Annotated in this window: 57 protein-coding genes (2 of these 57 running past the window's edge); 24 read left to right on the top strand and 33 right to left on the bottom strand. The window is 63.8% G+C overall.

Going from position 1 to position 54,791, the window contains the following annotated elements:
* Nucleotides 1-85: the end of a tRNA-binding protein gene (locus tag ACK4FK_RS01050; RefSeq protein WP_409739906.1), read on the top strand. Its footprint begins 254 nt before the window's first position; 85 of the gene's 339 nt are visible here — the last part of the coding sequence; its start codon lies beyond the left edge, outside the window; its stop codon occupies nucleotides 83-85.
* A 45-nt stretch (nucleotides 86-130) separates the two neighbouring features.
* Entirely contained in the window at nucleotides 131-562 is a 432-nt protein-coding gene (locus tag ACK4FK_RS01045; RefSeq protein WP_409739903.1) for a DUF2914 domain-containing protein, read from the top strand.
* A gap of 9 nt (nucleotides 563-571) precedes the next feature.
* Here the strand turns inward: ACK4FK_RS01045 and ACK4FK_RS01040 are convergent, their stop codons facing one another.
* Genes ACK4FK_RS01040 through ACK4FK_RS01030 form a run of 3 tightly spaced genes read right to left on the bottom strand, consistent with a single transcriptional unit; the run spans nucleotide 572 to nucleotide 3,096 of the window.
* Complete coding sequence (locus ACK4FK_RS01040) at nucleotides 572-1,882, bottom strand: ATP-binding protein (RefSeq protein ID WP_409739901.1); 1,311 nt, start codon at nucleotides 1,880-1,882, stop codon at nucleotides 572-574.
* An 18-nt stretch (nucleotides 1,883-1,900) separates the two neighbouring features.
* Nucleotides 1,901-2,593, bottom strand: coding sequence for a response regulator (locus tag ACK4FK_RS01035; protein WP_409739898.1), 693 nt, complete (start codon nucleotides 2,591-2,593; stop codon nucleotides 1,901-1,903).
* Between the two features lie 8 nt (nucleotides 2,594-2,601).
* Nucleotides 2,602-3,096 (bottom strand): MarR family winged helix-turn-helix transcriptional regulator, encoded by a 495-nt coding sequence (locus tag ACK4FK_RS01030; protein WP_409739895.1) that lies wholly within the window; start codon nucleotides 3,094-3,096, stop codon nucleotides 2,602-2,604.
* A 188-nt stretch (nucleotides 3,097-3,284) separates the two neighbouring features.
* On the opposite strand from ACK4FK_RS01030, the gene ACK4FK_RS01025 reads away from it, so the two are divergent.
* The gene (locus ACK4FK_RS01025; protein WP_409739892.1) at nucleotides 3,285-4,169 is read left to right on the top strand and encodes a branched-chain amino acid aminotransferase; all 885 of its coding nucleotides are present in this window, start codon (nucleotides 3,285-3,287) and stop codon (nucleotides 4,167-4,169) included.
* Nucleotides 4,170-4,204: 35 nt separating this feature from the next.
* On the opposite strand, the gene ACK4FK_RS01020 is transcribed toward ACK4FK_RS01025, so the two are convergent.
* The 8 genes from ACK4FK_RS01020 to uvrB all read right to left on the bottom strand — a co-directional run bounded on the left by ACK4FK_RS01020 (nucleotide 4,205) and on the right by uvrB (nucleotide 11,992).
* On the bottom strand, nucleotides 4,205-4,774 hold the full coding sequence (locus ACK4FK_RS01020) for a PAS domain-containing protein (RefSeq protein WP_409739889.1): 570 nt from the start codon (nucleotides 4,772-4,774) through the stop codon (nucleotides 4,205-4,207).
* A gap of 163 nt (nucleotides 4,775-4,937) precedes the next feature.
* A complete protein-coding gene (locus ACK4FK_RS01015; RefSeq protein ID WP_409739886.1) occupies nucleotides 4,938-5,393 on the bottom strand; it encodes a molybdenum cofactor biosynthesis protein MoaE in 456 nt (151 codons plus the stop codon).
* A gap of 3 nt (nucleotides 5,394-5,396) precedes the next feature.
* A complete protein-coding gene (moaD, locus tag ACK4FK_RS01010) occupies nucleotides 5,397-5,648 on the bottom strand; it encodes a molybdopterin converting factor subunit 1 (RefSeq protein WP_409739883.1) in 252 nt (83 codons plus the stop codon).
* Entirely contained in the window at nucleotides 5,648-6,250 is a 603-nt protein-coding gene (gene pgsA / locus ACK4FK_RS01005; protein ID WP_409739881.1) for a CDP-diacylglycerol--glycerol-3-phosphate 3-phosphatidyltransferase, read from the bottom strand. The genes moaD and pgsA overlap by 1 nt, the downstream gene beginning before the upstream one ends.
* Nucleotides 6,251-6,316: 66 nt before the next feature.
* The gene (uvrC, locus tag ACK4FK_RS01000; RefSeq protein ID WP_409739879.1) at nucleotides 6,317-8,212 is read right to left on the bottom strand and encodes an excinuclease ABC subunit UvrC; all 1,896 of its coding nucleotides are present in this window, start codon (nucleotides 8,210-8,212) and stop codon (nucleotides 6,317-6,319) included.
* Between the two features lie 327 nt (nucleotides 8,213-8,539).
* The gene (gene folB, locus ACK4FK_RS00995) at nucleotides 8,540-8,968 is read right to left on the bottom strand and encodes a dihydroneopterin aldolase (RefSeq protein ID WP_409739877.1); all 429 of its coding nucleotides are present in this window, start codon (nucleotides 8,966-8,968) and stop codon (nucleotides 8,540-8,542) included.
* Between the two features lies 1 nt (nucleotide 8,969).
* Nucleotides 8,970-9,758, bottom strand: a complete 789-nt coding sequence (locus tag ACK4FK_RS00990; RefSeq protein ID WP_409739874.1) for an SDR family oxidoreductase — start codon at nucleotides 9,756-9,758, stop codon at nucleotides 8,970-8,972.
* Nucleotides 9,758-11,992: an excinuclease ABC subunit UvrB gene (gene uvrB, locus ACK4FK_RS00985; protein WP_409739871.1), complete on the bottom strand. Its 2,235-nt coding sequence runs from the start codon at nucleotides 11,990-11,992 to the stop codon at nucleotides 9,758-9,760. Before uvrB ends, ACK4FK_RS00990 begins: the two co-directional genes overlap by 1 nt.
* Before the next feature lie 148 nt (nucleotides 11,993-12,140).
* On the opposite strand from uvrB, the gene rfbB reads away from it, so the two are divergent.
* Nucleotides 12,141-13,199 (top strand): dTDP-glucose 4,6-dehydratase, encoded by a 1,059-nt coding sequence (gene rfbB / locus ACK4FK_RS00980; protein ID WP_409739868.1) that lies wholly within the window; start codon nucleotides 12,141-12,143, stop codon nucleotides 13,197-13,199.
* An 18-nt stretch (nucleotides 13,200-13,217) separates the two neighbouring features.
* On the opposite strand, the gene ACK4FK_RS00975 is transcribed toward rfbB, so the two are convergent.
* The 6 genes from ACK4FK_RS00975 to ACK4FK_RS00950 form a co-directional block, all read right to left on the bottom strand.
* Nucleotides 13,218-14,168: a branched-chain amino acid ABC transporter permease gene (locus ACK4FK_RS00975; protein ID WP_409740637.1), complete on the bottom strand. Its 951-nt coding sequence runs from the start codon at nucleotides 14,166-14,168 to the stop codon at nucleotides 13,218-13,220.
* Between the two features lie 19 nt (nucleotides 14,169-14,187).
* Nucleotides 14,188-15,069 (bottom strand): branched-chain amino acid ABC transporter permease, encoded by an 882-nt coding sequence (locus ACK4FK_RS00970; RefSeq protein ID WP_409739865.1) that lies wholly within the window; start codon nucleotides 15,067-15,069, stop codon nucleotides 14,188-14,190.
* 146 nt (nucleotides 15,070-15,215) lie between these two features.
* Nucleotides 15,216-16,430, bottom strand: a complete 1,215-nt coding sequence (locus tag ACK4FK_RS00965) for an ABC transporter substrate-binding protein (RefSeq protein ID WP_409739862.1) — start codon at nucleotides 16,428-16,430, stop codon at nucleotides 15,216-15,218.
* A gap of 21 nt (nucleotides 16,431-16,451) precedes the next feature.
* The gene (locus ACK4FK_RS00960) at nucleotides 16,452-17,174 is read right to left on the bottom strand and encodes an ABC transporter ATP-binding protein (protein WP_409739858.1); all 723 of its coding nucleotides are present in this window, start codon (nucleotides 17,172-17,174) and stop codon (nucleotides 16,452-16,454) included.
* Entirely contained in the window at nucleotides 17,167-17,922 is a 756-nt protein-coding gene (locus ACK4FK_RS00955; protein WP_409739855.1) for an ABC transporter ATP-binding protein, read from the bottom strand. Before ACK4FK_RS00955 ends, ACK4FK_RS00960 begins: the two co-directional genes overlap by 8 nt.
* A gap of 145 nt (nucleotides 17,923-18,067) precedes the next feature.
* Entirely contained in the window at nucleotides 18,068-18,997 is a 930-nt protein-coding gene (locus ACK4FK_RS00950) for a DMT family transporter (protein WP_409739852.1), read from the bottom strand.
* Between the two features lie 63 nt (nucleotides 18,998-19,060).
* On the opposite strand from ACK4FK_RS00950, the gene hrpB reads away from it, so the two are divergent.
* Together hrpB and ACK4FK_RS00940 are read left to right on the top strand one after the other, a co-directional pair.
* On the top strand, nucleotides 19,061-21,589 hold the full coding sequence (hrpB, locus tag ACK4FK_RS00945) for an ATP-dependent helicase HrpB (protein WP_409739849.1): 2,529 nt from the start codon (nucleotides 19,061-19,063) through the stop codon (nucleotides 21,587-21,589).
* Between the two features lie 43 nt (nucleotides 21,590-21,632).
* Nucleotides 21,633-22,622 (top strand): PleD family two-component system response regulator, encoded by a 990-nt coding sequence (locus tag ACK4FK_RS00940; protein ID WP_409739845.1) that lies wholly within the window; start codon nucleotides 21,633-21,635, stop codon nucleotides 22,620-22,622.
* Nucleotide 22,623: 1 nt separating this feature from the next.
* On the opposite strand, the gene ACK4FK_RS00935 is transcribed toward ACK4FK_RS00940, so the two are convergent.
* The 11 genes from ACK4FK_RS00935 to ACK4FK_RS00885 form a co-directional block, all read right to left on the bottom strand.
* Nucleotides 22,624-24,162, bottom strand: coding sequence for a fused MFS/spermidine synthase (locus ACK4FK_RS00935; protein ID WP_409739842.1), 1,539 nt, complete (start codon nucleotides 24,160-24,162; stop codon nucleotides 22,624-22,626).
* 9 nt (nucleotides 24,163-24,171) lie between these two features.
* Nucleotides 24,172-24,768, bottom strand: coding sequence for a thioredoxin family protein (locus tag ACK4FK_RS00930; RefSeq protein ID WP_409739839.1), 597 nt, complete (start codon nucleotides 24,766-24,768; stop codon nucleotides 24,172-24,174).
* 16 nt (nucleotides 24,769-24,784) lie between these two features.
* Entirely contained in the window at nucleotides 24,785-25,243 is a 459-nt protein-coding gene (locus tag ACK4FK_RS00925; protein WP_409739837.1) for a DsrE family protein, read from the bottom strand.
* A 2-nt stretch (nucleotides 25,244-25,245) separates the two neighbouring features.
* Nucleotides 25,246-25,905, bottom strand: a complete 660-nt coding sequence (locus tag ACK4FK_RS00920) for a c-type cytochrome (protein WP_409739834.1) — start codon at nucleotides 25,903-25,905, stop codon at nucleotides 25,246-25,248.
* On the bottom strand, nucleotides 25,889-27,166 hold the full coding sequence (soxC, locus tag ACK4FK_RS00915) for a sulfite dehydrogenase (RefSeq protein WP_409739832.1): 1,278 nt from the start codon (nucleotides 27,164-27,166) through the stop codon (nucleotides 25,889-25,891). Before soxC ends, ACK4FK_RS00920 begins: the two co-directional genes overlap by 17 nt.
* A 25-nt stretch (nucleotides 27,167-27,191) precedes the next feature.
* Complete coding sequence (gene soxB, locus ACK4FK_RS00910; protein ID WP_409739829.1) at nucleotides 27,192-28,901, bottom strand: thiosulfohydrolase SoxB; 1,710 nt, start codon at nucleotides 28,899-28,901, stop codon at nucleotides 27,192-27,194.
* Nucleotides 28,902-28,997: 96 nt separating this feature from the next.
* Nucleotides 28,998-29,861, bottom strand: a complete 864-nt coding sequence (gene soxA, locus ACK4FK_RS00905) for a sulfur oxidation c-type cytochrome SoxA (protein WP_409739826.1) — start codon at nucleotides 29,859-29,861, stop codon at nucleotides 28,998-29,000.
* 10 nt (nucleotides 29,862-29,871) lie between these two features.
* The gene (gene soxZ / locus ACK4FK_RS00900; RefSeq protein WP_409739823.1) at nucleotides 29,872-30,201 is read right to left on the bottom strand and encodes a thiosulfate oxidation carrier complex protein SoxZ; all 330 of its coding nucleotides are present in this window, start codon (nucleotides 30,199-30,201) and stop codon (nucleotides 29,872-29,874) included.
* A gap of 42 nt (nucleotides 30,202-30,243) precedes the next feature.
* On the bottom strand, nucleotides 30,244-30,720 hold the full coding sequence (soxY, locus tag ACK4FK_RS00895; RefSeq protein ID WP_409739820.1) for a thiosulfate oxidation carrier protein SoxY: 477 nt from the start codon (nucleotides 30,718-30,720) through the stop codon (nucleotides 30,244-30,246).
* 28 nt (nucleotides 30,721-30,748) lie between these two features.
* Complete coding sequence (soxX, locus tag ACK4FK_RS00890) at nucleotides 30,749-31,225, bottom strand: sulfur oxidation c-type cytochrome SoxX (RefSeq protein WP_409739817.1); 477 nt, start codon at nucleotides 31,223-31,225, stop codon at nucleotides 30,749-30,751.
* A gap of 128 nt (nucleotides 31,226-31,353) precedes the next feature.
* The gene (locus tag ACK4FK_RS00885) at nucleotides 31,354-31,653 is read right to left on the bottom strand and encodes a thioredoxin family protein (RefSeq protein WP_409739815.1); all 300 of its coding nucleotides are present in this window, start codon (nucleotides 31,651-31,653) and stop codon (nucleotides 31,354-31,356) included.
* A 156-nt stretch (nucleotides 31,654-31,809) separates the two neighbouring features.
* On the opposite strand from ACK4FK_RS00885, the gene ACK4FK_RS00880 reads away from it, so the two are divergent.
* Entirely contained in the window at nucleotides 31,810-32,724 is a 915-nt protein-coding gene (locus ACK4FK_RS00880; RefSeq protein WP_409739813.1) for an alpha/beta hydrolase, read from the top strand.
* A 3-nt stretch (nucleotides 32,725-32,727) separates the two neighbouring features.
* Here the strand turns inward: ACK4FK_RS00880 and ACK4FK_RS00875 are convergent, their stop codons facing one another.
* Entirely contained in the window at nucleotides 32,728-33,384 is a 657-nt protein-coding gene (locus ACK4FK_RS00875; protein ID WP_409739810.1) for a TerC family protein, read from the bottom strand.
* A 162-nt stretch (nucleotides 33,385-33,546) separates the two neighbouring features.
* Here ACK4FK_RS00875 and hutG point away from each other — a divergent pair, with 162 nt between their 5' ends.
* From hutG to phoB, 8 genes are all read left to right on the top strand, one after another.
* Nucleotides 33,547-34,389 (top strand): N-formylglutamate deformylase, encoded by an 843-nt coding sequence (gene hutG, locus ACK4FK_RS00870; protein ID WP_409739806.1) that lies wholly within the window; start codon nucleotides 33,547-33,549, stop codon nucleotides 34,387-34,389.
* Nucleotides 34,390-34,416: 27 nt separating this feature from the next.
* Nucleotides 34,417-35,832, top strand: a complete 1,416-nt coding sequence (locus ACK4FK_RS00865) for an ATP-binding protein (RefSeq protein WP_409739803.1) — start codon at nucleotides 34,417-34,419, stop codon at nucleotides 35,830-35,832.
* Between the two features lie 196 nt (nucleotides 35,833-36,028).
* Nucleotides 36,029-37,072 carry a PstS family phosphate ABC transporter substrate-binding protein gene (locus tag ACK4FK_RS00860; protein WP_409739800.1) on the top strand — a complete coding sequence of 348 codons (1,044 nt, stop codon included), beginning with the start codon at nucleotides 36,029-36,031 and terminating at the stop codon, nucleotides 37,070-37,072.
* A 96-nt stretch (nucleotides 37,073-37,168) separates the two neighbouring features.
* Nucleotides 37,169-38,551, top strand: coding sequence for a phosphate ABC transporter permease subunit PstC (gene pstC, locus ACK4FK_RS00855; protein WP_409739797.1), 1,383 nt, complete (start codon nucleotides 37,169-37,171; stop codon nucleotides 38,549-38,551).
* A 55-nt stretch (nucleotides 38,552-38,606) separates the two neighbouring features.
* Nucleotides 38,607-39,875: a phosphate ABC transporter permease PstA gene (gene pstA / locus ACK4FK_RS00850; RefSeq protein ID WP_409739794.1), complete on the top strand. Its 1,269-nt coding sequence runs from the start codon at nucleotides 38,607-38,609 to the stop codon at nucleotides 39,873-39,875.
* 96 nt (nucleotides 39,876-39,971) lie between these two features.
* Nucleotides 39,972-40,718 (top strand): phosphate ABC transporter ATP-binding protein PstB, encoded by a 747-nt coding sequence (pstB, locus tag ACK4FK_RS00845; protein WP_409740634.1) that lies wholly within the window; start codon nucleotides 39,972-39,974, stop codon nucleotides 40,716-40,718.
* 19 nt (nucleotides 40,719-40,737) lie between these two features.
* Complete coding sequence (gene phoU / locus ACK4FK_RS00840; protein ID WP_409739792.1) at nucleotides 40,738-41,457, top strand: phosphate signaling complex protein PhoU; 720 nt, start codon at nucleotides 40,738-40,740, stop codon at nucleotides 41,455-41,457.
* Nucleotides 41,454-42,170, top strand: a complete 717-nt coding sequence (gene phoB / locus ACK4FK_RS00835) for a phosphate regulon transcriptional regulator PhoB (RefSeq protein ID WP_409739789.1) — start codon at nucleotides 41,454-41,456, stop codon at nucleotides 42,168-42,170. The genes phoU and phoB overlap by 4 nt, the downstream gene beginning before the upstream one ends.
* Nucleotides 42,171-42,234: 64 nt before the next feature.
* On the opposite strand, the gene ACK4FK_RS00830 is transcribed toward phoB, so the two are convergent.
* Nucleotides 42,235-42,879: a phospholipid-binding protein MlaC gene (locus tag ACK4FK_RS00830; RefSeq protein ID WP_409739786.1), complete on the bottom strand. Its 645-nt coding sequence runs from the start codon at nucleotides 42,877-42,879 to the stop codon at nucleotides 42,235-42,237.
* 192 nt (nucleotides 42,880-43,071) lie between these two features.
* Here ACK4FK_RS00830 and ACK4FK_RS00825 point away from each other — a divergent pair, with 192 nt between their 5' ends.
* From ACK4FK_RS00825 to ACK4FK_RS00805, 5 genes are read left to right on the top strand one after another with little or no spacing between them, the layout of a single operon-like run.
* A complete protein-coding gene (locus ACK4FK_RS00825; protein WP_409739783.1) occupies nucleotides 43,072-44,067 on the top strand; it encodes an ArsR/SmtB family transcription factor in 996 nt (331 codons plus the stop codon).
* Nucleotides 44,064-44,978: a methylenetetrahydrofolate reductase [NAD(P)H] gene (gene metF / locus ACK4FK_RS00820; protein WP_409739780.1), complete on the top strand. Its 915-nt coding sequence runs from the start codon at nucleotides 44,064-44,066 to the stop codon at nucleotides 44,976-44,978. The genes ACK4FK_RS00825 and metF overlap by 4 nt, the downstream gene beginning before the upstream one ends.
* Complete coding sequence (locus ACK4FK_RS00815; RefSeq protein ID WP_409739777.1) at nucleotides 44,978-46,060, top strand: homocysteine S-methyltransferase family protein; 1,083 nt, start codon at nucleotides 44,978-44,980, stop codon at nucleotides 46,058-46,060. Before metF ends, ACK4FK_RS00815 begins: the two co-directional genes overlap by 1 nt.
* Complete coding sequence (gene metH / locus ACK4FK_RS00810) at nucleotides 46,057-48,771, top strand: methionine synthase (protein WP_409739774.1); 2,715 nt, start codon at nucleotides 46,057-46,059, stop codon at nucleotides 48,769-48,771. The genes ACK4FK_RS00815 and metH overlap by 4 nt, the downstream gene beginning before the upstream one ends.
* Entirely contained in the window at nucleotides 48,768-49,217 is a 450-nt protein-coding gene (locus ACK4FK_RS00805; RefSeq protein WP_409739771.1) for an N-acetyltransferase family protein, read from the top strand. The genes metH and ACK4FK_RS00805 overlap by 4 nt, the downstream gene beginning before the upstream one ends.
* Before the next feature lie 3 nt (nucleotides 49,218-49,220).
* On the opposite strand, the gene ACK4FK_RS00800 is transcribed toward ACK4FK_RS00805, so the two are convergent.
* Genes ACK4FK_RS00800 through ACK4FK_RS00790 form a run of 3 tightly spaced genes read right to left on the bottom strand, consistent with a single transcriptional unit; the run spans nucleotide 49,221 to nucleotide 51,633 of the window.
* Nucleotides 49,221-49,967, bottom strand: a complete 747-nt coding sequence (locus tag ACK4FK_RS00800; protein ID WP_409739768.1) for an SDR family oxidoreductase — start codon at nucleotides 49,965-49,967, stop codon at nucleotides 49,221-49,223.
* Nucleotides 49,961-50,641, bottom strand: a complete 681-nt coding sequence (locus ACK4FK_RS00795) for an SDR family oxidoreductase (protein WP_409739765.1) — start codon at nucleotides 50,639-50,641, stop codon at nucleotides 49,961-49,963. Before ACK4FK_RS00795 ends, ACK4FK_RS00800 begins: the two co-directional genes overlap by 7 nt.
* 29 nt (nucleotides 50,642-50,670) lie before the next feature.
* On the bottom strand, nucleotides 50,671-51,633 hold the full coding sequence (locus ACK4FK_RS00790) for a hypothetical protein (RefSeq protein ID WP_409739762.1): 963 nt from the start codon (nucleotides 51,631-51,633) through the stop codon (nucleotides 50,671-50,673).
* Nucleotides 51,634-51,833: 200 nt separating this feature from the next.
* Here ACK4FK_RS00790 and ACK4FK_RS00785 point away from each other — a divergent pair, with 200 nt between their 5' ends.
* From ACK4FK_RS00785 to ACK4FK_RS00770, 4 genes are all read left to right on the top strand, one after another.
* A complete protein-coding gene (locus ACK4FK_RS00785; protein ID WP_409739759.1) occupies nucleotides 51,834-52,154 on the top strand; it encodes an ArsR/SmtB family transcription factor in 321 nt (106 codons plus the stop codon).
* A gap of 5 nt (nucleotides 52,155-52,159) precedes the next feature.
* A complete protein-coding gene (locus ACK4FK_RS00780; protein WP_409739756.1) occupies nucleotides 52,160-52,813 on the top strand; it encodes a cation transporter in 654 nt (217 codons plus the stop codon).
* A gap of 127 nt (nucleotides 52,814-52,940) precedes the next feature.
* Nucleotides 52,941-53,765 carry a TerC family protein gene (locus ACK4FK_RS00775; RefSeq protein ID WP_409739753.1) on the top strand — a complete coding sequence of 275 codons (825 nt, stop codon included), beginning with the start codon at nucleotides 52,941-52,943 and terminating at the stop codon, nucleotides 53,763-53,765.
* A gap of 187 nt (nucleotides 53,766-53,952) precedes the next feature.
* A protein-coding gene (locus ACK4FK_RS00770; RefSeq protein ID WP_409739750.1) for a TerC family protein crosses the window boundary here: on the top strand, nucleotides 53,953-54,791 show its 5' portion. The gene runs 184 nt beyond the window's last position; only the first 839 of its 1,023 coding nucleotides appear in the window; its start codon is at nucleotides 53,953-53,955; its stop codon lies off the right edge, out of view.

The raw sequence follows: 54,791 nt of genomic DNA, 5'->3' as shown, positions 1-54,791 counted from the left end.
GGTCCTGGGGCTTCCCGATCCCGCCGGTCAGGTGGTGCTGATTGGCCCGGATCAGCCGGTGCCGAATGGCGGCCGGATGTATTGACCCCGGCTGTCGCCTCGACGGACAATCTCGCTACGGACCAGCACAATGACAAAAAAGACATTTCTCCTGACCGTCGCATTGCTCTCGCCATTCATGGCCACCGCCCCGTCGGCGCTGGCGCAGGATCATGATTGTGTGGTGCGGCAGTTTTCCATGACCCGCAACGTGATCAATCTCGAGCCGCAGGGGATTGTCGATGGGGATTATCCGCCAGGAACCCAGCGCGCCTATGCCTTTGCCAGGCTGGATTGCACGCAGGTTGGTCCCGGCGAAACCTTCTGGTTCCACTGGATGCGTAACGATCAGGAGGTCGGACGCTCCAAGGCGCGAGTCGACGTCAGCCGAAATTGGCGCATCTGGTCGCAGTCGCGCATCTTTCCCGGCCAATGGGCGGTTCTGCTGAAAGACGGCAGCGGCCGTCTGCAGGGTGAGCGGCGCTTTACCGTGGCCGATCCAGACAAGCCCGCGGAAGACTAGGGCCGGCTTTTATACCGGCAGCCTGATCTTCACCCGAAGGCCGCCAAGCGGGGAATCGTCCAGCGCGATTTCTCCGCCATGGGCCAGCACGGCATCACGGGCAATGGTCAATCCCAGGCCAACATTGCCGCTGCCATGGCGGGCCTGGTCGAGACGATAGAACGGCCTGAATACGCGATGGCGTTCCTTCTCGGGCAAGCCGGGGCCATCATCATCGACGCAGATTTCTATTCCCTTTTCGGCACGGATCACGCTCACCCGCACCGTGCGGCCGAAACGAAGGGCGTTCTCGATCAGATTTGCCAGACCGCGCTTGAAGCTCAGGCGGCGCAGCGGCAGGGTGAGATGTTCCGGCATCACGACCTGCAGTTCGCGTCCGCGTCGTCGCACGTCGTCGGCCAGTTCGTCAATCAGATGCGCCAGATCGGTTGGTTCGGCCGGCTGTTCGTTTTGGCCGCGCGCAAAGGCCAGATAGGCGCTGACCATCCTGTCCATTTCATCGACATCGCGCTTGAGTTCGTCGATCTCGACATTGGGCGGCATCAGCGACAACTGCAATTTCATGCGGGTCAGCGGCGTGCGCAGGTCGTGGCTCACGCCTGCCAACATATCGGTGCGTTCGCGGATATGACGGCGGATGCGGTCTCGCATCGCCAGAAAGGCGCGCGCGGCGGCGCGAACCTCGTTGGCACCGCTGGGTCGGAAATCCATGATCTCGCGACCCTTGCCAAAGGCGTCGGCCGCTTCCGCCAGGCGGCGGATGGGTTTTATCTGATTGCGCAGAAACAGTAATGCGATACCGAGAAGCAAAGCCGATGCCGCTGTCATCCAGATCATGAAGGCATAGGTGCTGGCGGAAAACACTCTACTTTCCGGCGCGACGACGGTCAGAAGCCCGTCGGGCAGTTGTACGTAGACAACCACGGTGCGATCGTCGCGCTGCGCATCGATCTGATAGGGTTGGGCAAGGCGCTCGCCGAGTGCCTGCACCAGCATGCGGTCCAGTATCGAGAACCGCCGCAACGGAGGGATGTTCTGCGGAAACGCGGCGCCAGCCTCGAAACCGATATTCAGTTCCAGGGTTTGGCTCATCTGGATGACAAGGTTGGCCATTGTGGCCGGATCGGTGCCGATTTCCCGCGTTTCAATCAACAGGGCGATCTCGCCGGCGAGCCCCAGTGCCAGCCGACGGGTCACGGTGTCCCAGTGTCGTTCGTAGAAGATATAGGCGAGCAGGGCCTGAAGCACGACGATCGGTGCCACCAGAAGAAGTAGCCAGCGACCAAACAGGCTACGCGGCAAAAAGCGCTTCAGCCACATGCCGCTGCCTGTCGCGCTCTATTCCGTCCAGAGCACATAACCCTCGCCCCACACGGTCTGCAGATAACGCGGATTGCGTGGATCGGCTTCGATTTTGCGGCGCAGGCGCGTGATTTGCACATCCACGGCCCGGCTTTCGCCATCGCTGGACGGGTCGGCCAGGGCCGCCCGCGGCACAGTCGTGCCGGGATTGCGTGCGAGGATGCGTAGCAGCTGCGCCTCGCCAGTGGTCAGTGCGATGATGTCCTCACCACGCTTGAGTTCGCCCCGCACCGTGTCGAAGCAAAAATCGCCAAAGCGGATTGCCGCGCCTGGAGGCGTCGGCGCCGGACGGGCCGTGCGCTTGAGGATGGAATTGATGCGTAAAGTCAGTTCGCGCGGCTCGAACGGTTTGGGCAGATAATCATCGGCGCCGGTTTCCAGGCCTTTGATTCGATCCTCGGCTTCGCCTCGGGCCGTCAGCAGAATCACCGGCACATGATTCTGCCTGCGTCGCAGGTCGGCAACGAAGTCGAAGCCATTCTGCCCCGGCATCATGACATCGACAATCAGCAGGTCGAAACTGACCGAACTCAGCTTGGCTGCGGCATCGGCGGCATCCTCGGCCCCGGTGACGCGGAAATTCTGCCCGGTCAGATATCGCGTCAGCAGATTGCGGATGCGTTCGTCGTCGTCGACGATCAGGATATGCGGCTCGGCAAGAATATCCATGATCAGACTCAGCGGCGCTGAATGGCGCGCAGAATGGCCGGGCGATCCTGTTCATCGATCAGCCCGGCGAGAACCTTGCGATAGCCGGCTACGGCCTCGGCGCCGGCCTCGCGATAGGCCTGGGCCACCTTGGCCTGCTGCACCATGCTGATCTGTTTTTCGAGATTTTTGCCCTGCTCGGTCAGGAAAAGCTGGCGCTGGCGGCGATCCCGCGTGCCTTGCTGCTGGCGCACGAAGCCGCCCTCGATCAGTGCAGACAGCACGCGCGACAGGCTCTGCTTGGTGATCCGCAGTATGGCCAGCAGTTCGGCCACGGTAATGCCAGGATTCCCGCCGATGAAGTGCAGGGCCCGGTGATGGGCCCGGCCGAAGCCATAACGGTCGAGGATTTCATCGGGGCCTCGGGTGAAATCGCGATAGGCATAAAACAGCAGTTCAATGCCCTGCCGAAGTTCGTCTTCGCGCAGGAACAGGGGGTTAGCCAGCGATTTCAGATCGGTCATGAGGTCTATATGGCGCAAAGGGATAGCCCGCTTCAAGGTAAGCTTTCCGGGCAGCGACAGAAACTGACGAGGCGGGTCTCGGAAAAATATGGCAGTAGTATTGACATATTTCGATCATATTGTTACTTTCATGACCATCAGAAGGTAATAATAATACCGCGCCTCGTTCTCGCCAAAAGGAGTTGCCGATGTCCCTGATCCCCTATAACGACCGCGATGGCCTGATCTGGCTCGACGGCACGCTGATTCCCTTCCGGGACGCCAAGCTGCATGTGCTGACGCACGGCCTGCATTACGCCTCCTGCGTCTTCGAGGGCGAGCGCGCTTATGAGGGCGAGGTTTTTCATCTGACGGAACACAGCCAGCGGCTGATCGACTCGGCGAAGCTGATGGATTTTACGATTCCATACTCGGTTGAAGAGATCGACCGCGCCACGCGCGAAACCGTGGCCGCCAACAAGATGCCGAATTGCTACGTGCGTCCGGTTGCATGGCGCGGTTCGGAGATGATGGGCGTTTCGGCACAGCACAACAAAATCCATGTCGCCATCGCGGTGTGGGAATGGCCGAGCTATTTTTCGCCGGAAGCCAAAATGAAAGGCCTGCGCCTGCAGATCAGCGACTGGCGCCGTCCGGCGCCGAATACGGCGCCGACCAAGGCCAAGGCGGCGGGGCTTTACATGATCTGCACGCTTTCCAAGCACAAGGCGGAGCGCGAAGGCTATCAGGATGCCCTGATGCTGGACTGGCGCGGCCAGGTTGCCGAGGCGACTGGCGCCAACATCTTCTTCTCAAAGGACGGCAAGCTGCATACGCCGACGCCGGACTGCTTTCTGGATGGCATCACCCGCCGGGCCGTTATGGCAATGGCGAGGGCCCGCGGCATCGAGGTGATCGAGCGGGCGATCATGCCTGAGGAAATGAGCGGATTTGAGGAATGCTTCCTGACCGGCACGGCCGCCGAGGTGACGCCGGTTTCCGAGATCGGCCCGTACAGTTTCAAGCCGGGCAGGATCTGCCAGACCCTGCTGGCGGATTTCGACGCGGCAACCCGCCGCAAGGCTGCCGCTTAGGCCGGCGTCGTATCATCCGTGCAACGGCCGCGTAGTCAGGGCGTGGCCGTTTGCACGAGCGGAGAGAAAAAATCGTATTGAAAGCCGCAGATCTGCTCGTCGCGCTGCACGCGTTCGCCCACCAGGCCGCCCAGCAGCATATCGATGGCGGTGCCGTCGCTCGACAGCGGCAATAGCAGGGTCTCGAAAGCAAGGGTCCTGCCGCTCGGCGCCACCGTATACTGCCCTGTGGCATAAGCCGGGCCGCGATTATCCAGCGGCAGGCTGAAAAAAGCTTCCACATTGGGGGCGTTGGCGCCGAACAGGGCCTCGTCGACGCTTCGGTTGGTCGCTTCCCGGCCCATGGCGCCGACGATACCCGTGCCGACGAGACGGAACTGAAACCGGGGAAACCCATTCTGAACGTTGATCAGGGCCACAAAGGGAAGAAACGTCACCATTTCATCCGGCTGCAGATCGGCCCGCGAGGGCAGGCGCTGCAGGTCGGCGACCTTGGTATCCCAGTAGTTGAGCAGATTCCTCAGGGACTTGCTGCGGATACGATCAGGCGCAACCGGTGCAGCCTCTGGGATCTGAGAACTATTCGGAACGCCGGGGTTGACCATGAGCCGCAGCAATCGTGGGAAGATGCTTCAATCGTGGAATGGCGGGTTACGCCGTATGCAAGCGGAACCAGAACGCGACACCAGAATTTGAATAGATACGACATGCCACACGGTTGAGCGGTAGTAAACCGATTCCTCACCAGGAATATCGCAAAAAACCGGGCTAGCTATGCCAGCGGGCGGCTGCGTCGTCATCGCTGGCCTTGGCCTCGACCCAGCGCCGTTCCTGATCGGTCTGTTCCAGTTTCCAGAATGGGGCCTTGGTCTTGAGCCAGTCGATCAGGAAGGCATTGGCTTCGAAGGCTGCCTGGCGATGGGCTGAGGCCGTGATCACCAGAACGATGCGGTCGCCCGGGGCGAGTTCGCCGTACCGATGAATGATCAGGGCCGCTTCCAGCGGCCAGCGCGCCTTGGCCTCTGCCAGGATCGCTTCCAACTGCCGCTCGGTCATGCCCGGATAATGTTCCAGGGTCATCCGTTGGGCGGGGTCGCCGGTGCCGGCGAAGTCGCGAACCAGGCCAGTGAAGGTCACTACCGCGCCGATCCTCGGATTGCCGGCCGACAGTTGCTGCAGTTCGGCGGCGGTATCGAAATCATCGCGCTGAACCCGGACAACCATGGCTTATCCTCCGGTCACCGGCGGGAAAAAGGCAATCTCGTCATTTGGTCCCACGGGCTGGTCGGGGCGGGCGTAGTCCTGATTTACCGCGACGCGGACCATGGCCGGATCGGCCAGGGCATGGTCGTGCTGCGGACTCTGCTGGCGCAGCCAGCTCACCAGGTCGCCCACGGTGCGGATATCGGCCGGCGGGTGAATGGTCTCTTCTGCCACGCCGACGCGTTCACGCAGCAGGGCAAAATACAGCACACGCATCACTCGGCCCCTTTGCCGCGGGCCTGAGCCGGCGACGACTGGGTCGGCTCGGCCGCCATGTGGCGAAGGCCAGTCTGCAGGTAATCCCAGCCGGTATAAAGGGTCAGGATCGCCGCCAGCCACAGACCGATTTCGCCCAGCAGACGGATCGGTACCTCCGCGGGGCCGTGATCGCCCACGATGAGGATCGCCAGGGCGATGAGCTGCACAGTGGTTTTCCACTTCGCCAGACGCGAGACCGGTACTTTCACCCGCAATTCGGCGAGGAATTCGCGCAGGCCGGTAACAGTGATCTCTCGGCACATGATCACCACCGCGGCCAGGCAGGTGATGCGGTCGATGCGCTCGAAGGCGATCAGCATCAGAATCACGGCTGCGACCAGAAGCTTGTCGGCGACCGGATCGAGGAATCGGCCCAGATCCGACATCTGCCCCCATTTCCGCGCCAGATAGCCGTCGAACCAGTCGGTAATGCCGGCCGCGGCGAACAGGGCCAGGGGCACCCAGGCGCTCCAGGCGCCGGGCAGGAAGAAAGCCGCGCAGATCGCCGGGATCGCCAGGATGCGCGAAACGGTCAGGATATTGGGAAGGCCGTTCAGCATGGCGGCGCCGATTATCGCATGGGCAGGGATTCAGGGCCAGAGTTGGGCCGGCCCGGGACGGACGGATCAGCCGCCATGGAAATGATCGTAGATGCGTTTGGCGACGGCCTTGTTTACCCCCGGCACCCCCTCCAGATCGGCCAGACCGGCGCGCGATACGGCCTTGGCCGAACCAAAATGCAGCAGCAGGGCCTTCTTGCGGGCGGCGCCGATCCCCGGAATCTCGTCCAGCGGGGACTTGATCTGGTCCTTGGCCCGCTTGGCGCGGTGGGTGCCGATGGCGAAGCGGTGGGCCTCGTCCCGCAGTCGCTGCAGGAAGAACAGCACCGGATGGCGCGGTTCCAGCATGAAAGGTTCGCGGTTGGGCAGAAAGAACTGCTCGCGACCGGCATTGCGGTCGGGCCCCTTGGCGATGCCAACCACAGGCACATCGTCTACCCCCAGCTCCTCCAGCACCTTCAGCGACGCGCTGAGCTGGCCTTTGCCGCCGTCGATCAGCAGAAGGTCGGGCCAGTCGGCGGCGGTTTCGTTCTCGGCGTCTTCTTTCAGTAAGCGCTGGAATCGCCGGGTCAACACATGCTTCATCATGGCGTAATCGTCGCCGGGTTCGATCTCCTCGCCCTTGATGTTGAACTTGCGATAGGCGTTCTTGCGCAGGCCCTCCGGGCCGGCCACGATCATGGCACCCACGGCGTGGCGGCCCATGATATGGCTGTTGTCATACACCTCGATGCGCTGCGGCGGCGCCTCCAGGCCAAACAGATCCGCCACGCCAGCCAGCAATTGCTGTTGCGTGCTGGTTTCAGCCATGCGGCGATGCAGAGCATCCCGGGCATTGTCCGCTGCCAGGTCCACCAGATGCCGCTTGATGCCGCGCTGTGGACAATGCAGTTCAACGCGATGGCCGGCATGCTTGCTCAGGGCCTCTTCGATCAGCGGCATGTTTTCGGCGGCGTGGCTGACCAGGATCAGGCGCGGCGGTTCGCGCGTGGCATAAAACTGGCCGATGAAGGCATCCAGCACCTCGGCGGTCTCGACATCGCGGACATGGGCCGGAAAGTAGGCGCGGTTGCCGAAATTCTGTCCGGCACGAAAAAAGAATATCTGCACGCAGACCAGGCCGCCTTCCGCGTGGATGGCGATCACGTCGGCATCGTCGATTTCGGTCAGGTTGATATCCTGCTTTTGCGTGATATGGGCGAGCGCGCGAATGCGGTCGCGCAATTCGGCGGCCATTTCGAAATCGAGATTGTCGGAAGCGGCCTGCATGCGCTGGCGCCAGTCATCCAGGACATGACGGTTGCGATTGCTCAGGAAATCGCAGGCCTCCTGCACGATGGCGGCGTAATCGGCCTCGCTGATGCGGCCAACGCAGGGCGCCTTGCAGCGCTTGATCTGGTATTGCAGGCAAGGGCGGGTGCGGCTCGCGAATTCGCTGTCGGTGCAACTGCGCAGCGGAAAGGCCCGCGACATCGCGTTCAGGGTCACATGCACCGCCCCGGTTGAGGCGAAGGGGCCGAAGTAGGTGCCAGGCACATCGCGGGCGCCGCGATGCTTGGTGATGCGGGGGAAGGCGTGGGTACGCTCGACCAGGATATAGGGAAAGGATTTGTCGTCCTTCAGCAGCACGTTGAAGGGCGGCTGCAGCTTTTTTATCAGGTTGGCTTCCAGCAGCAGCGCTTCCGCCTCGGTATGCGTGGTGGTGATCTCCACCATCGCCACCAGGCGCACCATGCGCTGGATTCGGACGCTCAGGGCCTCGGTCTTGGTGTAGGAGGTGACGCGCTTGCGCAGCGACCGCGCCTTACCCACATAGAGCACCTCGCCACGGGCATCGATCATGCGATAAACGCCGGGCCCGAGGGGCAGGGTTGGCAGGTGGCGCGCAATCACCGCAGCCCCGATCTCGGCTGGCGCCATACCCGCCTGGAGAGGATCGGCCTGAGGATCGGGGTCAGTCATTCGCAGCACCATACTCGTAAAAACTCAATGATTACACAGCGTTGAGTAAAGCGTCCCAAGGCTGTGGATAACTTTGTGGGGAAACTTGGGGCAGATTGCCGCATTGCATTGCCAATCCCCGATATTGCCCGAGTCGCATTATGTGAGACTCTCCCCAGCCGTTTGATTCTGAATGGGAAATTGCCGTTATCCACAGCTGGAATCGATGCGGGATTCCCGCTTTCTGCAATCCCGATTCGCTGATTAACCCTGTGTACAAATAGGCTTGCGAGAGCAAGCGGTTGCAAAAGTCAAGGCTGAAACACCCGGGATCCGTCGATTGCAACCTCAGCGGCGCCGGCGTTCGATTTCCACTCCGACACCGGCTGCCTCTGCGATCGCTTCGGGTTTCTCTACGCGAACTCGCGTGCGAAGCACCCGTTCATCGGCCAGGCACAGGCTGGCAAGTTTCTCTGCCAGGGTCTCGACCAGATCGACATGCCCCTCGGCCAGCAGGGCTTTGGTGCGTTTCACCAGCAGTTCGTAACAAACAACCTCGTCGTATGAGCGCGGCGTCTCGCCCGGTGTTTCGGCCACCCAGAGTTCCAAATTGATCAGGATTTTCTGGGATTTGACCCGCTCCTCGGGGTAGATCCCGATCAGGGCGTCCAAAAGCAGGTCGCGTACAAAGACGCGGCGGGCCGGCTGACTGGCCTCGGCGAAAGCCGGAACCGGTATTTCGGCCCAGGCGGCGCGGGCGCGGGCATGGATCGTCATGTCACTCCTCCGGCTCGCCGGTGCCTGCGGTGAAGGGCCGGCCGCCCTGTTGCCAGGGCAGATGCTGGCCGCCATCCAGGGCGATCATCTGGCCGGTCATGGCGGGGGCGTCAAGCAGGAATCCGACAGCTGCGGCAATCTCGCCCGGTTCGGCGCCGCGTTGCAGCGGCGTGCTGGCCCATTGTCTGCGGAATTGCTCCTCGGTCTGGCGCGGGCTGGGCAGGACCGGGCCGGGACCGATGGCGTTTACCCGGATATTGGGCGCCAGGGCCATGGCGAGCGTCTGGGTCAGGGTCCACAGGCCGGCCTTGGCCACGGTGTAGGAGGCGAAATGCGGCGTCAGGCGCCACACGCGCATGTCGATCAGGTTGACGATGTTGCCAGGCACGCTATCCGGCAACTGGCGGGCAAAGCTCTGCGACAGGAAGAACGGCGCCTTAAGGTTTGTGTCGAGATGGCTGTTCCAGCTCTGCTCCGTGGCCGTCTCGACATGATCGTAGTCAAACAGCGAGGCGTTATTGATCAGCACGGAAACCGGGCCGAGGCTCGCACCGGCCTCATCCACCAGACGCATCACGTCATCATGATGCGCCAGGTCGCCCTGCACGACGGTGGCCCTGCCGCCTTTGTCTTGGATTTGCGCCTGCAGGGCCTCGGCGGCAGCCCGCGAGCGGTTGCAATGGAGGGCGAGGGCATAGCCACGCTCGGCCAGAAAGAGGGCAATGGTGCGGCCGATGCGATGGCTGGCGCCGGTGACGAGCGCGGTGGGGGCAAGAGGCGAGACCGGCATCAGCGTTTCCGTCCGCGATAGGCTCGGCGTGACCCGGCGCGACCGGCCGTCGAGCGGCCGGCTGGCCGCGGCGCGGCGGCGGCATCTTCCGCAAGACCGAGTGGCTTGCGCGCGATCGAACCGGGCAGTTCCAGTTCATTCATCTCCAGCCGCTTGATCTCGTCGCGCAGGCGGGCGGCCTCCTCGAATTCCAGATTGCCAGCCGCCTCATGCATGCGTTTCTCCAGGTCGGCGACATAGGCTTTCAGGTTATGACCGACCAGATGGCCTTCGCTGGCGGCACCGGCATCCACCGTGTAATGATCCTGCTCGTAGACTGATTGCAGAATATCGCCGATCTGCTTCTTCACGCTTTCGGGCGTGATGCCATGCTCTTCATTATAGGCCTGCTGCCGCGCGCGGCGGCGGTCCGTTTCGGCGATGGCACGCTGCAGGCTGTTGGTCATCTTGTCGGCATAGAGGATGACGCGGCCATCCACGTTACGCGCCGCGCGGCCGATGGTCTGCACCAGCGAGGTTTCCGAGCGCAGGAAACCCTCCTTGTCGGCATCCAGGATGGCGACAAGGGCGCATTCCGGGATATCGAGACCCTCGCGCAGCAGGTTGATGCCGATCAGGATGTCGAACACGCCAAGGCGCAGGTCGCGGATGATCTCGATGCGCTCGATCGTGTCGATATCGGAATGCAGGTAGCGCACCTTGAGGCCGACATCGGTCATGTATTCGGTCAGGTCTTCCGCCATGCGCTTGGTCAGGGTGGTGACAAGGACGCGGTAGCCCTTGCGGATCACCTCGCGGCACTCGGCCAGCAGGTCGTCGACCTGGTGTTCCACGGGCCGGATTTCGGTGACCGGGTCGATCAGGCCGGTGGGACGGATGATCTGCTCGACGAAAACGCCGCCGGTGCGCTCCAGTTCCCATTTGCCCGGCGTGGCCGAAACGAACACGCTTTGCGGCCGCAGCCGATCCCATTCGCGGAAGCGCAACGGGCGGTTGTCGATGCAGGAGGGCAGGCGGAAGCCGTACTCGGCCAGCGTGGCCTTGCGCCGGAAGTCGCCGCGGAACATGCCGCCGATCTGCGGCACCGTCACATGGCTTTCGTCGACGAACAGCAGCGCGTTGTCTGGCAGGTATTCGAACAGGGTGGGCGGCGGCGCGCCCGGACCGCGGCCGGTCAGATAACGGGAGTAGTTCTCGATGCCGGCGCAGGCGCCGGTAGCGATCATCATCTCGATGTCGAAGCTGGTCCGCTGTTCCAGCCGCTGGGCCTCCACCAGCCGCCCCATCTTGGTAAGCTGATCCAGGCGCAGTTGCAGGTCCACCTTGATCTGGTTGATGGCCTGGTTCAGGGTTGGCTTCGGCGTCACGTAGTGGCTGTTGGCATATAGCTTCACGGCCGACATGTCGCCGGTCTTCTGGCCGGTCAGCGGGTCGAACTCGACGATGCTTTCCAGCTCGTCGCCGAACAGCGACAGGCGCCAGGCCCGGTCTTCCATATGCGAGGGGAAGATTTCCACGCCGTCGCCGCGCACGCGGAAGGCGCCGCGGGCAAAGGCCACATCGTTGCGTTTGTATTGTAGATCGACCAGTCGGCGCAGCAGCGCATCGCGCTCGATCGCCTGACCGACCTGCAGCGGCAGGGTCATTTCCGAATAGGTTTCGACCGAACCGATACCATAGATGCAGGATACGGACGCGACGATGATGACATCGTCGCGCTCCAGCAGGGCGCGCGTGGCCGAATGGCGCATACGGTCGATCTGCTCGTTGACCGCCGAATCCTTCTCGATGTAGGTGTCGCTGCGCGGCACATAGGCTTCGGGCTGGTAGTAGTCGTAATACGAGACGAAGTATTCCACGGCGTTGTTGGGAAAGAAGGCCTTCATCTCGCCATAAAGCTGAGCGGCCAGGGTCTTGTTGGGCGCCAGGATCAGGGCTGGCCGGCCGGAGCGGGCGATGATCTGCGCCATCGTGAAGGTCTTGCCCGAGCCGGTGACGCCCAGCAGCACCTGATCGCGCTCGCCCGCCTGTATCCCGCTGGTGAGTTCGGCGATGGCCTGTGGCTGGTCCCCCCGCGGTTCGTAGGGGGCCTGCAGGTCATAGGCAATGCCGCCCTCGCTTTTTTCCGGGCGTGGCGGACGATGTGGCACGAAATCGGGGAAATTGGCATCCGCGAAGCGGTCCGGGTCCTCGATTTCACGTTCCAGGCTTTGGGCGGCAGGCTGCTGACTCATGGCTGCCAATATGGGGTGGGACGGGGCCGCCGCCAAGCGGGATGGCCGGCCGGTCCGGCATCCTGCTGCCATGCCGTGGCAGTACGGCCATCCGGACCTTCCGGGGCGGCCGGGGCTCCGCTATACAGGGCGCAGGGAGATCTCGTCCATGACTGTCATCGTCACCGGTGGCGCCGGCTTCATCGGCTCCGCGCTTGTCCGCCGACTGAACGCTCAGAAGCGCGCCGTCGTCACCATCGACAAGCTCACCTACGCCGGCAATCCGGACAATATCGCTGGCCTGCCGCATCCCGACCTGCATCACTTCGAGCAGGTGGATATCTGCGACCGGGCGGCGATCAGGCGGATTTATGCCGAGACGAAGCCGACGGCCGTTTACCATCTGGCGGCGGAGAGCCATGTCGACCGCTCGATCGACAGTCCGGCTCCCTTCATCGAGACCAATGTGACCGGCACCCTGGTCCTGCTGGAGGCGGCGCTGGATCACTGGCGCGGACTGGATGCCACGGCGCAGCAACAGTTCCGCCATCTTCAGGTCTCCACCGACGAGGTCTATGGCGAGCTTGGAGCCACTGGTCTGTTTGACGAAAACAGCCCCTACAAGCCGAATTCACCCTATGCCGCCAGCAAGGCTTCCGCCGACCATCTCGCCCGTGCCTTTGGCCGTACCTATGGCCTTCCGGTGCTGGTCACCAATTGCGGCAACAATTACGGTCCGTATCAGTTCCCCGAGAAGCTGATCCCGCTCACCATTCTCAACGCCCTGGAAGGCAAGGCCTTGCCGATTTATGGCCGGGGCGAGCAGGTGCGCGACTGGATCCATGTCGACGACCATGCCGCCGCTTTGCAACTGGCTGTTGAGAAGGGCAGGCCGGGCGAGACCTACCTGATCGGGTCGCGGGGCGAACAGCGCAACATCGACCTTGTGCACCGGCTCTGCGCCATCCTCGACGATCTAGTGCCGCGCCAGGGCAGCCACAAATATGCGGAACTGATCGCCTTCGTCACCGACCGGCCCGGACACGACGCCCGCTACGCCATCGACCCGTCAAAGGCCGCGCGCGAATTAGGCTGGCGGCCTCAGTTCGACCTTGCGGCGGGCCTGAAAGCGACAGTGCAGTGGTATCTGGACAATTCGGCCTGGTGCCGGCGGGCGACGCAGGCTTATGACCGGGGCCGGATCGGGCTGGGCAGCAAGGCCGGCTGAGCCGGCCCGCCTGCCAGTCTAGACCTGGCTGCGGCTGCGCCTCTGCCACCAGGCCTGGATTTCGCCGACGATGCCTTTACGGAAGGCCATCACCACCACCACGAAGATGGCACCCTGGATCACCAGGACCCATTCGCCGAAGCCGGCCAGGTAATTCTGCATGGTGATGATCACGCCGGCGCCGACGATGGGGCCGAATACCGTGCCCATGCCGCCCACCAGGGTCATCAGCACCACCTCGCCCGACATCTGCCAGGTGACATCGGTGAGCGAGGCGAGCTGGAATACCAGCGCCTTGGTGGCGCCGGCCATGCCGGCCAGTGCAGCGGAAAGCACGAAGGCCAGCAGCTTGTACTGGTCGACACGGTAGCCAAGCGAGACGGCGCGCGGTTCGTTTTCGCGGATCGCTTTCAGGACCTGGCCGAAAGGCGAATGGATCGCACGCCAGATCACAAGGAACCCGAAGGCGAACACCACCAGCACAAGGTAGAAGAAGCTCAGGTCGTCCTTGATGTCGAAGATGCCGAACAGCGGTCGGCGCGGGATGGCCTGGATGCCGTCCTCGCCGCCGGTGAACGGCGCCTGCACGCAGAAGAAAAACACCATCTGCGACAGTGCCAGCGTGACCATGGCGAAATAGATGCCCTGGCGGCGGATTGCCAGGCTTCCCGTCACCAGACCAAGCAGGGCGGCGCAGGCCGTGCCGGCCAGGATGCCCATCTCGGGCGACCAGCCCCAGGCCTTAACGACATAGCCGCTGATATAGGCGGCGCCGCCGAAGAACATGGCATGGCCGAACGACAACAGGCCGACATATCCGATCAGCAGGTTGAAGGCGAGCGCGAACAGCGCAAAGCACAGCACCTTCATCAGGAAGACGGGGTAGATTACCATCGGCGCGACGACGGCAATCGCCATCAGGATGGCAAAGATCAGCAGGTCGCGGTTCTTGGTGGTGCCGGCGGTCATCGTGGTCATCCTCCGGTCCTCACTTGGGCGTGCCGAACAAGCCGGCCGGTTTCAGCATCAGCACGATGGCCATGATGATGAAGATGACGGTGTTGGAAGCTTCCGGATAAAACACTTTGGTCAGACCTTCGATGATGCCGAGGCCGAAGCCGGTGACGATGGCGCCCATGATCGAGCCCATGCCGCCGATCACCACAACGGCGAAGACGATGATGATGAGGTTGGAACCCATCAGCGGATTGACGCTGTAGATCGGCGCCGCCAGCACGCCGGCCAGGGCGGCAAGACCGACGCCGAAGCCGTAGGTGAGCGTGATCATGCGCGGCACGTTGATGCCGAAAGCCTGCACCAGATCGGGCCGTTCGGTGGCGGCGCGCAGATAGGACCCCAGCTTGGTCCGTTCGATCAGGAACCATGTGCCGAGGCAGATCACTAGAGAGGCGACCACCACCCAGCCGCGGTACCAGGGCAGGAACATGAAGTCGAGCCGCGTTCCGCCGGGGATCGGATTGGCATAGGGCAGGCCGGAGGAACCGAACTGCTTGCGGAATACGCCCTCGATGATGAGGGCCAGGCCAAAGGTCAGCAGCAGGCCGTAGAGGTGGTCCAGATGGTAGAGCCGCTTCAGGAACACCTTCTCGAGCAGGATGCCGAAGGCGCCGATGATGATGGGAGCCAGGATCAGCGCCCCCCAGTATGGCACACCGGCCCAGTTCAGCAGCATCCAGGCACAGAAGGCACCCATCATGTACTGGGCGCCATGGGTGAAGTTGATGACGTTGAGCAGGCCGAAAATCACCGCCAGGCCCAGGCTGAGCATGGCATAGAAGGCACCGTTGATCAGACCAAGCAGCAACTGGCCGAACAAGGCCTGTGGCGCTATGCCAAGCAGCTCGAACATCGCTGGAATGCCCCCTTTATACTCTCGCTCTTGATACTTTGCCGATCCGGCAATCTTTGAGACTGCGGCCGATATGGCCGCAGGCTGCAAGATTGCGGGCCGCTGGCCGGAGCCGCCATCGGGCGGCTCCGGGTCGCAGCTGGTCGTCAGCTCTTCTTGACCAGCGGGCAGTTGCCCTCGTTGAGCGGGCGGAAAGCCTCGTTCGCCGGGATGGTCTTCTTGACCGTCAGGTAATCCCAGGGCTTTTTCGACTCGCTCGGCTTCTTCACTTCCACCAGATACATGTCGTGCATGTGGCGGCCATCCTCACGGACGCTGCCCTTGCCGAACAGCTTATCCTCGCTCGGCATTTCCTTCATCTTGGCTACCACCTTGGCGCCATCGGCATCGCTCTTCAGCGCTTCGACGGCCTTCAGGTAGTGGATCACCGAGGAGTAGATGCCGGCATGCACCATGGTGGGATACTTGCCGCCATTGGCCGCCGAGAAGTCCTTCGCGAAGGCGCGGTTGTTGTCGTTCATGTCCCAGTACCAGGCGGTGGTGAAGTTCAGGCCCTGGGCGGTCTTCAGGCCCAGCGCATGAATATCGGTATCGAACATCAGCATGCCGGCCAGCTTCTGGCCGCCCTCGACAATGCCGAATTCCGAGGCCTGCTTGATCGAGTTGATGGTGTCGCCGCCGGCATTGGCGAGAGCGACGATCTGCGCCTTTGAGGCCTGGGCCTGCAGCAGGAAGGACGAGAAATCGGTGCCCGGGAAGGGGTGGCGCACCGCGCCGACCACTTTGCCGCCATTCTTCTCGACTACGGCCTTGGTATCACGCTCCAGCGCATGGCCGAAGGCATAGTCGGCGGTCAGGAAGAACCAGCTCTTGCCACCGGTATCGACGATGGCCTTGCCGGTGCCGTTGGCCAGCGCCCAGGTGTCATAGGTCCAGTGGATGGTATTCGGCGAGCAGGCCGGGCCGGTGAGGTCGGCCGTCGCCGGACCGGAGCCCAGGAACACCTTGTTCTTTTCCTTGGTGATCTGGTTGATGGCCAAAGCCACCGACGAGGTCGGCACGTCGACAATCACATCGACCTTGTCGACGTCATACCACTGGCGGGCGATGTTGGAGCCGATATCGGGCTTGTTCTGGTGGTCGGCGAAAACCACTTCCACCTTCAGACCCTTGGCGGCGGCGCCGTAATCCTCGACCGCCTTCTTCGCCGCCCAGGTGCCGCCCGGGCCGGAGACGTCGGCATAGAGGCCGGACTGGTCATTCATCACGCCGATCTTGATCACGCCGTCAGACATCTGGGCGTTGGCTGCGCCGGCTGCCAGCACGGCGGCCGTCGTCACGAATAAATGCTTGAATTGCATGGTGCTTCCTCCTGGTTGAACTTATACCCCGAGATAGGACTCGAGTTTCTGCGTATTGGCGGCGACCTGATCGTTGGCAATCATGTCAATCACCTTGCCGTGCTCGACCACGTAATGGCGGTCGGCAACGGTACTGGCGAAGCGGAAATTCTGTTCCACCAGCAAAACGGTATAGCCCTTGGATTTCAGCAGCCGGATCATGGCGCCGATCTGCTGCACGATCACCGGGGCCAGGCCTTCGGTCGGCTCGTCCAGCAGCAGGAAATTCGCGCCGGTGCGCAGGATCCGGCCGATGGCAAGCATCTGCTGCTCGCCGCCCGACAATTTGGTTCCCTGGCTTTTCAGGCGCTCCTTCAGATTGGGAAATATCTGATAGATCTCGTCCAGGCTCATGCCGCCCTGCCGCACGGCCGGGGGCAATGTCAGGTTTTCGTAGACATTCAGACTGGAGAAAATCCCGCGCTCCTCCGGGCAGAAAGCCAGCCCGCGCCGGGCGATCTTGTTGGAAGGCAGGTGGATCAGTTCCTCGCCTTCGAACAGAACCGAGCCCTTGCGGTTGGCGATCATGCCCATCAGGGCTTTCATCGTGGTTGTCTTGCCGGCGCCGTTGCGACCCAGCAGGGTGACGACTTCGCCCTTTTTCACGTCGAACTGCATGCCATGCAGGATATGGCTCTCGCCATACCAGGCATTCAGGTCGCGGACGGCGAGTTCGGTGCCGGTTGAGTTGGCGCCATTATGCATGGCCGGTTCCCATATAGGCTTCGATGACTTCCGGGTTGCGCGAGACAGTCTCGTAGTTGCCTTCGGCCAGCACCTCGCCGCGGCGCAGCACCGTGATGGTGTCTGACAGTTTCGCCACTACGCTCAGATTGTGCTCCACCATCAGCACGGTGCGGTTGGCGGCCACGCGCTTGATCAGGTCGGAGATCTTCTCGATATCCTCATGACCCATGCCGGCCATCGGTTCGTCCAGCAACATCATCTCGGGCTCCAGCGCCAGCGTGGTGGCGATTTCGAGCGCGCGCTTGCGGCCATAGGGCAGTTCGACCGCGGTATGGTTGCGGTATTCGATCAGGCCGACGGCTTCCAGCAGTTCCTCGGCCCGGGCATTCAGGGCGTTGAGGCTGTTTTCCGGCTTCCAGAAGTGGAATGACGTTCCCAGCGGACGCTGCAGGGCGACGCGCACGTTTTCCAGCAGGCTGAGGTGTGGGAATACCGCAGATATCTGGAACGAGCGCACCATGCCGCTGCGGGCAATATCGGCCGGCTTGTGGCTGGTGATGTCGCGCCCGTTATAGGTGATCCGGCCGCGGCTCGGGGTCAGGAACTTGGTCAGCAGGTTGAAGCACGTCGTTTTGCCGGCGCCGTTGGGGCCGATCAGCGCGTGAATGCTGTGCCTGCGGATTTTGAGATTGACGTCTTTGACGGCAATAAAGCCGGCAAATTCCTTCGTCAGGCCTTCAGTCGCGAGAATGTATTCTTCGGCCATGTCCGGACATATGTTGTTTGCTCCCTGGCCCCGGTATTCCGGGCGCGGTGCAAATCAAACGGGATTCGGCCGGACTTGTAAATAGCCCTGTGCTGACAACATTTTGAGCGGGCATTAACGAAGTAAATGCCCATCTTCGCGGCAATCAGGCGGTGGATTTGCCCTCCGCGGCGCTGCCGGCCCGGCGGCGGGCCAACTGATGCTCGCGATAGGATATATAAGTGGCACTCGCGAAAATGACCGTGCCGCCCAGCCAGGTCCATAAATCGGGAATTTGCCCGAAGATGAGGAAGCCAATGGCTGAGGCCCAGATCAGCTTGGTGAAGTCCAGCGGCATCAGCACGGTGGTGTCGGCGTGGCGGAAGGATTCGGTGAACAGCATGTGGCCGGCCGAGCCGCATGCTCCGAGCAGGAGAAGCCAGCCGAGTTGCTCCCAGGTCGGCCATTGCCAGACGAACAGGGCAGCCACCAGGGTGATTGGCATCAGGAACACCGTCATATAGGTGGCGATGGTCAGGCTTGAATCGGTGCGGGCCAGGATCTTGATGTCGATCATCGAACCTGCCCACAGCACGGTCGAGCCCAGCACCAGCAGCGGCCCCAGTCCGATCGGCACAAAGCCGGGGCGCAGAACGATCAGTGCCCCAATGAAGCCGATCACCAGGGCGGCGATGCGCCGGGCATGCAACGTTTCGCCCAGAATGAATACGGCGCCGATGGTCATGAACAGCGGCGCGGTATAGGACAGCGCAGTGGCCTCGGCCAGCGGCGTGATCGCCAGCGCGGTAAAGAACATCATCATCGACGTGCTGTTCAGCACGCCACGCACCGCATGCAGGTGCAGCTTGGTGGTGCGAAAGGCCGTGAAACGGCTGCGGGCTATGGCCGGAAACAGCACCAGAAAACCGAACAGATTGCGGAAAAAAGCCACTTCCACCGGTGGCAGCCCTTGCGACACCTTGGCGACCAAGGCATGCATGACGACGAAGCAGAGGGTGGAGCCCAGCATCATCGCCATCGCTTTCAGCAGCGTCGAGGAACTGGAGGCGGCGGCGGGAAGCGGGATTTCTGACATTGCTCTGGAATGGCTCTAAAGGGTTAACATTTCAGGTTGCCGGACTCGCGAACATTGCAAAATTTGCAACTCTCCCATGCGCTGCCAATCCAGGCCGTGCTGCCTGCAATCTCCCAGGCCCTGAACCAATCGGCGAACCTTGTGGTTCAGGCGCCGCCGGGATCGGGCAAGACGACGCTATTGCCGCTTGCCCTGCTGGATGAAGGATGGGCGAGGGAAGGCCGCATCATCGTGCTCGAACCGAGGCGGCTTGCCGCGCGGCTGGCTGCCCGGCGCATGGCCAGCCTTCTGGGCGAAAGCGTGGGCGAAACGGTCGGCTACCGCGTGCGGCTCGACAGCAAGGTCGGGCCGAAGACCCGGATTGAACTCAATACCGATGGCGTTTTCCTGCGCCGGCTGCAGCGCGATCCCGAACTGAAGGGCATTGCGGCGGTTCTTTTCGACGAATGCCATGAACGCGGCCTGGAATCCGATGTCGCGCTCGCGCTCTGCCTGGAGTCCCAGGGTGCCCTGCGGCCCGACCTGAAGTTGATTGCCATGTCGGCCACGCTGGATGCGGCACCGTTCGCCCGTCTGATGGGCGACTGCCCGGTGGTGACCGGCGAGGGGCAGAGTTATCCCGTCGAGACGCGCTGGCTGCCCATGGCGCCGCAGGGCCGCCTTGAACCGGCAGTCAGCGACGCGGTGCGTACTGCTCTGCAGGATACCGAGGGCGACATCCTGGTCTTTCTGCCCGGCGTGGCCGAAATCAGGCGGGTCGAAAGCCTGCTGGCCGAGGCGAGGCTGCCGGCCCAGGTTTCGGTAATGCCGCTTTATGGCGACCTCGGCGGTGAGGAGCAGGATGCCGCGCTGCGCCCCAGTCCGCCGGGCCTGCGCAAGGTGGTGTTGTCCACCTCGATCGCCGAAAGCTCGCTCACTATCGAAGGCGTGCGCGTGGTGATCGACGGCGGCTATATGCGTCAGCCGCGTTTCTCCCCTGCCACCGGCATGGCGAAGCTGGAGACGCTGCGCGTCAGCCAGGCTTCGGCCGATCAGCGACGCGGCCGCGCCGGCCGCCTTGGACCGGGTATCTGCTATCGCCTCTGGGCCGAGGCGGCCCATGGCGGCCTGGCGAAATTCACCGCACCGGAAATCGCGGTCACCGACCTCACCCCGCTGGCGCTCGATCTGGCCGCCTGGGGTGTGCGCGAGGCGAAAGCCCTGCCCTGGCTCGACCCGCCGCCCGACGCAACAATGGCTTATGCCCAGGAACTGCTGCGTGAACTGGGGGCGATCGACCGCGACGGCCGCATCACGCCCCATGGCAGGGCGATGGCCGAACTGCCGCTGCACCCGCGCCTGGCGCATATGGTGATCCGGGGCAAGGAACTGGACCTGGGCGGCCTGGCCTGTGCATTGGCGGCCCTGCTGGGCGAACGCGACATTGCGAGAATTCCAAAAGGTGCGGCACGCGATACGGATCTGCGCTGGCGCCTGGAAATCGTCGCTGGCGAGAGTGAACGAGACAGCGCCCCGCACGGCTTGCGGGTCGACATGAACGCGGTGCGGCAGATTCGCCGCCTGGCAGCCGACTGGCGGCGGCAGATCGGCGTGCCGCCACATGCAGGGCCGGTGGAGGATGCCGGCCGGCTGGTAGCGCTGGCCTATCCCGACCGCATCGCGAAGAAGCGCGGCGCGGCCGGCAGCTTCCTGCTCAGCGGTGGCCGTGGCGCAAAACTCGATCCGCTCGATCCCTTAAGCGCCGAACCCTATCTGGCTGTAGCCGAGGTGGATGGCGCGCAGGCCGACGCGCGGGTTTTCCTGGCGGCACCGATCGCCGAAGACGATCTGGAAGAGTTGTTTGGGGATCTGATCGAAACGGCCGATGCCATCGAATGGGATGAACGCAGCCAGGCCGTGGCGGCGCGGCGGCAGAAACGCCTGGGCGCACTGGTCCTGCGCGAGCAGCCGCTGACGCAGCCGCCGCAGGAGACCATCCGCGACGCATTGCTGCAGGCCATTCGCAAGTCGGGCCTTGACGTACTGCCGTGGTCTCCGGCCTTGCGGCAATGGCAAGCTCGCGTCGCCCTGCTGCGGCGTCACCTGCTGGCTGCCGCGGACTGGCCGGACATGAGTGATGCCGCGTTGCTGGATCGTCTTGATCAATGGCTGGGCCCCTATCTCGATGGTGTGGTGAAGTTCACGCAACTGGCCGGCATCGACCTGCATGCGGCCCTGACCCATCAACTCGATTATGCCCAGCAGAAGATGCTTGATGCCGAAGCGCCAACGCATTGGCATGTTCCCTCGGGGTCGCATATCCCCCTCGACTATACTCATGGCGAGGTTCCGGTGCTGGCCGTGCGTCTGCAGGAAATGTTCGGCCATGCCGATACCCCCGCAATTGCCGGCGGCCGGGTCAGGCTTGTGTTACACCTGCTCTCGCCGGCCCGGCGCCCCCTGCAGGTCACCAGCGATCTGGCGGGTTTCTGGCAGACAAGTTATCGCGCTGTGCGGGCGGAAATGCGCGGCCAGTATCCCAAACACGACTGGCCCGAGAATCCTCTGGCAGCCCAGCCAACCAATCGGGCGAAACCGCGACCAAAATCCTGACGCGTCTCTTGTTGCATCCGCGAAGGCTACGTAGGATCGCGGCATGACTCCTGAGCGGCGCGCAGATGTGCGGATACTGTATGGCGATCCCGCACTGGGCACCCGACGGCTGTACCGTCAGGCCCTGGTCAGCGCCGGTTATACGCATCTGCGCGAATTCGAGAGCCTGGAGGGATTCGCCGACCTGCTGCACGTGGCCCAGCCCGACCTGGTTTTCATGGACGTGGAAATGCCGGGCGGCGATGCCATCGCGCTGACCAGCAACCTGCGGCACGGCCGATTGGGCGTGAATCCCTATCTTCCGATCATCATGACGACCTGGGAGCCGCAGCAATCGCTGGTTCGGCGCATCATCGATTCCGGCGCCGACGACCTGTTGGTCAAGCCGTTGTCGACCCGGGCATTGCTCGACCGGGTGGAAGCCGTCGGCCTGAATCGCAAGCCTTTTGTCGTGACCTCCGACTATATCGGTCCGGATCGCCGGCGCAGCGATGCGCGCGGAGGCAGCGCGATCCAGCTTATCCATGTGCCCAATCCGATGCGGTACAAATTAACCGGCAATCCGCTCGACCCGCATGGACTGCAGCACGAGATCATGGTGGCGAACGAGGAAATCAACCGCCAGCGCCTGCGGGCCTCGGCCTTCCGCATAGCCTTCGTCGCCGAACAGATCGTGCCGGTCTATAAATCCGGGCTCACGCCGGATGACGGTACGCTGGCCATGCTGAACGACCTGATCACCTCAACCGAGGATATTCAGCGCCGCGTGGCGAATACCGAACTGGGCCATGTCGGCCAGATCTGCGACCGGCTCCTGCAGGCGGCACGCCAGATCGCCGAACCGGGTGCCAGCTTCGTCTATACGGCGGATTGGCAGAAGCCGCTCGATCTGCTCAAGACCCTTGGCGAGGCCGTACTCGCCTTTTTCAATCCCGATCGCGATGCGGCAGCCCTGGCTGGCGAGGTGGCCGATGCGATCGACCGGTACCGTGCCCGCAAGGCCGCGCAGCAGGCGGGCCAGTTGCCGGCCTAGGTCAGCGAAGCATTTCGTCCGGCCGCAGCACGAACCCCGCCATCAACCTGTCGACCGGCGCGAAATCGTCGGTAAGCACCGGCACCCCGGCGGCGGCGATACGCGCATCGAGATCTTCGGCGGGCCAGCGCAGCCAGGTGCGGCGGAAAGGCTCGGTGGCGCGCAGCACCATGCTTTCGCTCGCCTCGCGCAGGCCCAGCACGACGAAAGTGACACGGCCGCCGCGCCGGCGGCTTTCATCATCCAGCCAGACTTCCACGGCGGGAAAATCGCGCTGCATGGTCTTTACCAGCGCAAAGGTGAAGCGTGGGTTCTCGCTCTGGTCGATCACGTTGATCGCATAAGCCCCGGCCGCTGCCAGCCGGCGCAACACCAACTGATGGAATTCGCGCGTCACCAGATGCGGTGGAATCGCATAGTCGTGAAAGGCGTCACCCAGGATCAGGTCGAATCGCTGCGCGGCGGGCAGGATATCCAGTGTGCGGCGGGCATCGGCATGCCGGATGTCCAGGGCCGGCGCGGCGGGATCGAGCCACATGGCCTTGGCCGCCATGGCGGTGACGGCCGGGTCGATCTCCGCCACGGTCAGCGTCGCCTCGGGGAAGCGCGCTGCCCAGGCGCGCGGCAGGGTGAAGGCGCCGCCGCCGATGAAATAGGCTTGCGGCGGCCGGCCCTGTAACAGGCGTTCGGTGCGCAGGGCGACGAAATGCAGGTAGGGGCTGTACAGCAGGCCGGGATCGTCGCGGTCGTTGATGCTGTGCGCCAGGTGGTCGAGCACCATCGCCGCTGAAGCGCGGCCGCTCTGCGGCGCGAAATCGACGATGCGGATGCAGTAGTAATCGCTTTCCTGCTCGCACGGCGCAGCGAACCCGGGTATCTGCGCTAGGCCAAAGCCGCCCGCCGTCGCCAGCGCGATCAGGGGCAGGGCCAGCTTCGCCTTGGTGCCGGCCCAGAACAGGATGGCGAAAACCAGATACAGCACGGCGACGGCCAGCAATGTGCCGGTCGAGCCGATCCATGAAATGAATATATACCCGGCGCTGAGTGTGCCCAGGATGCTGCCGGCCGCGCCCAGCGCGAACATACGGCCGATGATCGGTCCCTGCTGCTGGGGAGCATCGTCGATGGCCAGTTTGGTCAATACCGGCGACACGATGCCGACGAACAGGCTGGGCAGCAGGAAAACACCGGCCGCCAGAAGCGTGATGAGCAGCAATGGCGGGGTGTCGCCGCCGAGCAACGCGGCCAGCCCTTTCAGCAGCGGCGCAGCGCCGCCGGCAGTCAGGCCCGACAGCAGCAGGGCCAGCGCGATGCTGCGCAGGGCGGTCGCGTGGGCCACCTGCGGAGCTGCCAGCCGGCCGCCGATCCAGTGGCCCACCGACAGGCCGGCCAGCACCACGGCGATCACAGCCGTCCAGGTATAGAGCGACATGCCGACATAGGGCGCCAGCATGCGCCCGGCGACGATCTCGACGACCAGCGCGGCTGCGGAAGTCAGGAAAAGGGTAAGGCCATAGGCGGCCTGTCGTGTCGGGGTCACGCCGCCAGTCTAGTTGATCGGCATGCCCGCGGCGATGGCCTTGGCCAGATCGGCCTCGTGCTGGCGCGCATAAGCCGGGAATTCGCCCCTCTCGTAGGCCTTCTCGGCGACATAGCGGAACATTGCCAGGAAGGTCGGCGGCGGCAGCAGGCCGCGCATGCGGGCCGAGGCGGCATCCCTCACCGAGGCATTCCCCGCTACCGGCGGCAGGAAGAACAGCGTCGGCGTGGTGGTCACGCCCCATTTGCGGGCCATGTCCTTCTCGGGCAGGGTCTTGCCGTCCAGATCGGTGACCTCGCGGGCGCCGAACAGGTTGAGCTGGATCACCTCGAAATGCTTGCGGATATAGCCGCTGATCACCGGGCTGGCCAGGTGCTTTTCATGCATCTCGGCGCAATAGATGCAGCCGCGCTGCTCAAAGCTCAGCACCACGCGTTTGCCCTTGGCGGCGGCATCCTCGATATCCTGCTTGAGGTCGAGGAAGCTTTCCAGCCACCAGTCCTGCACATGCAGGCCGTCGTCGTTCAGCCTGGCCGCACGCGCCGGGCCGGGCAGCAAGAGGCCGGCAGCGAGGGCGGAACGGAGCAGGGTGCGGCGCGACAGCATGATGGCGGCCTCCGGGTCACGGGCGCAGGTGGATCCAGCCGCGCAGGCTGCGCTCGACGATCTCGGGCAGGCCGTTGGGGACGACCGCTACGTCGGGCAGGAGGTCGGCGTCGGACTTCTTCAATGTATCCAATGTAGCGCCGCAAGCGAGGAATTCGACCTCCAAATCCTGCAGGGCGGCGATGCGCGGCGCGGCCGGGCTCTGGTCTTTCAGCACGGCGACGATCCCCGGCCCGTAGGCCACGACCGCCAGCTTCACCTGGCTGGCATCATAATACTTCTGGATGTTGACGATGTTGCTGATCACCGCGTTGATCCGCTTGGGATCGTCCTCCGCCAGGCTGAGCACGATCTTGCGTGGATTGTCGATGCTGGGCGCCGGATCGGCGAATTTCTGCGCCTGCGCCAGGGCGATGCCGGGCAGTAGGGCCAGGCCTGCCAGCAGGACCCCACGTCTGGACACGGGAAGCGGCATGCTCAGTCGCCGGTTTTCTGTGTCGGCGTCACGCCCAGCCGCGCGGCCAGATCGCTGGTGATCTTGGGCGGCTCGGTACGGCAGTTGGTCATGCATGTGTCGGGTTTCACATCCGGCCGCGGGTCGCCGCTGGCGATGAAGCCGTCGCGGTTCGGCAGCTTTACCTGGCGCAGGGCGGTCGCGTCCATATCCTTGTCGGCCGGCCACAGGTCGGCCTGGTTCAGCAGCCAGGCCACGATGGAATAGACCTCATCCGGCGACAGGCTTTGCGGAGCGCCGAATGGCATGGCGCGGCGGATATAGTCGAACAGGCCCGGGCCATGCGGCCAGTAGCTGTCGATGGTCTTGCGCGGATCTTCCGATTTCAGCGTGCCCTTGCCGCCGATCAGTTCCGGATAACGCCCGGCGCCCTCGCCGAATTCGCCGTGGCAGGCGGCGCATTGCGCCATGTACAGTTCCTCGCCGGCCGCCACCGTGCCCTTGCCGGGCGGCAGATTGGCGCCGTCGGGGCCGCGCACGTCGATGTCCCAGCCGGCAATCTGTTCCTTGCTGACCGGTTGGCCAAAGCCATAGCGTTTGGTCGGGGCTTTGTCCTGGGCGAGCGCGGGCAGGGCGAGACCGCAGGCAAGGGCCAGGGCGAGCAGTTTAAGCGATTTGGACATTCTGCACCTCGCCATTGGGCAGCACGCGCCAGGTATGGATCGAATTCTTGTGGTAGATCGAGTTCAGGCCGCGCACCTTGCGCAGGGCCTCGATGGTCGGCTGCACATAGCCGCTGTCGTCAGCGGCGCGGCTCTGCAGCAGCATCGGGCGGCCATCCCATTGCAGGGGCAGGCGAAAGCGCGTCAGGCTCTTTGACAAGACCGGGGATTGCAACTCGGCGGTTTTCCAGTTCATGCCGCCATCGATGCTGATGTCCACCTTCTTGATCTTGCCATAGCCCGACCAGGCGATGCCGCGGATCTCGTAGAAGCCCTTGCCGAATTTCATCGGCTTTTCCGGGCAGGGCGAGGTGATCACCGAATTGGCTTCCTGCACGAAGGTGAATTGCCGGGCTTTTCCATCGGGCATCAGGTCGGTGTATTTCGAGGTTTCTTCCCGGTGATGCCAGGGCTGGTCGCCCACCTTGATGCGCCGCAGCCATTTGACATTGACGTTGCCTTCCCAGCCCGGCACCAGCAGGCGCAGCGGATAGCCGTTTTCCGGCCGGATGCGCTCACCGTTCTGCGAATAGGCCACGATGATGTCATCCATCGCCTTGTCCAGCGGGATGCTGCGGGTCATGGCGGCGGCGTCGGCGCCTTCGGCCAGCAGCCATTTCGCCGCCTTCTGAACGCCCACTTCGGCCAGCAGGGTGGACAGCTTCACGCCGGTCCACTCGCAGCAATGGACCATGCCGTGGCTGAACTGCACGCCGGCCATCTGTGCACCTTTCCACTCCATGCCGCCATTGGCCGGGCATTCCAGGAAGTGGATGCGGCTGACGGAGGGAAAGCGCATCAACTCGTCCATGGTGAAGATCAGCGGCCGGTCCACCAGGCCATGGATCATCAGGCGATGCTGTTCGGGATCAATCTCGGGCACGCCGCCATGGTGGCGTTCAAAGCACAGGCCGTTCGGGGTGATGATGCCGTCCAGTTCATGGATCGGGGTGAAATTGATCGAGGATTCTTCGGTCGCCGTCAGCCAGGGCACGTTGCGGCGGATCACGTTCTTTTCGAACGGGGAGGGTTTGCCGTAGGGATTGGCGGTGACGCCCGGGCCAAGCGATTTCATCCATTCCGGCACGTTAGGCGGCAGGTTATCGTCGCCGGCTGCCATCGCCTCGCCCACGCCGGCCCCGGCCAGCAGGGTGAAACCGCTGGCGGCCGCCGATTTTTTCAGGAAGTTGCGTCGTGAAGGTTTGTCTTTCGTCTCGGTCATGATCGTTTCCTCCTCCGGGGTCCGGTCAGCCGGCGATGCCGCGCTGATCGGCGCCGACGACTTTCACGCTGCGGTTTTCTTCGATCTTCACCGTCTTTTGCGTGGCGATGTATTTGCCGACCAGATCGTAGATCGGTGGGCCTTCGGTGCCCTCGTTGATCGAGGCCCAGCCGGCCACGGTGTAGCTTCTTGCCGGATCGATCGGCTGGCCGGTGCGCAGCAGCGTCATGTTCGAAATGCGCTGACCGATCGGCTTGGCCACGTCGATGGTGTAGGCCAGGCCGCCGACGCGCACCATGTCGCCGCCCTGCTGGTAATACGGATCTGGGTTGAACAGGTTGTCGGCCACATCCTCCAGCACGGTCTTGAGGAATTCGCCGGTCATCTGATTGCGGTAGACATTGGGGTAGGTGATCGCGGTCTGCGAATAGAGGACGTCGCCGGTGATGTCCTGGCCGGGCAGCAGCGTGGCGCCCCAGCGGAAGCCGGGCGAAAGCGCGATTTCCGCGTCGCGCTCGGCCAGCATGGCCTGGCAGATCAGGTCGTCGAAGGTGCCGTTGAAGTTGCCGCGGCGATACAGCAGCGAGTCGGCCCGGCCATGCACCTTGTCGAGCACTGTCCGGTGCGGCGCGCGAATCTCGTCCACCAGTTTCGCCATTGCCGGATCGGGCGTGATGGCGTCCGAGAAAACGGGGATCAGGCGGAAACGGTAATCCGTGACGCGCTTGTCCTTCACCTGCAGGTCCAGGCGGGCCAGGAATTTGCCGTGGCTGCCCGGCGCAATCAGCAGGGTGTTGCCCACCTTCACCGGTGCGGGGATGGCATCATGGGTATGGCCGGTGAGGATCACGTCGATCCCCTTCACGCGCCCGGCCAGTTTGCGGTCGACATCGAAGCCGTTGTGGCTCAGCAGCACAACAAGGTCGGCACCCTTGGCGCGGGCGGACTCCACATGCTCCTGCACCTTTTCTTCCTCGATGCCGAACGACCATTCCGGGATCATGTAGCGGGGATTGGCGATCGGGGTGTAGGGGAAGGCCTGGCCGATCACGGCGATCTTCACGCCGCCGCGTTCGAACATCTTGATCGCGTCGAATACGGCGTCACCGAAACTGTTGTCCTTCACGTTGCCGCACAGGAATGGGATTTTCATTCCCTCGGCCAGCTCCTTGACGCGTTCGGCGCCATAGGTGAATTCCCAGTGTGCCGTCATGGCATCAACGCCCAGGGCTTCCATCACCTTCACCATGTCGGCGCCCTTGGTCGCCAGCGAGGTGTAGCTGCCCTGCCAGGTGTCGCCGCCATCGAGCAGCAGCGTGTTGTTCGGGCGTTCGGCGCGGATTGCCTTCACCAGCGCGGCGATGTGCGCCAAGCCGCCCAGTTTTCCATAGTCTTTCGCCAACTGTACAAAATCGGGATAGGCCAGCGCATGGGCTTCCGGCGTGCCGGCCTTGATGCCGTATTGCTTGAGCAGATGCTGGCCCACCAGATGCGGCGGCAGGCCAAGCGCCTCGCCGACGCCGATATTGACGCTGGGTTCGCGGAAATGCAGCGGCACGATCTGGGCATGGATGTCGGTGAAATGCAGCAGCGTAACCTGCCCGAGCGGCTGGAAGCGCAGCAGATCGGACTGCGTGATCTTCTGTGCGGCGGCTGCGGCGCCGACGCGTAATCCCCCGCCGAGAATGACGGCGGCTGCGGCGGAAGCCTGAAGAATGTCGCGGCGGCTCAGCATGGGGCACTCGCTTGTCGTTTCAGTAACTGCATTTTCAGCAGTATTTTTATGTAAAAAATACGCAAACGGCCACTCCGAAAAAGGAGTGGCCGGGCTTCAGCGGCGGACGCTAGGCGCTTCGGACTTCAGCCCGTTGCCGCGCCAGGCGACGTAAAGTTCAAGATTGGTGTATTCGTCGGAGCCGCGCGGATAGGGCAGGGCGCGGACTTCCTCGTTGCAGCCTTCGAAACGGCGATGCAGCGAACCGAAAGACTGCCATTTCAGGCGATAGGTCGGATAGCCGTTCGACTGTCCCTGGCTCAGGTTCTCCACGCCGATATTCATGCCGGCATTGTTTTCGTGGCACTGGGCACAGGCGATATCCATCTGGCCGCGGCGCGTGTAGTAGAATTTCTTGCCTTCCTCGAAGAAGGGCGCGGCGGGTCCATCCACCTTCACGCTGATCGGCAGTCCACGCGACTGGTATTCAACATAGGCGGTCAAGCCCAGCAGCGGTTTGGAGTCCCAGCGCAGTTCGGCCGCCTTCATGTTTTCGGTACGGCACAAGTTGATCCGGTGTTCCAGGCTGGCCAGCTTGCCGCGCTTGGGCTCGAATTTCGGATAGGTGACGGCGACGCCCTTCATGGTCTTCGCCGCATCCTGATGGCAGGAGGCGCAGGACTTGCCGGCGGCGCCTTCCACCTTGCTCCATTCCGTCTCGCCGTCCTGCACGGCCAGCATGCCGGGATTTTCGAAGTCGTCATCCTGCATCGCCTGGGTTTCCGGCGACGCGAAGACATAGCCCGACATCTTCTCGCCAACCATGAAATCCTTGTATTTCGGATTGGCGCGATACTGGGCCAGTGGATCGCCGCTGTCGGCAGCGGCCGATTTCGACCTGTCGCCATCGCAGGCCGCCAGGCTGCCGATCAGGGCTAGCGAAGCGGCAGTGGCGAATAATGTGCGATGCAGGCGGGGCATCTGCGCCACCTCAGGTCACGGTGATGGCTTGCGTCGCCTTGTAGACGCTGCCGTCATCGTCGGTCCAGGTGAAGTCCAGGTTGCCGCTGGCCGTGCATTTGAGGAAGAACGACAGATACGGATTGGCTGAAATGGCCGGCTCCAGCTTGGCCTCGAAAACCTGTTTGCCGTTATAGGCAACGGTCATCTTGTTGATGATCTTGCGGGGGATGGTCTTGCCCTGCGAGTCCTTGCGCTGGCCCGATTCCATCGGGTGCGAAATCAGGGTCTTGATCTCGATCACTTCGTCTTTCTTCGCGGTCTGCGGAACGCGGATGCGCGGCTTGATGTCTTCAGCCATGGGTCGATCCTTTCCTGTGTCTGGTGTCTGCGTGCCGCTGCTTCAGCCGCCGCAGCCGCCGATGGTGACCTTGACCTCTCGGGCCGCGGTCCAGGCGCTGCCATCGCTCATCAGGGCGACGGCGATCACGTTCTGCGTTTCCGCCATGCGCATGCGGAACTGCACCTCCGCCTTGCCGTTCGCCGGCGTCAGCATAAAGCTGGCCACGCCCGGCTGCGGATTCTTGTCGGAGACCACATGGATTTCCTTGACGTAGTCCTTGTCGGTCATCGGACTGTCGACCGCGATGGTAACCGGCACGGTGTTGCCGTTCTCGGCGATTTCCTGTGTCTTGATCTGAACCTTGCCAGCCTTCGGCTCGGCCTTCACAAGATCGCTCAGCAATTTCTTGGCGCTTTCCGGCGTTGCTTCGGCGCTCAGCGGCACCAGCGTGATCGCCACGGTGCCGGCACCCAGCGCGGCGACGGCCTGTCGGCGGCTGAGGCCGCGGCGGGACAGGGCTTCAAAGGTTGCGGTCATGTCGGACACTCCTGTTTCAAATCCGGCGTCACTTCAGCGTCGAAAGATAGGCGACCAGGTCTTCCACCTGTTCGGCGCTCAGCATCGGTTTGCCTTCGGCATTTTTTGCCACGCGGTGCAGGCCGCTCACGCGGTAGTAAGCCGGCATGATGGTCTCTTCGTTCAGCAGCTTGGGGTTCACGATGCGCATGCGAATCTCGGCGGGGGTCAGCCGGCCGCCCACTTCGGTCAGGTCTGGCCCCACATTGCCGATGCGGAAGGCCACCTCGGGGATCGGCAGCTTGTGGCAGATCACGCAATTGCCCTGGCCGCTGGTGACCGCCCATTGCCGGCCCTTGGCGGGGTCGCCCGGTTTGCCGGTGAGGGATTGCTCGATCGCGTAATCCTTGACCGAATAGGGGACCAGGTTGGCATCGCGGATCTCTTGGGCCTGGACCGAAGCGGCCGCAAAAAGGGCGGCGCCGGCAATCATGCCGGTGGCGAGGCGGAAATCTGCAGGGCGCATTCGGCGCATCCTTCCTCCCGTGGTCTCTGACGGCCCTCGGCCGGTCAGGTCAGCTTCTGGGCTGCGTGTTGATGTGTCCATAGCAAAGTCTTTTCACACTTGGCAAGTGGTATTATTGTGCGGGTCTTTCAGCCGCAGTTTCCTGGCATTTTTCGCTTTTCCAGCGACTCTGACAGAAGGGCCTCAACCTTGGGATAAAAGAAATCGGCCCCCGGATACCCTATAAGTCGGCCGGATTCCTGCCCGCACAGCATCAGGACAAAGGTCGGCGTGTAGCGGATGCCGAGCTTGGGCAGGTCGGCTGGCCATGGGCGATCCAGGTCGACCCGGCGTAACGGCGCCATCTGCCCTTCGGTGGATTTTCCATAGCCGGGCCCGATTTCCCGGTGCCATGACCGGCACCAGGCACAGTCCTCGCGCTCGAACATGACCAGTTCCACGGTCTGCGCGCGTGGAGAGGCAGTGGCCATTAAAGAGACCATTATAACACAAATAAATTGTGCAAGAATGTAAAATCGCATAGCCTGACGTTATTTCAGGCCCGGCACGCAATCAATAGCTGGGCCAGCCAAGGGGAGGAACTGATGCCGTTTCGTCACAGTCTTGTCTGGGGCCTGGCCCTGATCCTGTCCCTCTCCGGCTTCGCCGTCGCCCGGGCTGAGCCGGTGCGTCTGGTCCATGAAGGGCGTGGTCTTGATGGCGAGCTGAAACTGGCCGCAGGCAAGACGCCGCGTGACGGCATCATGGTGCTGGTGCATGGCACGTTGGCGCATAACCGAATGGAGATCATGCAGGCCCTGCAGGAAACCCTGGCCGAGCGCGGGGTTTCCACCATGGCGGTGACGCTGTCGCTCGGGCTGTCAGACCGCAAGGGCATGTATGACTGTGCGGTGCCGCATCGCCACAGCAATGCGCAGGCGGTGGCCGAGATCGCAGCCTGGATCGACTGGGCCGGCAAGGCGGGCGCGGGCAGGATCGGCCTGCTGGGGCATTCGCGCGGCGGCGCGCAGGTGGCTTATTACGCCGCACAGAAGGGCGATGCCCTGCCATCCGCGCTGCAGAAAATCGTGCTGGCGGCCCCCGTCACCTTCGACCGTGCGGCGGCGCCGGCCGAGTACAGGGCGCGCTTCGGCGGCGATTTCAATGCGGTCGCCGCAAGGGCCGAGGCACTGGCCTCTGCCGGGAAAGGCGACGAGTTGCTGACCGGCACCGATTTCATGTACTGCCCGAAAACCAGCGTCGCGGCAGCCACGTTCCTTGACTATCACGATGGCGACGGGCGCAACGACACACCCAGCCTGCTGTCGCGCATCCGGCGGCCCGTGCTGCTGGCGATCGCCGGCGGCGACGAAGTTGTGAAGGATCTGCCGCAGAAACTGCAGGCGGCCCCGCGTGCGGAGAGGATCCGCACCATCACGGTGGATGGCGCGGATCATTTCTTCAAGGACCTCTACGGCGAGGATCTCGCCGATGCGATTGCCAAATTCTGGGCCGAGTAGCCGCTATTTGACTCCCAGCATGGCCTGCATGCCGGTGGCGTCCATCACTTGATGGCCACCCTCCCAGATCATGCGCAGCGCGACATAGGCGATGATCAGCAGGCCGACATAGGCGATCCAGTGATAGCGATCGAGCAGACGGGCGATGAATTTGGACGCCACCGCCATCAGCGCGATCGACAGCACGAGGCCGAAGCCGAGAATGTAGGGATGGTCACGTGCTGCGCCGGCAACGGCCAGCACATTATCAAGCGACATCGAAAGATCGGCGATGATGATCTGGGTCACCGCCTCGCGCTGCGTCTTGGGCGCCGGTTTGCCGGTGTCGCCATCGCCCGCGCCGCCCTCGCCCTTGGCCTGGGCGCGCAGCTCGCGCCACATCTTCCACGCCACCCATAGCAGCAGGATGCCGCCCGCGAGGGTCAGGCCAATGATCTGCAGCAGCTGCACCGCGATACCGGCAAACAGGATGCGAAGAACGGTGGCGGCCAGGATGCCGTAGACGATGATCTTGTTGCGCTGGTTCGCCGGCAGGCCGGCCACCGCCAGACCGATCACGATGGCATTGTCACCCGACAGGATGACGTCGATCATGATCACCTGGAGGAATGCACTGATATGGGACGCGGTGATCGTATAGCCGAGGAGGGTGATATCCATCGAACTGCCTTGTATTGTGCCACAGGAAGGGCCGAAAACCGCCGCACTCTAGGGTAAAGCGCGCCTGGGCTCAAATATCGGCCCGGCAATCCGGTGGCGGCCTATTAAATATCCATGTCGGCGGGCAGGGCGCCTTGGCGCGGGCAACATGCTTTGTTACCTATGTCGCCCCTGTTTCTGCAGCCTGCCGACATGACCGAAACCGCCGCGCTGTTCACTCTTGTTCCAGCCCGCTCGCCCCTGCTGATCGATGTGCCGCATGCCGGCCTTGGTCTCAGTCCAGGCCTGTCCGGTCGCCTGACCGAGTCGGCCCGGCGCCTCGCCGATACCGACTGGCATGTGGAAAAGCTTTACGCCTTCGCCGCGGAACTCGGCGCCGGGCTGATGGTGGCGACCCACTCGCGCTATGTGGTCGATCTCAATCGCGACCCGGAGGGCCGCGCGCTTTATCCCGGTGCCGACAATACCGAACTCTGCCCAACCCGGGGTTTCGATGGCGAGTCGCTGTATCGGGATGGCGCCCAGCCCGATGCCGTTGAAATCGCAGCGCGTGCCGACACCTACTGGCATCCTTATCACCAGCGCCTGGCGGCCGAGTTGCAGGCCATCCGCGCCCGCCATGGCTATGCCATCCTGCTGGATGGCCACAGCATCGCCGCAGAGGTGCCGCGGTTTTTCGCCGGCCGCCTGCCCGACCTGAATCTCGGCACCAACGATGGCGCCAGTTGCGCTCCCGATCTGGCCCATCAGGCCTATGCTATACTCAGCGCGGCCAAAGGTTTCAGCCATGTCCATAACGGCCGGTTCAAGGGCGGCTACATCACCCGTCGCTATGGCCGGCCCGGCGAGGGAGTCCACGCCCTTCAGCTCGAGATCGCGCGTGACTGCTACATGGACGAATCGCGGCTGGAGCATTGGGATGCCGCCGCCGCCGCGCCGCTTGTCGCGGTTCTGCGGCGGCTGGTGGAAGCCTTGCTGCGCTGGCGGCCGGCCAACGGGAGCTGAGACGGCAGGGGCGGGGAAGGGCAGCGCATGAACGAACCGCCGCATGAGGATCGTGTCGAACCTGCCGGGACGCCAGCGGGCAACGGCTCTCGGTTTCCCGTTACGCGCTGGTTCGCGCTGTTCCTGCTGCTGGGTGCCCCGCAGCTCGTGATCGTGCTGCTGGCGCGGCTGGGCGGCGCGATCACGTCGGCCTCTGCCTGGCTGATGGGCGCAGCGCTGCTGGCGGTGTCGGCATTGTTCGCGGCCTGGCACACCCATGCCGCCTGGCGCGTGCTGCGTCGTACCGACGAGATACTCGGCGGCGAGCCGCGCAAGAGCGGCGAATGGGACGCGCTCACCATGATCGGCGAACTCGGCGCCACGGTGGAGCGGCTGCGCCAGACCCTGCTGGACGAGCAGGGCCAGGTGGTTCTGCACAGCACCACCTCGGATGCCATCCTAAACGCGCTGCCAGATCCCGTTCTGCTGCTGGATGGCGGCCGCAACATCGCCCGCGCCAATTTCGCCGCCCGCAAATTCTTCGGCAACGACATCATCGGCAACGACCTTGCGGTGGCGATGCGCCACCCGGCCGTGCTGGATGCCGCCGATACGGTGCTGCGCGGCGAAAACGGCATGGCGGCCGCCGATTTTACCCTGCCGGTGCCGGATGGCCGCAGCTTCAGCCTGCGCGTGGTGGCCCTGCCGGCCAGCCGCGAGGGATCGGCGGCGGTGCTGGCGCTGCATGACCTGACGGCCTTGCGCAAGGCGGAAAAGATGCGCGCCGATTTCGTCGCCAATGCCAGCCACGAGCTGCGCACGCCACTGGCCTCGCTGGTCGGTTTCATCGAAACCCTGCTGGGGCCTGCCCGCGACGACGAGCAGGCGCGCATCCGGTTTCTCGGCATCATGCGCGACCAGGCCGCGCGCATGTCGCGGCTGATCCAGGATCTGCTGTCGCTGTCGCAGATCGAGATGCGCGAGCATGACCGGCCTTCGGAGGCCATTGCGCTGGCGCCGCTGCTGCGCGATGTGGCCGCCGCCCTGGAACCGCAGGCCAAGGCCAGGCAGATGCCGATCCGGCTCGAACTGGACGACGGCCTGCCGCCGGTGCGCGGTGCCCGCGACGAACTGCAGCAGGTGTTCCAGAACCTGATCGACAACGCGATCAAGTATGGCCGGCCGGAAACCGCGGTCGAGGTTTCCCTGCGGCCGGTGGGAGACGACTGGCTGGAGGTGGGGGTGCGCGACCATGGCGAGGGCATCGACCGCGAGCACCTGCCGCGTCTGACCGAACGGTTCTATCGAGTCGATTCCGCCCGCAGCCGCGATCTGGGCGGCACCGGCCTGGGCCTGGCGATCGTGAAGCACATCATCAACCGCCATCGCGGCCGGCTTGTCATCGAATCCGAACCCGGCAAAGGCAGCAGGTTCTGCGTAAGATTGCCATTTGTTCGCGTTTAGCTGCAGGATGAGCGCTGCGCCCGTCTAGCTGCGTCATATAACTGCAACATTAATGCAATATCCATGTCACCCGGTCGGCATAGGTCTTTGCGCCGACCGGACGAGGTGGGCGGGGCGTCCCGATGATGACCCCCTTCGTCCCTGCCGGTTGATCCCGGGCGCTGTCCGCGCCCATGGCAAACACGAGAGGGAAACCGTGACCAAGAAAGCTCTTCTCCTTGCGGGCCTGGCGGCGATGGCGTCGCTGGCGCTCGTCGAACCGGCCGCCGCCCAGCAGGCCCGCGACCAGATCCGCATCGTCGGCTCCTCGACGGTCTATCCGTTCACCACCACCGTGGCCGAGCGCTTCTCCCAGTCGGGCGGCTTCAAGGCGCCGATCGTGGAAAGCACCGGCACCGGCGGCGGCATGAAGCTGTTCTGCGGCGGCGTCGGCACCCAGCATCCCGACCTGACCAACGCCTCGCGCGCCATGACCAAGGCCGAATTCGAGCAGTGCCAGGCCAACGGCGTGAAGGAAATCGTCGAGATTAAGGTCGGTTTCGACGGCCTTTCTGTTGCGATGAAAAAAGGTGCGCAGAAGGTCAACCTGAAGCGCGAGGAAATCTGGCTGGCGCTCGCAGCCCAGGTGCCGCAGGACGGCAAGCTGGTCGCCAACCCCTACAAGACCTGGAAGCAGATCAATGCCAGCCTGCCGGACTGGAAGATCGAAGTGATGGGTCCGCCTCCGACCTCGGGCACGCGCGACAGCTTCGTTGAACTGGTGATGGACCACGGCTGCAAGGCCTTCCCGGAGATCAAGGCGATCACCGACAAGAAGGCCCAAGGCGCGGCCTGCGCCAAGATCCGCGAGGACGGCGCCTTCATCGAAGCCGGCGAGAACGACAACCTGATCGTGCAGCGTCTGGCCTCGGGTCAGGTCGGCGTGATGGGCGTGTTCGGCTATTCCTTCCTTGAGGAAAACCTCGACAAGCTGCAGGGCGTCGCGGTGGATGGCGTCGAGCCGGATGCCGACACCATCTCGTCGGGTAAGTATCCGGTCTCGCGTCCGCTCTTCGTCTATGCCAAGAAGGCGCATATCGGCGTTGTACCGGGCATCAAGGAATTCATGGCCGAGTATGTCAGCGACCGCGCCATGGCGCAGGGCGGCTACCTGGAGAAGAAGGGCTTGGTCTCGATGCCGAAGGCGGAAATGGAAAAGGTCCGCTCGCAGGTGCTGAGCCTCACCAACCTGGCCATGTAAGCCATATGCCGGCGGCCGGCCTAAACCGGCCGCCGGATCTTTTTTTGAAGTACCGTTTCCTGATTTCACGCATTTGATGATCCCCGGGGAAGGCCGATGTCGCTGTCGCTGCTGTTTGTCGTGCTGCTCGGCCTGACTGTCGTCGGCTACTATTTCGGCAAGTCGCGCTCTCTCGCCCTGACTGGCGGCCAGATCCGCGGTTTGCATTCCCTGCCGATGTTCTACGGCTGGTATGTCGTGCTCTGGTGCGGGCTGCCCACTTTGCTGCTGTTCGGGGCCTGGATCGCGCTGGAGGACTGGGTCGTGCGCAGCATGGTGGTCGCCGAACTGCCCGAGGCGATCCGCAATCTGCCGGCCGACCGCCTGGGCCTTGTGATCACCGACATCCGCAACCTCGCCTATGGCAACATCCCGCTGGACAAGGCCGATCCGGCAATCCGGCCGGTGGTGGATCACTACATCTCCCTGCGCCAGACCGGCAACGCCGCCCTGTGGGTGATGGTCCTGTGCCTCGGCATCGCCGGCATCCTGTTCGGCCGCAGCCGCATCGCGCCGGATTTTCGCGCCCGCAACCGGGTCGAAAACACCGCCAATGTCCTGCTGATCATCAGTTCGACCATCGCCGTGATGACCACCATCGGCATCGTGCTGTCGCTGGTTTTCGAGGCGCTGCGCTTCTTCGCCTCGGTCAATCCGTTCGAATTCCTGTTCGGCCTCACCTGGTCGCCGCAGATGGCCATCCGCGCCGAACAGGTCGGCTCGTCCGGCGCCTTCGGTGCCGTGCCGCTTTTCGCCGGCACCCTGCTGATCGCGGCCATCGCCATGATCGTGGCCGTGCCGGTGGGCCTGATGGCTGCCGTCTACATGGCGGAATATGCCGGCCCCAAGGTGCGGGCCTGGGCCAAACCGGCGCTTGAGGTTCTGGCCGGCATTCCCACCGTGGTCTATGGCTTCTTCGCCGCGCTGACCGTTGCGCCGTTCATCCGCAACGCCGGCGAAAGCATCGGCCTGGAAGTCGCCTCGCAGTCGGCGCTGGCCGCCGGGCTCGTCATGGGCATCATGATCATCCCGTTCGTCTCCTCGCTGTCGGACGATGTGATCAATGCGGTGCCGCAAAGCCTGCGCGACGGTTCCTATGGCCTGGGCGCGACCCAGTCGGAAACCATCAAGCGGGTGATCCTGCCGGCCGCGCTGCCGGGCATCGCCGCCTCGGTGATCCTGGCCTTCAGCCGCGCGCTGGGCGAGACCATGATCGTGGTGATGGCCGCCGGCCTGGCGGCAAACCTGACGGCGAATCCTTTCTCGGCGGTGACGACCGTGACCGTGCATATCGCCTCCCTGCTGGTCGGCGACCAGGAATTCGACAGCCCGAAAACCCTGGCGGCCTTCGCGCTCGGCCTGGTGCTGTTCGTCGTAACGCTGAGCCTCAACATCGTTGCCCTGCGCATCGTCAAGAAATACCGGGAGCAGTATGACTGATATCCTCGCAGACAATATTGCTCCTCCTGCGCCGGTGCAGGCCGCGGGCATTCACATGAGCGAAGCAGCCTCTCGCCGGCTCAAGGCCCGTTATGCCGCCGAACGCCGCTTCAAGCTGTGGGGCATCGCCGCCATCCTGTTCTCCCTGCTGTCGCTGGTGGTCCTGCTGTTCACCATCCTGGGCAGCGGCTTCACGGCCTTCCGGCAGACCCATATCCGGCTTGAACTCGACCTGAAGGCCGAGCAGATCGCCCCGCCGGGCACCACCGATCCCCGCCAGATCATGCAGGGCAATTACGGCGCGCTCATCCTTGAGGCGCTTCAGCAGCGCTTCCCCGAGGTGCAGAGCCGCGGCGAGCGTCGGCGGCTGCAGGCCATGATCAGCGCCGGAGCCGAGTCGCAGATTGGCCGGATGGTGGTGCAAAACCCGGCCCTGATCGGCCAGAAGGTTTCGATGTGGCTGCCGACATCCTCCGATATCGACATGTTCGTGAAAAAGCAGGTCGATACCGATGCGCCGGAGGATGAACGCCGCGTCAAGGACAATCAGGTCGGCTGGATCAACGCCCTGAAGGCCAGCGGCGATCTTGAATTGCAGTTCAATACCCGCTTCTTCACCGGCGCCGACAGCCGCGAGCCCGAGCTGGTCGGCATCTGGGGCGGCGTGGTCGGTTCCTTCTATACCCTGCTGGTCACGTTGCTGGTGGCTTTCCCGCTCGGCATCATGGCCGCGATCTATCTGGAGGAATTCGCCCCCAAGAACCGTTGGACCGAGCTGATCGAGGTCAACATCAACAACCTCGCCGCGGTGCCGTCCATCGTCTATGGCCTGCTTGGCCTGGCAGTCTTCATCGGTTTCTTCGGCATGCCGCGCTCCGCGCCGATGGTCGGCGGCCTGGTGCTGGCGCTGATGAGCCTGCCGGTGATCATCATCGCGGCGCGCGCTGCCTTGCGCGCCGTGCCGCCCTCGATCCGGCATGGCGCGCTGGCGCTCGGCGCCTCGCCGCTGCAGGTGGTGCTGCACCACGTCCTGCCGCTGGCCATGCCGGGAATCCTCACCGGCACCATCATCGCCATGGCCCATGCCCTGGGCGAGACGGCGCCGCTGCTGATGATCGGCATGGTGGCCTTCATCGTCGACATCCCCGCCACGCCGGTCGATGCCGCCACGGTCCTGCCGGTGCAGATCTTCATGTGGGCGGACAGCCCCGAGCGCGGCTTCGTCGAGAAGACATCGGCGGCCATCATCGTTCTGCTGGTTTTTCTGCTGCTGATGAACCTGACCGCGATCCTGCTCCGCAAGAAGTTCGAGCGGCGCTGGTAGGAATGACCGGAAATCTTGCCTCCCCAGGATCAACAAGGATCTGTTATGCAGAACGCTAATCGTATCGATCCCCGCCAGTCGGAAATCGAGATCAAGATGTCGGCCCGCAATGTCGGGGTCTTCTATGGCGAGAAGCAGGCGCTGAAGAATGTCGATCTTGACATTCCCGCCCGTTCGGTTACCGCGCTGATCGGCCCGTCCGGATGCGGCAAGTCCACCTTCCTGCGCTGCCTCAACCGCATGAACGACACCATCCGCGGCTGCCGCGTGGAGGGCGACATCAGGCTGGACACCCTGGATGTCTACGATCCAAAGGTGGATGTCGTGCAACTGCGCGCCCGAGTCGGCATGGTGTTCCAGAAGCCGAATCCCTTTCCGAAAACGATCTACGAAAACATCGCCTACGGGCCACGCATCCACGGTCTGGCGGAAAACCAGGACCAGCTCGACCATATCGTCGAGACGTCGCTGAAGCAGGCCGGTCTGTGGAAGGAAGTGGGGGACCGGCTTAACGAATCGGGCACCGGCCTGTCCGGCGGCCAGCAGCAGCGCCTGTGCATCGCGCGCGCCATTGCGGTTTCGCCCGAGGTGATCCTGATGGACGAACCCTGCTCGGCGCTCGATCCGATCGCCACGGCGCATATCGAGGAGCTGATGGACGAGCTGCGCGAGCAGTATACGATCGTGATCGTCACCCACTCGATGCAGCAGGCGGCACGCGTGTCGCAGCAGACCGCCTTCTTCCATCTTGGCGAACTGGTCGAGACCGACGACACCAAGGTGATTTTCACCAAGCCCAAGGACGAGCGCACCCAAGGCTACATCACCGGGCGCTTCGGCTGAGCAGAGCGAGGACAGAATTATGCCGCAACACATCGTCCAGAAATACGACGAAGAGCTCAAGAAGCTCTCAACGTTGATCGTCCAGATGGGCGGTCTGGCCGAATCGCAGCTTGCCTCGGCCGTCGAGGCCATCGTCAAGCGCGACAGCGAACTGGCCGGCAAGGTTGTGAACAGCGACGTCAAGATTGACGCGTTGCGGAGCCAGGTTGACGATTTCGCCATCGAACTGCTCGCCCGTCGCCAGCCGATGGCGGCCGATCTGCGGGTTATCGTCGCCGCTTTGCGGATATCCTCGGAAATCGAGCGTATCGGCGACTACGCCAAGAACGTGGCCAAGCGGGCCGTGGCGCTGAACCAGGCGCCCCTGGTGCGGCCGGTGCATGCCATCCCGCGCATGGCGGCCCTGGTGCAGGCCCTGATCAAGGATACCCTGGACGCTTATATCACCGACGATGCCGTCAAGGCCGATGCGGTCTGGGCGCGGGATGAGGAGGTCGACGAGCTGTATACCAGCCTGTTCCGCGAATTGCTGACCTACATGATGGAAGACCCGCGCTCCATCACGCCCTGCACGCATCTTCTGTTCATTGCCAAAAACATCGAGCGCATCGGCGACCATGCCACCAATATCGCCGAACTGATCCACTACGCGGTTAAGGGTGAGGTGATGAAGGAGGATCGCCCCAAGGGCGACGACACCGCCTACGCCGTTGTCAATGCGCCGGGAGGGCAGCGATGAACGTGACGATCAAGCCGCGTGTGCTCGTCATCGAGGACGAGGCGGCCTTGCTGGCGCTGCTGCGCTACAATCTCGAGAAGGAAAACTACATTGTCGACGAGGCGATGGATGGCGAGCAGGCCCTGTTGAAGGTAGCCGAGCATATGCCCGACCTGATCCTGCTCGACTGGATGCTCCCCCGCCTGTCGGGCCTGGAGGTCTGCCGCCAACTGCGCCGCGATCCCAATGCCCGCAACGTGCCGATCATCATGCTGACGGCGCGCGGCGAGGAGGCCGATCGCGTGCGGGGCCTGGATGCCGGCGCCGACGACTACATCGCCAAGCCGTTCTCGCCCGGCGAATTGCTGGCCCGCATCCGTGCCGTGCTGCGTCGTATCCGTCCTGCCCTGGCCGAGGAGGTGCTGACCTATGGCGGTCTGGTGATGGATATCGCCACCCACAAGGTCACGCGCAACGGCCGCGACATCCATCTCGGCCCGACGGAGTTCCGTCTGTTGCGCTATTTCCTCGAGCATCCCGGCCGCGTGCTGTCGCGCGACCAACTGCTGGATGCGGTCTGGGGCCGCGATATCTATGTTGAACAGCGCACCGTGGATGTGCATATCCGCCGGCTGCGCAAGGCGCTGAACGCCAGCGGCGAGTCCGATGTGATCAGGACCGTCCGTTCCGCCGGTTATGCCCTGGAACTGACGCCGGCTGCCGCGATGGCCTGAGCGCCGGCGGCACAGCCAATAAAAAAAGCCCGGCAAGAGCCGGGCTTTTTTGTACCCTGCCGGCTCAGCGGCGCCCGGCGATCTGCTTCTTCATCGCGGCGAACAACGCATCGACCTTGCCGCCGTTGTTCTGGATCACCGATTCGAATTGCTGGCGCTGCGTGAAGGCCATCGAAACGCCTTCCACCACCACGTCAGTCAGTAGTGGCTTGCCGTCCTTTTCATGCGTCTTCCATTCCACGCGGATCGGCGGGCCATTGGGGCGGTTGATCTGTGACTCGACGATGGTCTCGTTCCCCACCGCGCGCGCATTGTCGCGCACCTCCAGCGTCTCGCCGTTATACTGCGACAGCAGTTGGGCATAGACCTTGACCAGGTAATCCTCGAACAGCTTGGCGTATTCCTGCTTCTGCGCATCATTCAGGCCGCGGCTGAAACGGCCCAGGCAGAAGCGGCCGACGGCCTCAAGGTCGAGATGCGTGGTCAGCAGTTTGCGCACCAGGGCCTCGCGTTTTTCCGTCGTCAGCGAACGGTCGCTCAGCGCCTGCAGGGTCTCGGTTCCGACCTGACGGATGAACTGGTCGGCCGGCATCGCCGCGGGAGCAGCCGGCGCCGGCAGAGTGGCAAGCCCCAGGATCAGGCCGATCGTTGCGACCAGGGTGGCGAAGGCACGGCGGGAAGAGGCGGGAGAGAAAAGCTGCAAGGACATGGGGTCTGCCTGGTGAATCGATTGGCCTGGAGTTTTTTTCTAAGCCATGGAGCGAAATGGCTTTTTCAGCCTGTGCATGGCAGTGTAACGGCAGAATACATAGCGTGTTGCCAACCACAAGGCCATGTCCTTTTTTGATCACGGACAACTTGATCCTATACAAATAGATAAAGATATGTTTATGTATTTTCCATGAGTCAGCCGGACACCGCCCAAACCCTCGACACCCTCATGGCCGCCCTGCGTGCCGCCGCCGAGCCTACCAGGCTGCGGTTGCTGGCGCTGTGCGCCCAGGGCGAACTCACCGTGTCGGAACTGACCCAGATATTGGGCCAGAGCCAGCCGCGGGTATCCCGACATCTCAAACTGCTCTGCGAGGCCGGGCTGCTGGAACGCGTGCCGGAGGGCACCTGGGCCTTCTACCGCGTCGGCGACCGGCTGGCCGGCGCGCCGCTGGTGCGCGCATTGAGTTCCCTGCTGCCGTCGCAGGACCCGACGCTCGCCCGCGATGCCGAGCGGCTGGCCGCCGTGAAGCGCGCCCGGGCCGAGGCGGCGGAGCAGTATTTCCGCGACAATGCCGTGCAATGGTCGGCGATCCGCTCGCTGCATGTCGATGAGGCACAGGTCGAAGCCGCCGTGCTGCGCCTGTTGGGCGGCGCCCCGATCGGCGACCTGCTCGACATAGGCACCGGTACCGGCCGCCTGCTCGAGGTGCTGGCGCCGCATGTCAGGCGCGGTCTGGGCGTCGATCTCAGCCGCGACATGCTCAGCATAGCCCGCGCCAACCTCGAGCGTGCCGGCATTCGTCACTGCCAGGTGCGCCAGGCGGACATGTATGCCCTGCCGCTCGACAATGCCAGCGTGGATGCCGCGGTGATCCATCAGGTGCTGCATTTCGCCGACGAGCCGCAGAAGGCGATCCTGGAGGCCGCCCGCGTGCTGAAACCCGGCGGCCGGCTGGTGATCGTCGATTTCGCGCCGCATGACCTGGAAGACCTGCGCGCCCGCCACGCCCATCGCCGCCTCGGCTTTGCCGATGCGGAACTGCGTGCCTGGTGCATGGCCGCCGGCCTCGATGTCGACCCGGTCACCGCCTTGCCGGGTCAGCCGCTTACCGTTCATGTCTGGCGTGCCACCAAGCGCGCCGCCCAGCTTTCCCCCGTCGCGCAGAAGAGTGCCGCCGCATGACCAGCCCGGATTTCAATGCCTATGCCGCCCGCCGGCCCGGCCCGCTGAAGGTCTCCTTCGAATTCTTTCCGCCCAAGACGGCCGAGATGGAGGAAAGCCTGTGGCGCAGCGTCACCCGCCTGGCGCCGCTGAATCCGCGTTTCGTCTCGGTCACCTATGGCGCCGGCGGCTCGACGCGCGAGCGCACGCACAACACGGTCGTCCGCATCCTCAATGAAACCGGCCTCAAGCCTGCCGCTCACCTCACTTGCGTCGGGGCCTCCAGGGCCGAGGTCGACGAGGTGGCCCGGCATTACTGGCAGGCCGGCATCCGTCATATCGTGGCCCTGCGCGGCGACCCGCAGGAGGGCACGGGCGGCTTCGCGCCGCATCCCCAGGGTTATGCCAATTCCACCGACCTGATCGCCGGCCTTAAGAAGATCGGCGATTTCGAGATCAGCGTCGGCTGCTATCCGGAGGGCCATCCGGACTCCACCTCGCCGCGCGTCGAGCTGGAGCATCTCAAGCGCAAGGTCGATGCCGGCGCCACCCGCTGCATCACCCAGTATTTCTTCGACACCGACGTGTATTTCCGTTTCCTCGATCGCGCCCGCTCGGCCGGCATCACCGTGCCGATCGTGCCAGGCATCCTGCCGGTCACCAATTTCCGTCAGGTGGTGAAATTCTCGGCGGCCTGCGGCGCCAGCGTGCCGGCCTGGATGGCCGACATGTTCGATGGCCTGGACGAGGACCCGGAGACCCGCCGCATGGTGGCCGCCCATATGGCGGCCGAGCAATGCCGCCGCCTGCTGGCCGCCGGCATCGACGAATTCCATTTCTACACGCTGAACCGCGCCGATCTCACCTATGCGATCTGCCATGTGCTTGGCGTGCGCCCGAAACCGACGATTGCCGGGGAGGCGGCGGCCTGATGCTCGACACTCAAGAACAGCGCAAGGCGCGCCGCGCCGCGCTCAAAAAAGCCGCCGCTGAGCGCATCCTGGTGCTGGATGGCGCCATGGGCACCATGCTGCAGCGGCGCAAGCTGACCGAGGCCGATTATCGCGGCGACCGCTTCAAGGGCGCCAACAGCGACCTGAAGGGTAACCACGATATCCTCAACATCACCCGGCCGGACGTGATCCTGGCCGTGCACAGGGAATATCTCGACGCCGGCGCCGACATCATCGAGACCAACACCTTCAGCGGCACCTGGATCAGCCAGGCGGATTACCATCTGGAATCCGCCGTGCGCGACATCAATGAACAGGGCGCGAAGCTGGCCCGCCAGGCCGCCGACGAATACACGGCGCAGGATCCGATGAAACCGCGCTTCGTCGCCGGTGCTATCGGCCCGACCAACCGCACGGCCTCCCTGTCGCCCGATGTCAACCGGCCGGATTTCCGCAACATCACCTTCGACGAGCTGAAGGACGCCTACAAGGAACAGGCGCGCGGCCTGGTCGAGGGCGGCGCCGACCTGCTGCTGATCGAGACCATCTTCGACACGCTGAATGCCAAGGCCGCCGTGTTCGGCGTCTACGAGCTGTTCGATGAGCTGGGCGAGGAATGGCCCATCATGATCTCGGGCACCATCACCGATCTGTCCGGCCGCACGCTGTCGGGCCAGACCACCGAGGCTTTCTGGAACAGCCTGCGCCATGCCCGGCCCTTCTCGGTCGGCCTCAACTGCGCCTTCGGCGCTCAGCAGATGCGACCCTATGTGGCCGAACTCAGCCGCGTGGCTGATGTGCCGGTCAGCGCCTATCCGAATGCCGGCCTGCCCAACCAGTTCGGCGAATACGACGAACCGCCGCATGCCACCGCCACGCATCTGCGCGAATGGGCCGAAGCCGGCCTGGTCAATATCGTCGGCGGCTGCTGCGGCACCACGCCCGATCACATCCGGGCCATCGCCGAGAGCGTGAAGGGCGTCAAGCCGCGCCGCGTCCCCACCATTCCGCCGCAGCTTCGCCTGTCCGGCCTCGAACCTTTTGCCGTGCCTGCCGCATGACCGATATCGACGAAGCCTTTTCGCCCGAAGCCGAGAAACGCGGTTTCAATGGACCCGTTTTCATCAATGTCGGCGAGCGCACCAACGTCACCGGATCGGCCAAGTTCCGCAAGCTGATCGTCAGCGGCGATTACGAGGCCGCCCTGGCCATCGCCCGGCAGCAGGTGGAGAACGGGGCGCAGATCATCGACGTCAACATGGACGAGGGCATGCTCGACTCCAAGGCGGCGATGGTGAAATACCTGAACCTGATCGCGTCCGAACCCGACATCGCCCGCGTGCCGATCATGATCGACTCCTCGAAATGGGAAGTGATCGAGGCCGGCCTGAAATGCGTGCAGGGCAAGGCCATCGTCAATTCGATCAGCCTGAAGGAGGGCGAGGCCGCTTTCCTGGAGCAGGCCCGCAAGATCCGCCGCTATGGCGCCGCCGCCGTGGTAATGGCTTTCGACGAGCAGGGCCAGGCCGACACCGCCGACCGCAAATACGAGATCTGCGCCCGCGCCTACAAGCTGCTGACCGAGAAGATCGGATTCCCGCCGGAAGACATCATTTTCGATCCCAACATCTTTGCCGTTGCCACCGGCATCGAGGAACACAACAACTACGCCGTCGAGTTTTTCGAGGGTGCGCGGCGTATCCGCCAGAATCTGCCGCATTGCCATATCTCGGGCGGCGTCTCGAACGTATCGTTCTCGTTCCGCGGCAACGAATCCGTGCGCGAGGCGATGCATGCCGTGTTTCTGTATCACGGCATTAAAGCCGGCATGGACATGGGTATCGTCAATGCCGGCCAGTTGCCGGTCTACGAGGACATCCCGGCCGAGCTGCGCGAACGCGTCGAGGATGTGCTGCTCAACCGCCGGCCCGATGCCACCGAGCGCATGCTGGAGATCGCCGAGCGCTTCAAGGGCGCCGGCAAGACCCAGGAAGCTGACCTGAGCTGGCGCGAAAAGGATGTTCGCGAGCGCCTGACCCATGCCCTGGTGCATGGCATCGCCGACTTCATCGAAGAGGATACAGAAGAGGCCCGGCATATCGTGTCGAAGCCGCTCGAGGTGATTGAGGGCCCGCTCATGGACGGCATGAACGTGGTCGGCGACCTGTTCGGTGCCGGCAAGATGTTCCTGCCCCAGGTGGTAAAATCCGCCCGCGTGATGAAAAAGGCAGTCGCCTACCTGCTGCCCTTCATCGAGGCCGAGAAAGCGTCCGGCCCGGCCCAGACCAACGGCAAGGTGCTGATGGCCACCGTGAAGGGCGACGTGCACGATATCGGCAAGAACATCGTTGGCGTCGTGCTTCAATGCAATAACTATGAGGTGATCGACCTCGGTGTCATGGTGCCCTGCGCGCGCATCCTGGAAGAGGCGAAGAAACACAAGGTCGATATCATCGGCCTGTCCGGCCTGATCACGCCCAGCCTGGATGAGATGTGCTACGTGGCGTCCGAGATGCAGCGCGAGGGTTTCGATCTGCCGTTGCTGATCGGCGGCGCGACCACGTCAAAGGTTCATACGGCGGTGAAGATCGCGCCGAACTACAAGGGACCGGTGGTCTATGTCACCGATGCCTCGCGCGCCGTTGGCGTGGCCGGCAAGCTGGTCTCGGCCAATGACCGGCCGACCTATACCGGCGAGATCGCCAACGAGTATCAGAAAATCCGCGACATCCATGCCCGCGAGCGCAATACCGGCCCGCGCCAGAGCATTCAGGATGCCCGCCGCAACAAGCAGAAACTGGACTGGAACGGCTACGTGCCGCCGCGCCCGGTCTTTCTTGGCACGCAGGTGTTCGACGATTACCCGCTGGCCGAGCTGATCGAGCGCATCGACTGGTCGCCCTTCTTCGCCTCCTGGGAATTGCGCGGCAAATACCCGGATATCCTGCAGGATGCCACGGTGGGCGAGGCGGCGCGCAACCTGTTCCGCGATGCCCGGGCGATGCTCGACCGCATGGTTAAGGAAAAGCCGATCAAGGCCCGCGCTGTTATCGGCTTCTGGCCGGCGGCGCAGGTCGGCGATGATGACATCGCGCTCTATGCCGATGAGACTCAGGCCGAGGAGGTAGCGCGGCTGCATATGCTGCGCCAGCAGATGAAGCGCGATGGCGACCGGGCCAATTTCAGTCTGGCCGATTATGTCGCGCCGAAGGAGACCGGCCTGGCCGATTATGTCGGCGCCTTCGCCGTCACCGCCGGCATCGGACTGGATGACTGGATCAAGCGCGAGTTCACGGCGAAACACGACGATTATTCGGGCATCCTGGCCCAGGCCCTGGCCGACCGGCTTGCCGAGGCGTTTGCCGAACGCATGCACGAGCGCGTGCGCCAGGAATTCTGGGGCTATGCCGCTGGCGAGACACTCACCAACGACGACCTGATCGCGGAGAAATATCGCGGCATCCGTCCGGCGCCGGGCTATCCGGCCTGTCCGGACCACACCGAGAAGGCAACGCTGTTCAAGCTGCTGGATGCGACTGAAAAGGCCGGCATCACGCTGACCGAAAGCTTTGCCATGTGGCCGTCTGCCGCCGTCAGCGGCTGGTATTTCAGCCACCCCGAGGCGCGTTATTTCGGCATCGGCCGGATCGAACGCGACCAGGTGGCCGATTATGCCAGGCGCAAGGGCATGGATCTGCCCACCATGGAGCGCTGGCTGGCGCCCAACCTGGCCTACGATCCCGCCCGCGCGGATGCCGAGGCGGCGGAGTGAAGTTCCGCACGGCCACGCGGGCCGACCTGCCCGAAATCGTGCGCCTGCTGGCCGACGATCATCTGGGCGGCATGCGCGAGCGTTATGCCGATCCGCTGCCGGCGGAATACGGCATCGCATTCGACGGCCTGCACAGGATCGGCGCCGAGGTGATCCTGGCGCTGGATGAATCGGATCGCATCATCGGTTGCCTGCAGCTGCTGGTGCTGCCGGGACTGGGCAGCCTGGGCAAGCAGCGCGCCCAGATCGAGGCCGTGCGGATCGAGTCGTCCCTGCGCGGCAAGGGGCTGGGATCGCAGCTCATCGCCCACGCCATCGAACGAGCGCGGCAGCGCGGCTGCGGGCTGGTGCAGCTTACCTCCGACAACAGCCGCCAGGGTGCGCACCGGCTTTACGAAAGGCTGGGCTTCAAGGCCAGCCATGTCGGCATGAAGCTCTATCTCTGAGTCTCAGCGTCCACCCGCCACGTCCAGCAGCGAGGCGGTCAGATAATTGCAGTCATCGCCCAGCAGCCACATGATCGCCGCCGCCACTTCCTCTGCCGTACCGGCGCGTCCCATCGGCGTGGTGGCGCCCAGGCGCGCGGCACGGTCCGGCTGGCCGCCGCTGGCATGGATTTCGGTGTCGATCAGCCCGGGCCGCACCGCGTTCACGCGGATGCCGTCGGGCGCCAGTTCCCGGGCCAGGCCAATGGTCATGGTGTCGATGGCGCCTTTCGAACCGGCATAATCGACATATTCGCCGGGCGAGCCGAGCCGCGAAGCCATGGAGGAAAGGTTGACGATGCTGCCGCCGCGGCCACCGCGCGATTTGGCCATGCGCCGCGCCGCTTCGCGGGCGCAGAGATAGGCACCCAGCACGTTGATGTCGAAGATACGCTTCATGCGCTCCAGTGAATATTCGGCAAAGGGCTGCTTGGGTCCCACGATGCCGGCATTGTTCACCAGGCCGTCCAGCTTGCCGAAGGCCTTTTCGGTGGCATCGAACATGGCGATCACGTCGGCTTCCACCGCCACGTCGCCCCGGATGGCGATGGCCTTGCCGCCAGCCTTCTCCACCGCCTGCACAGCCTCCCGTGCCGCCGCTTCGTTGCCGGCATAATTCACGCCCACCGACCAGCCGCGTTGCCCCGCCATGATGGCGGCGGCGCGACCTATCCCCCGGCTGCCGCCGGTGATCAGGATCGTCTTCACCATGGGATTTCGCTGCCGTCGTAGTTGAAGAATTTTCCGGTATCGGCCATCGCGGCACCGTCGACCACCCGTTTCAGGCCCGCAGCACTGGTTGCCACGTCGATATCGGCACCGGCGCCGCCCATATCGGTCTTCACCCAGCCGGGATGCAGGACGATGCAGGTGATGCCAGCCGGTTTGAGGTCCAGCGCCAGGTTGTGCATGGCCGCGTTGATGGCGGCTTTCGACGCGCGGTAGACATAGGAGCCGCCGCTGCCATGGGTGATCGAGCCCATGCGGCTGGATATGGTGGCGATCTTGGCGGCCTTGGCCTGCTTCAGGGATGGCAGCATGGCCAGGGCCAGTTTCATCGGCGCGACGCTGTTGACCTGCAGCACCTTCAGATAGGTGTCGAAATCGCTGATCTTCAGCGAACCGTCGCGATTGCCGTAGATGCCGGCATTGTTCAGCAGCAGATCGATGGGGGTTCCGGCATAGGCGGCGGCCAGCCTGTCCACCGCGGCATAATCGGCGACGTCCAGCGTTTCCATGATCACCTTGCCGGGCACGGCCTGCAGGGCGGAGGCCGCCTGCGGATCGCGGCAGCAGGCGATCACCTGCCAGCCATCGGCGGCGTAGCGTCTGGTCAGTTCAAGGCCGATGCCGCGGTTGGCGCCGGTGATCAGCAGGGTGGGCATGACGCGCTCCTTCTCGGCTTCAGGCCGGCTCAGGTTCCCATCTGCCGCGCGGCCAGCCGGCGATACACCGGCTGCAGCAGTCCGGGCAGCATGTACATCGGCAGCTGGCCCATGGCGAAGAACACCACCATGTCGAACACGGCCCGGTCGGCCAGGGACACCATCACCAGGCCCATGTTGCAGTTGCCGGTGAGGATGCCCAGGGTCAGCGCCGCGGCCTGGCCTAGGCGGAAGACATGGCGGCCGACGACATATCCCAATGCCTGTAACAGCAGGTTGGCGACGAAGGCCGATACGGTGGCCAGGATCACATATGCCGGCTGCGCCATCAGCTTGGCCGCAACGCCGTCCATGATGGCGATGGCAAACAGCACCAGCGCCACCACGGAGCAGCCATCGATCAGTCGGCTGTTGTCGCGCAGCCATTCGGGTTTCACACGCCAGCGCACCAGCAACGCGCCGCCGAAGGCCACGCCCACCATCAGCGCCAGGCGGCCCATGAATTCGACGAGCGACATCTGGATCTCGATGTTGAGCAGCATCAGCGCCAGTGGCGGCAGGGTGAAGGGCACCAGCGCGGTCGCGATCACCATCACGATCACCGCCAGGGCGGCATCCAGCCCCAGGATCAGCGAGATCGCCACCGTGCCGGTGATCGGCGGTGCGGCGGCCATCAGCACGATGGCTTCCATCAGCGGGCGCGGCAGGCCGAGCGGCTGCAGCGCGGCAAAGACCAGCAGCGGACAGGCCAGCAGCAGGAAGGCCACCATCGGCAGTACCAGCAGCGGCCGCCGGGCATAGGCATGGAAGGCGCTCCAGTCCAGCCGCATCAGCGCCATGGTCAGTGGCAGCAGCAGGAACACCACCAGGCCCGGCCGCAGCAATGCCGCCAGCGGCGGCAGGGCGAGTCCGACCAGCACGCCGCCGAACAGGAACTTGGTGGCGTGGCGGCCGACATAGTCCAGCGGCCCGGTCAGCAGGGTGCGGATCATGGCTGCGATTTGCCGGCGGGCAGGCTGGAGGGGCAGGGTGGCAAGTATGGGATCATGATGGCGGCGGACCGGCTTTTTCGTTTTGAAACCGCAGCATAGCCCGGTTATCCGGGGGCGGCGAGACGACAATTGTGCCGATTGTCACGATGCGGATGAAGGAGGTTGACGGCCATCGGGCAAATATTTAAATAGGTATTGAAATGTTTAATATTGAACCTATCGCCGATCACCGCGCCGACCTGCTGGCCGACATGTTCCGCCTGCTGGGCGATCCCAGCCGGCTGAAGCTGGTGCTGATCCTCTGCCAGGGGCCAAGCGCCGCCACGGCCGCCGCCGCCCGGGCCGGCCTGTCGCCGCAGCTCGCCAGCCATCACCTGCGGCTGCTGAAGGCAGCGCGGCTGGTGCGCGCGATGCGCCGCGGCCGCGAGATCCATTACGACATCGCCGACGACCATGTGCGCCACATGCTGGCCGACATGGTGGCGCATGTCAGCGAGCCGCATCACGACGAGAAAGGCTGAGAAACATGGGCGCTGCCTGCTGCCATCACGACGATCACGGCCATGACCATGGGCACGACCATGGCACAGGCAGTCCGCGCGTCGTGCTGTGGATCGCGCTGGTGCTGAATGCCGCGATGTTCGTGGTCGAGATCGGCGCCGGCCTGGCCGCCGGGTCCACCGCCTTGCTCGCCGATTCCGTGGATTTCCTGGGCGACGCGGTGAATTACGCGCTGGCGCTGGCGGTGCTGTCGATGGCGCTGGTCTGGCGCGCGCGCGTCGCGCTGCTCAAGGGCATCGCCATGGGCCTGTTCGGCCTGTGGGTCGCCGCCATGGTGATCCGCCACCTGATTGCCGGCACGGTGCCCGAACCCTTCACCATGGGCGCAGTCGGTTTTGCAGCCCTTGTGGTGAACGTGCTGGTCGCGCTGCTGCTCTATCGCTTCCGCACCGGCGACAGCAATCTGCGCGCGGTGTGGATCTGCAGCCGCAACGACGCGCTCAGCAATCTCGCCGTGCTGCTGGCGGCCAGCGGCGTCTTCGCCACCGGCACGGCCTGGCCCGACCTGGCGGTGGCGGCCTTCATGGCCGGCCTGGCCCTGTGGGGGTCGGCGCAGGTTTTGCGCCATGCCTGGGGCGAATTGCGGCAATCGGCTGCGGCGAGCGGCGCAGCAGACTGATTCGGGCTTGAAATCCGCGAAATCCGCGGTAGATTGCCGGCCACGTCCGGGCCCCTCTGGCTGCCATGTACGGGATGGCAGTGATGTCGGACGGCTTCCTTAAAAAGCCCCCGCCCAGGATATTTATATGGATCTCTCGGTTTTCCTCGAACCGGCGGCCCTGCTGGCTTTGGCCGGCCTTGTTGCCCTCGAACTTGTCCTTGCCGTCGACAATCTGATTTTCATCACCATCCTCACCAGCCGCCTGCCGCCGGAACAGCAGCCGCTGGGCCGCAAGCTCGGCCTGCTCGGCGCGGTGATCACCCGCATCATGCTGCTGCTCTCGGCCGCCTGGCTGATCACGCTGACCGCGCCCTGGTTCACGGTGTTCGGCATGGAGATTTCCGGCCGCGACCTCGTGCTGATCCTGGGCGGCCTGTTCCTGATCTGGAAGGCGACCATGGAAATCCATGAGCGCGTCACGCCGAAATCGAGCGACGAGATGGAAGACGATGCCCCGGCCGGTGCCGGCGCGGGCGCCGATTCCGGGTCCGCCGCGCCGGCCAAGAAGAAGTACCCTGCCTTCTGGGCGGTGATCGGCCAGATCGCCGTGCTCGACATCGTCTTCTCGCTGGACAGCGTGATCACCGCCATCGGCCTGTCGCGCCAGATCGAGATCATGGTGGTGGCGGTGCTGCTGTCGGTGGCGATCATGGTCGCTTTGGCCGAGCCGCTGGCCCGCTTCGTGAACAAGAATCCCAATGTCGTCATGCTGGCGCTGTCGTTCCTGGTGATGATCGGCATGGCGCTGGTGGCCGAGGGCTTCGACGTCGAGATCCCCAAGATCATGATCTACGGCGCCATGGGCTTCTCGGTGGCGGTGGAACTGCTCAACATGGCCTCGCGCCGTGCCCAGCTCAGCCGCACCTTCCGCGGCATCCGCGATCCCGAGGGGCGCACGGAAACAGACTGAGTCCGGCCGGTTCGGGCAGGCGAAAAGAGGCGGGAAACCCCGCCTCTTTTTTTTGGCACCATCCTCTTGACGGCGGCGGCCGGCTTCCTAGATCGGTGTTTGCATTCGGGCCCCTCTGGTTGCCGCGTTCCGGACGGCAGCGATGTCGGATGCCATCGCCGCCACATTCCGGATACGGAGCACCAGCATGGATATCCTCCTCGCGGTCTGGACCGCTTTTCTTACCGCCGAATTCCTTACCAAGCCGCTCTGGCTCTGGGCCGCCTTCATGGGCCTGGTCGCCGTTCTGCTCGCCTTCGATCTCGGCGTCCTGCACCGCAAGCAGCGTGAGATCGAGGTGGGCGAGAGCCTGGCCTTGAGTGCGGGTTACATCGCCATCGCCTGCATCTTCGGCGGCTGGGTCTGGTGGCAGTTCGGCGCCACCGCCGGCATGGACTGGTATACCGGCTTCTTCGTCGAGAAGAGCCTGTCGCTCGACAACGTCTTCGTCATCGCCCTGATCTTCGGCTATTTCGCGGTCCCCCGGCAGTATCAGCATCGTGTGCTGTTCTGGGGCATCCTCGGCGTGATCGTGCTGCGCGGCATCATGATCGGCCTCGGCGCTGCGCTGGTCAGCGAATTCAGCTGGATCCTCTATGTCTTCGGCGCCTTCCTGGTGCTGACCGGCATCAAGATGCTGTTCGCCTCCGACCAGCCCAAGGATCTGGGCGACAACTGGCTGCTCAAGTTCCTTAAGCGGCGGATGCGCGTGACGCCGGAGCTGCATGGCCAGCAGTTCTTTGTGCGCCAGCCCAAGGAGCCTGGCGGCAAGCCGGTGCTGTGGGCCACGCCGTTGTTCCTCGCGCTGATGCTGGTCGAAGCCGCTGACTTGGTCTTCGCGGTCGATTCCGTGCCGGCGATCTTCGCCATCACCCAGGATCCGTTCATCGTCTACACTAGCAACATCTTCGCCATCCTGGGCCTGCGCGCCCTGTATTTCGCGCTGGCGGCGATGATCCACCGCTTCCATTACCTGAAATACGCCCT

This window comes from Ferrovibrio sp. (assembly GCF_046297895.1).
Taxonomy (GTDB): domain Bacteria; phylum Pseudomonadota; class Alphaproteobacteria; order Ferrovibrionales; family Ferrovibrionaceae; genus Ferrovibrio.
Note: the sequence above shows the minus strand (reverse complement) of the source record. Positions and strands in the feature narration are given on the sequence as shown.

Coding starts and splice junctions, on each gene's coding strand:
- ACK4FK_RS01045 (WP_409739903.1), top strand. CDS start 131: ATGACAAAAAAGACATTTCTCCTGACCGTCGCATTGCTCTCGCCATTC.
- ACK4FK_RS01040 (WP_409739901.1), bottom strand. CDS start 1,882: ATGTGGCTGAAGCGCTTTTTGCCGCGTAGCCTGTTTGGTCGCTGGCTA.
- ACK4FK_RS01035 (WP_409739898.1), bottom strand. CDS start 2,593: ATGGATATTCTTGCCGAGCCGCATATCCTGATCGTCGACGACGACGAA.
- ACK4FK_RS01030 (WP_409739895.1), bottom strand. CDS start 3,096: ATGACCGATCTGAAATCGCTGGCTAACCCCCTGTTCCTGCGCGAAGAC.
- ACK4FK_RS01025 (WP_409739892.1), top strand. CDS start 3,285: ATGTCCCTGATCCCCTATAACGACCGCGATGGCCTGATCTGGCTCGAC.
- ACK4FK_RS01020 (WP_409739889.1), bottom strand. CDS start 4,774: ATGGTCAACCCCGGCGTTCCGAATAGTTCTCAGATCCCAGAGGCTGCA.
- ACK4FK_RS01015 (WP_409739886.1), bottom strand. CDS start 5,393: ATGGTTGTCCGGGTTCAGCGCGATGATTTCGATACCGCCGCCGAACTG.
- moaD (WP_409739883.1), bottom strand. CDS start 5,648: ATGCGTGTGCTGTATTTTGCCCTGCTGCGTGAACGCGTCGGCGTGGCA.
- pgsA (WP_409739881.1), bottom strand. CDS start 6,250: ATGCTGAACGGCCTTCCCAATATCCTGACCGTTTCGCGCATCCTGGCG.
- uvrC (WP_409739879.1), bottom strand. CDS start 8,212: ATGACTGACCCCGATCCTCAGGCCGATCCTCTCCAGGCGGGTATGGCG.
- folB (WP_409739877.1), bottom strand. CDS start 8,968: ATGACGATCCATGCCCGCGCCCGCGCCGCCTGGGCCGAAATACCGGTT.
- ACK4FK_RS00990 (WP_409739874.1), bottom strand. CDS start 9,758: ATGCCGGTCTCGCCTCTTGCCCCCACCGCGCTCGTCACCGGCGCCAGC.
- uvrB (WP_409739871.1), bottom strand. CDS start 11,992: ATGAGTCAGCAGCCTGCCGCCCAAAGCCTGGAACGTGAAATCGAGGAC.
- rfbB (WP_409739868.1), top strand. CDS start 12,141: ATGACTGTCATCGTCACCGGTGGCGCCGGCTTCATCGGCTCCGCGCTT.
- ACK4FK_RS00975 (WP_409740637.1), bottom strand. CDS start 14,168: ATGACCGCCGGCACCACCAAGAACCGCGACCTGCTGATCTTTGCCATC.
- ACK4FK_RS00970 (WP_409739865.1), bottom strand. CDS start 15,069: ATGTTCGAGCTGCTTGGCATAGCGCCACAGGCCTTGTTCGGCCAGTTG.
- ACK4FK_RS00965 (WP_409739862.1), bottom strand. CDS start 16,430: ATGCAATTCAAGCATTTATTCGTGACGACGGCCGCCGTGCTGGCAGCC.
- ACK4FK_RS00960 (WP_409739858.1), bottom strand. CDS start 17,174: ATGCATAATGGCGCCAACTCAACCGGCACCGAACTCGCCGTCCGCGAC.
- ACK4FK_RS00955 (WP_409739855.1), bottom strand. CDS start 17,922: ATGGCCGAAGAATACATTCTCGCGACTGAAGGCCTGACGAAGGAATTT.
- ACK4FK_RS00950 (WP_409739852.1), bottom strand. CDS start 18,997: ATGTCAGAAATCCCGCTTCCCGCCGCCGCCTCCAGTTCCTCGACGCTG.
- ACK4FK_RS00940 (WP_409739845.1), top strand. CDS start 21,633: ATGACTCCTGAGCGGCGCGCAGATGTGCGGATACTGTATGGCGATCCC.
- ACK4FK_RS00930 (WP_409739839.1), bottom strand. CDS start 24,768: ATGCTGTCGCGCCGCACCCTGCTCCGTTCCGCCCTCGCTGCCGGCCTC.
- ACK4FK_RS00925 (WP_409739837.1), bottom strand. CDS start 25,243: ATGCCGCTTCCCGTGTCCAGACGTGGGGTCCTGCTGGCAGGCCTGGCC.
- ACK4FK_RS00920 (WP_409739834.1), bottom strand. CDS start 25,905: ATGTCCAAATCGCTTAAACTGCTCGCCCTGGCCCTTGCCTGCGGTCTC.
- soxC (WP_409739832.1), bottom strand. CDS start 27,166: ATGACCGAGACGAAAGACAAACCTTCACGACGCAACTTCCTGAAAAAA.
- soxB (WP_409739829.1), bottom strand. CDS start 28,901: ATGCTGAGCCGCCGCGACATTCTTCAGGCTTCCGCCGCAGCCGCCGTC.
- soxA (WP_409739826.1), bottom strand. CDS start 29,861: ATGCCCCGCCTGCATCGCACATTATTCGCCACTGCCGCTTCGCTAGCC.
- soxZ (WP_409739823.1), bottom strand. CDS start 30,201: ATGGCTGAAGACATCAAGCCGCGCATCCGCGTTCCGCAGACCGCGAAG.
- soxY (WP_409739820.1), bottom strand. CDS start 30,720: ATGACCGCAACCTTTGAAGCCCTGTCCCGCCGCGGCCTCAGCCGCCGA.
- soxX (WP_409739817.1), bottom strand. CDS start 31,225: ATGCGCCCTGCAGATTTCCGCCTCGCCACCGGCATGATTGCCGGCGCC.
- ACK4FK_RS00885 (WP_409739815.1), bottom strand. CDS start 31,653: ATGTTCGAGCGCGAGGACTGTGCCTGGTGCCGGTCATGGCACCGGGAA.
- ACK4FK_RS00880 (WP_409739813.1), top strand. CDS start 31,810: ATGCCGTTTCGTCACAGTCTTGTCTGGGGCCTGGCCCTGATCCTGTCC.
- ACK4FK_RS00875 (WP_409739810.1), bottom strand. CDS start 33,384: ATGGATATCACCCTCCTCGGCTATACGATCACCGCGTCCCATATCAGT.
- hutG (WP_409739806.1), top strand. CDS start 33,547: ATGTCGCCCCTGTTTCTGCAGCCTGCCGACATGACCGAAACCGCCGCG.
- ACK4FK_RS00865 (WP_409739803.1), top strand. CDS start 34,417: ATGAACGAACCGCCGCATGAGGATCGTGTCGAACCTGCCGGGACGCCA.
- pstC (WP_409739797.1), top strand. CDS start 37,169: ATGTCGCTGTCGCTGCTGTTTGTCGTGCTGCTCGGCCTGACTGTCGTC.
- pstA (WP_409739794.1), top strand. CDS start 38,607: ATGAGCGAAGCAGCCTCTCGCCGGCTCAAGGCCCGTTATGCCGCCGAA.
- pstB (WP_409740634.1), top strand. CDS start 39,972: ATGTCGGCCCGCAATGTCGGGGTCTTCTATGGCGAGAAGCAGGCGCTG.
- phoU (WP_409739792.1), top strand. CDS start 40,738: ATGCCGCAACACATCGTCCAGAAATACGACGAAGAGCTCAAGAAGCTC.
- phoB (WP_409739789.1), top strand. CDS start 41,454: ATGAACGTGACGATCAAGCCGCGTGTGCTCGTCATCGAGGACGAGGCG.
- ACK4FK_RS00830 (WP_409739786.1), bottom strand. CDS start 42,879: ATGTCCTTGCAGCTTTTCTCTCCCGCCTCTTCCCGCCGTGCCTTCGCC.
- ACK4FK_RS00825 (WP_409739783.1), top strand. CDS start 43,072: ATGAGTCAGCCGGACACCGCCCAAACCCTCGACACCCTCATGGCCGCC.
- metF (WP_409739780.1), top strand. CDS start 44,064: ATGACCAGCCCGGATTTCAATGCCTATGCCGCCCGCCGGCCCGGCCCG.
- ACK4FK_RS00815 (WP_409739777.1), top strand. CDS start 44,978: ATGCTCGACACTCAAGAACAGCGCAAGGCGCGCCGCGCCGCGCTCAAA.
- metH (WP_409739774.1), top strand. CDS start 46,057: ATGACCGATATCGACGAAGCCTTTTCGCCCGAAGCCGAGAAACGCGGT.
- ACK4FK_RS00800 (WP_409739768.1), bottom strand. CDS start 49,967: ATGGTGAAGACGATCCTGATCACCGGCGGCAGCCGGGGGATAGGTCGC.
- ACK4FK_RS00795 (WP_409739765.1), bottom strand. CDS start 50,641: ATGCCCACCCTGCTGATCACCGGCGCCAACCGCGGCATCGGCCTTGAA.
- ACK4FK_RS00790 (WP_409739762.1), bottom strand. CDS start 51,633: ATGATCCGCACCCTGCTGACCGGGCCGCTGGACTATGTCGGCCGCCAC.
- ACK4FK_RS00785 (WP_409739759.1), top strand. CDS start 51,834: ATGTTTAATATTGAACCTATCGCCGATCACCGCGCCGACCTGCTGGCC.
- ACK4FK_RS00780 (WP_409739756.1), top strand. CDS start 52,160: ATGGGCGCTGCCTGCTGCCATCACGACGATCACGGCCATGACCATGGG.
- ACK4FK_RS00775 (WP_409739753.1), top strand. CDS start 52,941: ATGGATCTCTCGGTTTTCCTCGAACCGGCGGCCCTGCTGGCTTTGGCC.